Origin of the sequence: Ectothiorhodospira shaposhnikovii (assembly GCF_047222355.1) — a bacterium.
Lineage (GTDB): Bacteria > Pseudomonadota > Gammaproteobacteria > Ectothiorhodospirales > Ectothiorhodospiraceae > Ectothiorhodospira.
Map to the genome: position 1 here is coordinate 1383724 of NZ_CP178333.1, position 57671 is coordinate 1441394.

Sequence of the window (57671 nt, forward strand, 5' to 3'; positions counted from 1 at the left end):
AACCGTTCCCGATGAGTTGCGGGAGCGTCTGGAACTGGCCGACGGGGGTGTACTGGTCACCGAGGTGGAGTCGGGGCCGGCCCAGCGTGCCGGCATTCGTCGGGGTGACGTGATCCTGATGATCAACAGCCATGACATCCGCAGCCTGGAACAGATGCAAGAGGTGGTGGAAGCATTGCCGCCGGGACGATCCGCCCGGGTGCTGGTACAGCGGGGGCAGGGGCCCATCTGGATGCCGCTGGATGTGCCGGAATGAAGCTGGAGGTCACCCTCTATCATCGAGATGGCTGCCACCTGTGCGAGCGCATGCTCCATGAGCTGCGCTCGCTGCAGGATGAGTTGGGTTTCGAGATCCGGGAAGTGGATATCGACGAAGACCCCGCCCTAAGGCAACGTTTCCATGCCAAGATCCCGGTTCTCGCCGTCGGCGAGGAGATCCTGTGCTGCCATTTTCTGGATGAGCGGGGTCTGCGGCTGGAACTGGCCGGAGACTGATGGCTCAGTAAGGCCAGTAAACCAGCTTGTAGGTGCCGATGGCGCCCACCAGGGCCAGGGCGATGAACCCCATCACCGCAATGCGCTCGGTCCGTTCCCGGTTCACGATGCGAAAGCCCGGCTCCAACCGATAGCGCAGGGCAAAGACGCCCACGTAGCCCAGGATGCCCGCCGAGGGCACGAAGAAGATCCCCATCAGGACCGACCAGGCCACGAACGGGAAGGGATACTGGGCCAGGGTGAACAGAACACTGATCACCAGGGCGATCAGGGCCGGGAGGATGGCGCCGAGCATCGGGTTTTTCCAGGCCGGATCCGGACGCAGTGCCTGTGCTTCCGCCTCCAGTCGGGTCGCGAACATGGCGGCGGCCTCGTCCAGATAGGCCGCCCGGGCCGCGTCCGCGTCCTGATCCGCCATCAACAGGCAGCGTTGCCAGAGGATGTCGTCCCGGTCCTGTGCAAACGCCTGTTCCGCCAGTTCCCGGGCCCGGGGGGGATGCTGTGCTGTCATCGAGTTCTCCAGTGATTCCGTGAGTGCCGGGTTTACCGCATGTGGCGCCACAAGGCAATGGCTGCCGCGCCGGGATACGGCCGTTGCTGTTACTGCCTCGGTTGAGTCTGTACAATGCGCAGTCCAATCTTGATCAACCCGGTGGGTACATGGCCGGACCATGTGCGTCAGGGTCCCCCTATCCCGAGCAGGCCCCATGAGCAGTCAATCCAGCGATTCCAAGATCAGCAGAATCAGAAACTTCTCCATCATCGCCCACATCGACCACGGCAAGTCCACCCTGGCCGACCGTTTCATCCAGGTCTGCGGTGGACTGGAGGACCGGGAGATGTCCGAGCAGGTGCTGGACTCCATGGATCTGGAAAAGGAGCGGGGCATCACCATCAAGGCCCATAGCGTGTCGCTGATGTATACCGCTCGGGATGGTCAGGAGTACCAGCTCAATTTCATCGATACCCCCGGACACGTGGACTTTTCCTATGAAGTCTCCCGGTCCCTCTCTGCCTGCGAGGGTGCCCTGCTGGTGGTGGACGCCTCCCAGGGCGTGGAGGCCCAGAGCGTGGCCAACTGCTACACGGCCATCGACCAGGGTCTGGAAGTGGTGCCGGTGCTCAACAAGATCGACCTGCCGGCGGCGGAGCCGGAGCGGGTGGCCCACGAAATCGAGGAGATCATCGGCATCGAGGCCCGGGATGCCGTCCATGTCAGCGCCAAGACCGGTGTCGGCGTGCCCGACCTGCTGGAGGCGCTGGTGGCCCGTATCCCGCCACCCCAGGGGGACCCGGATGCCCCCCTGCAGGCCCTGATCATCGACTCCTGGTTCGACAACTACCTGGGCGTGGTGGCCTTGGTGCGGGTGATGCAGGGGACCCTGCGGCCCAAGCAGAAGATCATTGCCATGTCCACCGGGCGCGCCCATCTGGTGGACCAGGTGGGGGTGTTCACTCCCAAGCCCACCCCTCGGGAGGAATTGGGGGTGGGTCAGGTGGGCTTCGTTATCGCCACCATCAAGGACATCACCGGCGCCAAGGTGGGCGATACCCTCACCGGTGCCGACCGTCCCGCCGCTCAGCCCCTGCCGGGCTTCAAGGAAGTCCAGCCGCGGGTGTTCGCCGGCATCTTCCCGGTCAGCGCCGATGACTACAACAGCCTGCGGGAGGCCCTGGACAAGCTCAAGCTCAACGACGCCTCCCTGCAGTACGAACCGGAAACCTCCCAGGCCCTGGGGTTCGGATTCCGTTGCGGGTTCCTGGGCATGCTGCACATGGAGATCATCCAGGAGCGTTTGGAGCGGGAATACGACCTGGACCTGATCACCACCGCGCCCACCGTGATCTATCAGGTGGAAACCACCGCCGGCGAGGTGCTGTCCATCCACAATCCGGCGGAGCTGCCGCCGGTGAACACCGTTGCCGAGATTCGCGAGCCCATCATCAACGCCAGCATCCTGGTGCCCCAGGACTACGTGGGTGCGGTGATCACCCTGTGCATCGAGAAGCGCGGGGTGCAGACCCGCATGCAGTACGTGGGCAACCAGATCTCCCTGGGTTACGACATGCCCATGTCCGAGGTGGTACTGGACTTCTTCGACCGCCTGAAGTCGGTGAGCCGTGGCTACGCCTCCTTCGACTACGTACTGACCCGTTTCCAGGCGGCCCCGCTGGTGAAGGTGGACGTGCTCATCAACGGCGACCGCGTGGATGCCCTGTCGGTGATCACCCACCGGGATCAGGCCCAGTACCGGGGGCGCGACCTCACCGAGCGCATGGCGCAGCTGATTCCTCGGCAGATGTTCGAAGTGGCCATCCAGGCCGCCATCGGTTCCAAGGTCATTGCCCGTTCCACGGTCAAGGCACTGCGCAAGAACGTGACCGCCAAGTGCTACGGCGGGGATGCCAGCCGCAAGCGCAAGCTGTTGGAAAAGCAGAAGGCGGGCAAGAAGCGGATGAAGCAGATCGGGCGGGTGGAAGTGCCTCAGGAGGCCTTCCTGGCGGTGCTTCAGGTGGATCAGAAGAACTGATCGGTGGGATTTGGCTTGAGCAAGGGATTCGGGTGCCGACAGGGGAGGACCCATGACGTTTGATCTGGAATTGATTCTGGTGCTGGGGACACTGGTGACCGGCCTGATCTGGCTGGCGGACGTGGTGTGGTGGCGCGGGCGCCGCAGGGCGCGGGCCGACGCGGTGGGCGAGGCCATGCGCCCGGCCGAGCCCTGGTATGTGGACTATGCGCGTTCCTTCTTCCCCGTGCTGCTGATCGTGCTGGTCCTGCGCGCCTTCGTGGCCGAACCTTTTCGCATTCCGTCCGGCTCCATGATGCCCACCCTGCTGGTGGGGGACTTCATCCTGGTGAGCAAGTACAGCTACGGCATCCGGCTGCCGGTGGTGCGGACCCGCGTCATCGATCTGGGCCAGCCGGAACGGGGGGATGTGGCGGTGTTCCGCTATCCCGAGAATCCGCGGGAGGACTACATCAAGCGCATCGTGGGTCTGCCCGGTGACAGGGTGGCATTTTACGGCAAGCAGCTCTATATCAATGATGTGCCGGTGGAGCAGGTCTTCGTCGGCCGTTATGAGGGCAGTGGTTCCGGTGCGGTAATGACTGGAGCCCATTTGATGGAAGAGCGGATCAACGGCATTTCCCATCAGGTACTGCTGTGGCCGGACCGGCCCTCGGTGGAGGGTGAGATCGTCGTCCCGGCCGGACATTATTTCACCCTGGGCGATAACCGGGACAACAGCAACGACAGCCGGTTCTGGGGCTTCGTGCCCGAGGCAAACCTGGTGGGCAAGGCGCTGTTCATCTGGATGCACTGGGATCATGGCGCCAGGGAAATGGATTTCAGTCGTCTGGGTACCCGCATCCGCTAGGGATGCTCCGAGTCATTCCCGCGCAAGCGGGAATCCAGTCGTGGACTGGGGGTTCTGGACTCCCGCTTTCGCGGGAGTGACGGAATAGAGACGGGAGTGACGGAGTAGAGACGGAAGTGACGGAACAATGGGTATTTTCAGGTAGCTTCAAGGGGGATCTACGCATGAATCGCATCAACAGGCAATCGGGGATCGGCCTGATCGGATTTCTGATCATCGTCGGTCTGCTGGTGGTGATCGGTACCGTGGGCCTGAGGCTCTTTCCGGTCTATACCCAGTACATGACGGTGATTTCGGTGATGAAGGATGTCTCCGCGGAGTCCGGTGCCGCCGGCAAGAACGTCCGCCAGCTCTGGGGAGAAGTGGATCGGCGCTTCCAAATCAACGGCGTGACCCATGTCACCCGCGATGATGTGACCATCGTCGAGCAGGGCGGAGCGCGCAGCCTGCGGGTCAGCTATGAGGTGCGCACCCCCATGATTGCCAACGTGGATGCCGTGGTCAGTTTTGATCGCAGCTTCACCCTGTCGGAGTAAGGCATGGCGGTAAAGGGGCTGGAGGCATTGCTGCCGGCATCACTGCAGGGATCGGATCTGCTCCGGCAGGCCCTGACCCACCGCAGCGCCGGCCAGTGTCACAACGAACGACTGGAGTATCTGGGGGATAGCGCCCTGAACTTCATCGTGGCGGCGCATCTGTTTGCATTGCGTCCTCAGGCCCCGGAAGGGGAACTGAGCCGTTTGCGTGCCTCGCTGGTCAACCAGGACAGTCTGGCCCAGATCGCCCGCGACCAGGGCATGGGCACTCTGCTCAGCCTGGGCGACGGGGAGCGAAAGAGTGGGGGGCACCGACGGGATTCCATCCTGGCGGATGCCCTGGAGGCGGTCATCGGCGCGGTCTACCTGGCCACGGACTTTGACACCACCCGCGACTTCGTGCTGCGTCTGTACGGGCGGCGGTTTGCCGCCCTGCCCAGCGCGGAAGACCTCAAGGACCCCAAGACCCGGCTGCAGGAGTGGTTGCAGCGCAAGAACCTGGATATTCCCAGCTATCAGGTGCTGGAAGTGACCGGCAAGCCCCATGACCAGCATTTCAAGGCGGCCTGTCACATCAAGTCCCGCAACATCTCGGTGATCGGGGAGGGCAGCAGCCGTCGCCGGGCCGAGCAGGCCGCCGCGGTCAAGGCCTTTGCGGCCCTGACCAATACCGAGGAACAGCAGTTTGGTTGAAGAATCCGAATCCATGGCAGCGGAAGAGATGCCCTCCCGCTGTGGTTATGTGGCCATCGTCGGTCGTCCCAATGTGGGCAAGTCCACCCTGCTCAACCATCTGGTGGGGGAGAAGATCGCGGCCGCCAGCCGCAAGCCCCAGACTACCCGGCATCGCATTCGCGGCGTGGTCACGCGCGGCGCGGATCAGCTGGTGCTGGTGGATACCCCCGGGGTGGACCCGTCCACGCCCAAGCTGTTGGGCAAGGTCCTCAACCGTACCGCCCGCGCCACCCTGGATGATGTGGACGGGGTGGTGTTCGTGGTCGAGGCCGGTCGCTGGGAGGCGGGAGACGAGCAGCTGGCCGGCTGGCTGGCCGCCGGCCGCCGCCCGGTGGTGCTGGTGATTAACAAGGTGGACAAGCTCAAGGACAAGGACGTCCTGTTGCCGTTCATCGATCAGGTGCGCGGCAAGCTGGATTTCCATGACGTGGTGCCCCTGTCCGCCCTGCGCGGGGTGAACGTGGACCCCCTGGTGACCACCCTCATCGACCTGTTGCCGGCAGGACCGCACCTGTTCCCCGATGACGAGATCACGGATCGCAGCCAGCGGTTCCGGGTCTCGGAAGTGATTCGGGAACAGTTGCTGGAGCGCCTGGGACAGGAAGTCCCCTATGCCACCTCGGTGGACGTGGAAACCTGGGAGGATACCGGTACCGCGATCCATATCGGGGCGGTGATCTGGGTGGAGCGGGACAGCCAGAAATCCATCGTCGTCGGCAAGGGCGGTCGCATGATCAAGGCGGTGGGCACCGGTGCCCGGCATGAACTGGAGGACCTGCTCCAGCGCAAGGTGATGCTCAAGCTCTGGGTGAAGCTGCGGGAAGGCTGGCAGGGCGATATCGACGGCATCCGCCGCATGGGGATCGACGTGGAACCGTGACGACGGTCTCCGGCACTATCGCCTTCGTGCTGCATGCCCGCCCGTACCGGGAGTCCAGTCTGTTGCTGGAACTGCTGACGGCCGCGGAGGGGCGCATGGGGGCCGTCCTGCGCGGCGTGCGGGACCGGGGCCGTCGGCCGCCGCTGTTCGCGTCGCTGGAAGTGACCTGGCGCGGCCGCGGCGAGCTGCGCACCCTGACGGGCTGGGAAGAGCTGGGCGGTGTGTCCCTGAGCGGCAATCGGGCCGTCTGCGGTCTGTATATCAATGAACTGGCGGTGAGGTTGCTGCCCCGGCAAATTCCGCAACCGGAGTTCCTTGCCGTCTATGCCGGGACCCTGTCCGCGCTGGGCGATCCCGGCCTGGCCCTGGAGCCGGCGCTGCGGCGCTATGAACTGGCCCTGCTCAACCTGCTGGGAGAGGGTCTGGAGTTCGTGGTGGTCAAGGATCTGGAACCACGGCGACTCTACCGGGTCGACCCCCTGTCGGGGGTTCGTGAGGCCGATCCCCACGACACGCCTTCATCTCCCCGGACCATCCAGGGGGAGGCCCTGGCGGCCCTGCTCACCGACCGTCTGGATACGCCCGCCCACCGGATCCAGGCCAAGCGGCTGCTGCGCGGGTTGCTGGATCATCATCTGGATGGCAAACCCATTCTGTCACGTCAACTCTTCGCCCGCGGGCGACCGGATGTTTCATCATGAATTCAGTTCCCTCACCCCTGCGCCTGGGTGTCAACATCGATCACATCGCCACCATCCGCCAGCAGCGCCACACCGTCTATCCGGATCTGGCCCAGGCGGTGGGCCTGATCGAGGATGCCGGCGCCGATATCATCACCCTGCACCTGCGCGAGGACCGGCGCCATATCCAGGACGCGGATGTGCGCGGTCTGCGCGGCGTGATCAGGACCGCCATGAATCTGGAGATGGCCGCCACCGAGGAGATGCATGCCATCGCCCTGGAGGTACGTCCCCGGGCCTGTTGCCTGGTGCCCGAGCGCCGGCAGGAGCTGACCACGGAAGGCGGACTGGACGTGCTGACCCACGAGGCGCGTCTGCGGGATTACTGCGCGGGTCTGGTCGAGGCGGGCATCGAGGTGTCGCTGTTCGTGGAGCCGGAGCCGGCCCATCTGGATGCGGCCGCGCGCATCGGCGCCCCGGTGGTGGAGCTGCATACCGGGGCCTATGCGTCGGCGACGGATCCGGTCGGCCGGGAAGCACTGCTTGCGCGGATCCGCCGGGCGGCCGCCCATGGGCAGTCGATCGGTCTGACGGTCAATGCCGGTCACGGTCTTGACTACGACAATGTGGGCGCCATTGCCGCCATCCCCCAGCTGCATGAACTCAATATCGGCCATGCCATCATCGCCCGGGCCCTGTTCTGCGGCATCCGCGAGGCGGTGGTGCAGATGCGGACGGCCATGGACGCGGGGCGTGCATGCGCCTGATCGGCATCGGCACCGACATCACCAGCATCGTGCGCATGACGGCGATGCTGGAGCGCCATGGTGATCGCCTGGCCCGGCGCATCCTGCACCCCGCTGAATATGCCGGTTTCCAGGCCGCCGCCCAGCCGGCCGCCTTCCTGGCGCGGCGTTTTGCCGCCAAGGAAGCCGCCTCGAAGGCCCTGGGGGTCGGGATCGGTGCCCACATGCGCTTCGAGGACGCCCGCGTGGATCATGATGAGCGCGGGCGTCCCTTGCTGGTGCTGTCCGGCCCCGCCGCGCTCACCGCGGCACGGTTGGGGGTGCGGGATATGCAGATCAGCCTGTCCGACGAGCGGGAGTACGCCCTGGCCTTCGTGGTCATGGCGGGTTGAGGATCTCCGCTTCCATTGCGAGCAGGTCCTCCACCTCCTTGAGCAGCGCCAGTCGCAGCCTGGGGATGGCGGTTTCCTGTCCATCGCGCAGGGCGCTTTCCAGGGCGCTGGCCGCGGTTTCCAATCTGGGGGTGGCGCAGTAGCGGGAAGCGCCCTTGAGTTGATGAGCCAGCTTGAGCAGTACCTGGCGTTTCAGGCTGCTGTCGCTGAGTTGTCCTCGTGCCCGTTTCAGGTCCCTGAACAGCAGGGTGGCCAGTTCATTGGCCAGATCAGCGGAACCACCGGCCATGCGCAAGGCGCGTTCCGGCTCATGGAGCCTCTCTTCGCTGTCGGGAGAGGCCGGCGTCCGGCGTTCCTGCAGGTCGCGGGGGAATCGGGTCAGGCACTTGATCACGTCGTCCTGGGTCGCCGGTTTGGTCAGGATGTGGTCAAAGCCATCGGCCATAAGGCTTTTGTGCACTGATGGTCTGGCATCGGCGGTGACGGCGATGATTCTGGCGCCGGGATCTTCCCGGCGAATCTCCTTGAGGGCCGTGACACCATCCATGACCGGCATGTGCATGTCCATCAGGATCAGGTCATGGTGGTCCTCCCGGTAACGGTACAGGGCGTGCTCACCGTTTTCGGCCTCATCCACCCGGGCGCCGCAATTGATCACGAACTCGCACAGTAGTCGCCGGTTGGTGGCGTTGTCATCGGCCACCAGGACGCGCAGCCCGGAGAGCTGCCGCTGGTGCTGACCCATGGGCGTGGTTTCCGCCGATTCCGGCTCGGGAGCGGCTCGCAGACGCCGCTTCAGATGGCCGTGAAGCATGTCCAGGCTGAGGTAGGGGGGAATCAGCAGGACCCCCTGGCGTCTGAGTTGCTGGAGCTGGGGTTCGGCAATGGTGCCGAAAGCCGTCATGATCACCCGTCGCGCCAGATGCTGATGGCGCAGCAGGGTGTCGATCAGTTCCGGATAGGGCTGGCGCAGCCAGATCAGGCCGACAGTGCCCCGCGTCCCTTCCAGCCCCTTGAGAAAGGCCGCGCCACGCAGCACGTTCTCGCAAGTCAGTCCCAGTCGGCCCAGACAGCTCTGGGCAATGAAGCGCACTTCGGCGTCATCGGTGAGCAGCACGATCCGTTCCGGTGCCTCGCCGTCCATGCCTTCGATCGCCTGGGCCGTCCCGGAGAGGATCGGGAGGTGCAGATGGAAGATGCAGCCTTCACCCGGTTCGCTTTCCACCACCAGTTCCCCCTTGAGCAGGCTCACCAGGCCGCGGGCAATGCTCAGCCCCAGGCCGGAGCCGACCTGAAGGGCATTCTCTTCCCGCCGGATCTGATAGAACGGCTCGAAGATCTGGTCCAGATATTCCTTTTCGATGCCCGGTCCGAAATCCTCCACCGACAGGGATAGGATGCCCGCTTCATCCGGATGGGGGCCGACTCGCAGGATGACGTGGCTGTTGCTGGTGAACTTGACGGCATTGGTCAGGACATTGGTCAGCAGTTGCTTGATGCGCAGCGGGTCGCTGTTGATCCAGCCGGGGGTGGCCGGGTGCATCAGGAGCGTGATGTCCACATTCTGTCGGCCCGAACCCTTGCGACAGAGGCTGATGACTTCCTGCACCGTTTGCCTGAGGTCGAAACGGGTATGGTGGATGGCCACGGTACCCGCCTCGATGCGGGAGATGTCCAGCAGGTCATTGACCAGTTTCAGGCTGTCCCGGCTGGCGTCTTCGATGATGCCGACCCAGTGGCGCTCCTGTTCGTCCAGGTTGCCGTGCTGGCACAGCAGTTCGGAATAGCCCTTGATGGCGCTCAGGGGGGTGCGCAGTTCATGGCTGATGCTGGCCAGGAATCGGGTTTTGCGCTGGTTGATGAGTTCGGCATGTTCCTGGGCCTGCATGAGCGCCTGGTTCTGCGTGTCAATGAGTGCCAGCTTGTCCTGAAGGCTGATGGTGGCGGTATTGATGCGCTCGCTCATCAGCTGGTGGGAGCGCTCGATACTTTCCGCCATGCTGTTGATGCCTCGCTGCAGCACGCCGATCTCGCCGCCCGCCCGGGCGCGACTACGGGCCGCCAGGTCCCCCTGCTGAATCCGGGCCACGGTGGCGGCCACCTTTTCCAGCGGGCGGGACAGGGACAGGCTCCAGCGGGGGATGACGATCAATATGCCGATCACCACCAGCAGGATCAGGAAGATGCTCTGCAGCATCCACTGGAACTGCTGCAGACTGGTGGGCAGGTTGCTCAGGTGGATCTCCACGCTGCCGATCAGGCGAGGATCCTGAAGCTGCGGGGAGGTATCCTCCGGCAACGGCAGATCCTGTAGTTCCAGCGCGCTCAGCAGGATATTTTGCTGGAAATACTGAATGTTTTCCGGAAACAGCCATGTCGCCATGCGATATCTCCAGGGCGAGATGTCGGCGGATCCGTTCGGAGCCCGGTATTCGTAGATCCGGTTGCCCTGATGGTCCTGGATGAAGATGCCCGTCACATCGGGCTGGATCCGGGCCTTGGCGGTGATGGCATCCAGGTAGGCGTGATTGCCCGAGATGACCCCGTATTCAGCGGCCGGTCCGAGGAAGGCCACCAGGGTTTCGCCGCGTTCCTGAATCTGCCCTTCCAGTTCCAGCACCTTGATACTGCCCCAGTAGGTGGTCAGTACCACGGCCACCAACAGGGTGGGCAACAATGACAGGGCCAGCACGCGGTGGCGGAGGCGCCATTGCATCATGGCGTCTCCACCGTGATGCGCAGGGAGCGGGCCACCTGATGATTGATGGAGACCTGATACCGTTCGGTGGGGCGCCGCAGTGTCTGCCAGTCTTCACCGTTCCAGGTCCGCAGCAGCGTCAGCGCCTCCTCGCCGAGCATTTCAGGATCGGCATAGATGGAGATCAGGGCGCCGGCGCGATGCAGGGCTTCGGAATGGCCGATCAGGGGGGTCCCCAGTCGGTAGGTCGTCATCATGATGCTGACGATGGTTCTGGAATTGTAGATCTCACGATCCGGCAGCGTGAGTATTGCATCGGATTGCCGGGCGGCCTGAACGAAAACTTCCAAAAGATCCTGATGGGGCGCCTTGGGGAACAGGCGCAGGTTCGGCGGCTGTCCTTCGCTCGGCGAGCCGGGGCGGGTTTGGCTTGTCACCATGCCGAACCGTCGGAATGCCGGGACGTGCCGGCTGGCGATGCGCATTCGGTGTTCCAGGGGAATGTCCATGAACAGGGCCGCGAATCGCGTCGGATCACTGGCGGTACGGATCAGGCGTTCATGATTTTCCATCGGAATCACGATGCTCAGGACCCGCGCCTGCCGGGTGATGTCGATCACCGTCTGCAGGGCGGAGGTGCCCGAGGTGATGATCAGGCACTGTGCACAGTCAAAATGACGCATCCATTGCGCGGCGTCCGGTGCGGAGATCGCTATGAACAGGGGGGAGGGATGGGCCAGGCCGCGCCGCAGGGGTTCGTAGGCGCGCTGGTGGATGTCGCTTTCCTGGCTGGCCACGAACAGAATGCGCGGGGGGGCTGCCTGGAAGATTTCCGTGGCCTGGGTGCGAGGTGCCCACGTCAGCGACCCGATCAGCAGGGCCATCGTCAGCAATGCATGGAATGGTACGGTCCTTGTCATGGGTGCGGCGGAATCAAGGCGGGTGTGGTCGCCATCAGGGCCTGAGAATCACGTTGTCGTGTTTCTAACTGCGGGGACAGCGTGTTTATAATGGGGTCCGTCTCTTGAGGTTGTGTCTGCATGAATCATCCAACCCTGGAATCTTTTGTGGGCAATACGCCCCTGATCCGTCTGCAACGTCTGCCAGGGCAGACCTCCAATACCATTCTGGCCAAGCTGGAGGGGAATAACCCCGCCGGCTCCGTCAAGGATCGCCCGGCCCTGCACATGATACAACGTGCCGAGGCCCGAGGTGACATTCGTCCCGGCGATACCCTGATCGAGGCCACCAGTGGCAATACGGGCATTGCCCTGGCCATGGCGGCCGCCATCAAGGGTTATCCCATGATCCTCATTATGCCGGCCAACATGAGTGCGGAACGGCGGGCCGCCATGAAGGCCTTCGGCGCCCGGATCGTCCTGGTCAGCAAGGAGGAGGGCATGGAAGGCGCCCGCGACCTCGCTCAGCAGATGCAGGCCGAGGGCAAGGGGCGGGTGCTGGATCAGTTTGCCAATCCGGACAATCCCCTGGCCCACTATGAAACCACCGGACCGGAGATCTGGCGCGATACCGAGGGCGGCGTCACCCACTTCGTCAGCGCCATGGGTACCACCGGCACCATCATGGGGGTTTCCCGTTATCTCAAGGAACAGAATCCCGGGGTGAGGATCATCGGTGTGCAGCCGGCGGAAGGGGCCGCCATCCCCGGTATCCGGCGCTGGCCTGAGGCCTATCTGCCCAGGATCTATGAGCCCGAGCGGGTGGATACGGTCATGGACGTGAGTCAGGGCGAGGCGGAAGATACCATGCGTCGCCTGGCCGCGGAGGAGGGCATCTTCGCCGGCGTCTCCTCCGGGGGGGCCGTGGCCGCTGCCCTGCGCCTGTCGGCCGATCTCGAGAACGCGGTGATCGTGGCCATCATCTGCGACCGGGGGGATCGCTACATCTCCACCGGAGTCTATCCCGCATGAGCGTGGCATTGTCAGAACCGGTGATGGTCTTCGATATCGAGACCATTCCCGATGTGGCGGGTGGTCGCCGGCTCCTGGGCCTGGATGGTCTGGGAGACGCGGAGGCCGCCAAGGCCATGTTCCAGCTCCGGCTCCAGAAGACCGGCAGTGAGTTCCTCGCGCATCACCTGCATCGGGTGGTGGCCATTTCGGTGGTGCTCGCCACCCGGGATCAGCTCCGGGTCTGGTCCCTGGGCGGACCGGAGTCCGACGAGGCCGAGCTGGTCCGGCGCTTTTTCGAGGGTATCGAGCGCTATGCGCCCACCCTGGTGACCTGGAACGGCGGCGGCTTCGATCTGCCGGTGCTCCACTACCGCAGCCTGCTGCATGGGGTGTCGGCCCCGCGCTACTGGGATACCGGCGATGACGACCGCAATTTTCGCTACAACAACTATCTCTCCCGCTACCACTGGCGTCACCTGGACCTGATGGACGTGCTGGCGGGTTTCCAGATGCGCGCCAATGCCCCTCTGGACGAGGTGGCCACCCTGCTGGGTTTTCCCGGCAAGATGGGCATGAGCGGCGCCGGTGTCTGGGATGCCTGGCTGGCCGGTGACATCCAGGGCATCCGCCATTACTGCGAAACCGACGTCCTCAATACCTATCTGGTCTATCTGCGCTTCGAGCATCTGCGCGGTCGTCTGAGTCCTGAAGGACTGGCCCGCGAACAGACCCGCCTGGCCGAGATGCTGGCCGCCGCGTCCCAGCCCCACCTGCATGAATTTCTGGCAGCCTGGCAGGGTGCCTCCGCTTCCTCCACCTGAATCGATCGATCACATCCATGAGTTCCCGACGCCGATCCCGGCTGCCCCAGGAGGCAGTCCAGACCCGTATTGACGCCATCACCCACGAAGGACGGGGCGTTGCCCGCATCGAGGGCAAGACCGTCTTCATCGATGGCGCCCTGCCCGGGGAAACCGTCACCTTCCGCTATCACAAGCAGCATCGGCGCTATGACGAGGGTCGGGTGGAGACGGTGCTGGAGGCCTCGCCGGACCGGGTCGAGCCCCGTTGCCCCCATTTCGGCCTGTGCGGCGGCTGTGCCCTGCAGCACATGGACCCGGCGGCCCAGGTGCGGGCCAAGCAGCAGGTCCTGCTGGATGATCTGCGGCACATCGGTGACGTGGCCCCGGATGAGATCCTGGCACCCATCACCGGCCCGGTCTGGGGCTATCGCCGCAAGGCCCGGCTGGGGGTGAAGCATGTGCCCAAAAAGGGGGGCGTGTTGGTGGGATTCCGGGAAAAGGGCAGCCCCTACCTGGCGGCCCTGACCACCTGCGAGGTGCTGCATCCGGCGGTGGGGCAGCGGATCATGGTGCTGCGGGAGCTGATGGGCCAGCTACGGGCCCGGGACCGCATTCCCCAGATCGAGGTGGCGGTGGATGACGCCGACCAGGTGGCCCTGGTGTTTCGCAATCTGGACCCGCTCGATGCCGCGGATCAGGCAATCCTGACGGGTTTTGGTCAGGAAACCGGATTGCAGGTCTGGCTGCAGCCCGGTGGTCCAGAGACCATCATCCCCCTGTGGCCGACCTCCCCTCCGGTGCTGACCTATGGCCATCCTGGGTACGGCACCCGGGTACCGTTCGCCCCGGTGGATTTTTTCCAGGTGAACACCCCCATCAACCGGGTCATGGTGCCGCGGGCCTTGTCCCTGCTGGAGGTGGCGCCGGAACACCGGGTACTGGATCTGTTCTGCGGTCTGGGCAATTTCACCCTGCCCCTGGCGGGGATGGCGCGGGAAGTCATCGGCGTGGAAGGGGATGCGGCCATGGTGGAACGGGCGCGCCGCAATGCGGTCGAAAACAGCATCGACAATACCCGTTACCATGCCGCCGATCTGGCCGCCGATCCGGGCAACGCCCCCTGGCTGTCGGGTCCGGTGGACCGGGTGCTGCTGGATCCACCCCGTTCCGGGGCCCGGGAGGTGCTGGCGCCGCTGGCCCGTCTGGGGGCCGAGCGCATGGTCTATGTGTCCTGCAATCCGGCCACTCTGGCGCGGGATGCGGGGGAACTGGTCCACCGGCACGGGTATCGTCTGGTCGCCGCCGGTGTCATGGACATGTTTCCCCATACGGCCCACGTGGAGTCCATGGCACTGTTCGTCCGGGCCTGAACCTGCGAGGCAGTGCCGTCATGATCGACACCACCACCCTGGTCCTGGGCAAGGGACTGCTGACCGCCGCCGTGTTGCTGGGCCTGTGCGGATGGCAGATCCTGTCGGTGCGCCGCGCCCTGGCGGCGCGGCGGCGGGCGCGGGAATCCCCGCCCCCGGACCGCACCTGAAGCGGGGTCAGAGATCCCGCAACAGTTCGTTGATGCCCACCTTGGAACGGGTTTTTTCATCCACCCGCTTCACGATCACGGCGCAGTAGAGGCTGTACTTGCCGTCCTTGGACGGCAGGTTGCCGGATACCACCACCGAGCCGGCGGGGATGCGGCCGTAGGTCACTTCGTCCTTCTCCCGGTCATAGATGCGGGTGCTCTGACCGATGTAGACCCCCATGGAGATCACCGAGCCTTCCTCCACGATCACCCCTTCCACCACTTCGGAGCGGGCGCCGATGAAGCAGTTGTCCTCGATGATGGTGGGAGAGGCCTGCAGGGGTTCGAGCACGCCGCCGATGCCCACGCCCCCGGAGAGGTGCACGTTCTTGCCGATCTGGGCACAGGAACCCACGGTGGCCCAGGTGTCCACCATGGTGCCGGCATCCACATAGGCGCCGATGTTCACGTAGGAGGGCATCAGCACCACGCCGGGGGCGATGTAGGCGCCGCGCCGGGCGGTGGCGGGCGGCACGATGCGCACGCCGCTCTCGCGCAGTTCCCGGGAATTGCTGTCGGCCCACTTGGCGTCCACCTTGTCGTAATAGTGGGTGAAGCCGCCCTTCATGAGCTGGTTGTCGTTGATGCGGAACGACAGCAGCACGGCCTTCTTGAGCCACTCGTTCACCACCCACTGGCCATCACGCTTTTCAGCCACCCGGGCGGTGCCCCGGTCCAGCATGTCGATGGCTTCCATCACCGCATCCTTGAGGCGGGTGTCGGCATTGCGCGGGTTGATCTCGACGCGTCTTTCAAAGGCGTCTTCGATGAGGGTCTGGATGTCGGTCATGGAAACACTCCACTGATTAGGAACGTGATAAGGGTGATGATAGCCGGGGATCGGCGGGTTCAGTGATCCGTCAGGAACGCCCGGACGCGCTTGGCGGCTTCCACGCATTCCGCCAGGGGGGCCACCAGGGCCATGCGCACCCGGTTGCGGCCGGGGTTGCCGGTGGCGGTGTCCCGGGACAGGTAGCTGCCGGGCAGGACGGTGATGTTCCAGCGGGCAAAGAGTTCGCGGGCGAAGCGCTCGTCATCCATGGGGACTTCCGGCCACAGATAGAACCCCGCATCAGGGCGGCTTACGGGCAGGACATCCCCCAGGATCTCCAGGACGGCGTCGAACTTGCGGCCGTAGAGATCCCGGTTTTCCGCCACATGGGTCTCGTCATTCCAGGCCGCGATGCTGGCCGCCTGTACCGGGGGTGCCATGCTGCAGCCGTGATAGGTCCGGTATTGATGAAAGGCCGTCATGACCCGGGCGTCACCCGCCACGAAGCCGGACCGCAGTCCCGGCAGGTTGGAGCGCTTGGACAGGCTGTGGAAGACCACCACCCGGCTGAAGTCGCCCTGGTGTCGGGCCGCGACTCCGAGCAGGCCCGGCGGTGGTGGCTGGTCGTTGAAGTAGATCTCGGAATAACACTCGTCCGCGGCGATGATGAAGTCATGGCGATGGGCCAGTTCCAGCACCCGCACCAGGTAATCTTCCGGCATCACGCTGCCGCTGGGATTGCCCGGGCTGCACAGATACAGGAGCTGGCAGCGGTCCCACTGGGCCGGCGTGACGGCATCCAGGTCCGGCAGGAAGCCGTGCTCCGGCAGCAGGTCCATGAACCGGGGCCTGGCGCCGGCCAGCAGGGCGGCCCCTTCGTAGATCTGATAGAACGGGTTGGGCATGAAGACTTCCGCCGGTTGCCGGCCGCGGTCCACCACGCACTGGGCCAGGGCGAACAGGGCTTCCCGGGTACCGCTCACGGGCAGGATATGATGCTGGGGGTCCAGCAGGCCCGCGGGCAGGCCGAAACGTCGGCCGGCCCATCCGGCGATGGCCTCGCGCAGGGCGTCCGAACCCCGGGTAAGGGGGTAGCCCGACAGGCCGTCCAGATGGGTGATGAGGGCCTCCCGGGCCACGGCGGGCGCGGCGTGTCGGGGTTCGCCGATGGACAGGGCGATGTGTCCGAGTGCGGCCGGGGGCGTCGCCCCCTGCTTGAGGGCGGCCAGCTTCTGGAAAGGGTAGGGTTGCAGTCGATCCAGATCGGGATTCATCGTGCCGTGTCGTCGGTGGTCGGTTGAACGGCGCGACAGTATACGCCATAACGGCGTGTCCCGGCCGATCCGCCGGTCCTCATGGGGTCTGCGGGCGGGTGGCGGGGTCCTGCAGCGCCTCCCGCAGGCGATCCGTGATCAGCTGCCGTCGTTCCGGGTCCTGGATGGGCTGGTCATTCAGTTCGGTGACGTAGAATACGTCATCGGCCTGCTCGCCGGCGGTGGCGATCTTGGCATTGTAGACCTTGACCCCGCAGTCCATCAGCACGATGCCGATCCGTGACAGCAGTCCCGGCCGGTCAGCCGTGGAAATGGACAGTACCGTGCGGTTGTGGTGGGGCAGGGGATCGAAGCTCACCTGGGTGGCCACGTCGAAATGCTTGAGCCGGCGCGGGGTGGTGCGCCGGATGACCCCGGGGCGCTTGTCCGGATCGTTGAGTCTTTCCCGGAGCAGTCGGCCGATTTCCTGGACTCGCTCGGCACTGGCGATGGGCTGACCGGTGTCTTCCAGTACCAGGAAGGTATCCAGGGTGCGATCGGTGCGCGTGGTGATGATTCTGGCATCCACGATGTCCAGTCCCAGCTGGGTCAAGGCGGTGGCGGCCAGGGCAAAGAGATGGGGGTGATCCCGGGTATAGAGGAAGATCTCGGTGCTGCCGCGGGCGGTTTCCTGGCGCACCAGGACCAGCGGCAGGTCCGCTTCATCCACCTCATGGATGGCGCGGGTGTGCCAGGCGATCTCGTCGGCGGAATGGCGCAGGAAGTATTCCGCGTCGAAATGGCTCCAGATCCGCAGGCAGTCGGAGGCCGTCATGCCCTGTGCCTGGAGCAGTTCCAGGGCATGGGTCTGTACCTCGCCCACCAGTTCGTCCTGGTCCGGCGGATTGTCCAGGCCGCGGCGCAGCATGCGCTGGGTGGAAGCGTATAGGCTGGAGATCAGCGAGCTTTTCCAGGAATTCCAGAGCTGTGGATTGGTGCCCTGGATGTCCGCCACGGTCAGCAGATAGAGATGGTTCAGGCGCATGCTGTTACCCACCTGGGCGGCAAACTCCATGACCACTCCCGGATCGGAGATGTCGCGCCGCTGTGCGGTCAGGGACATGAGCAGGTGGGCCTTCACCAGCCAGGCCACCAGATTGGCGTCATGGACCGCCAAGCCATGATGCAGGCAGAAGTTTCGCGCCTCGTCGGCGCCCAGCTCGGAATGATCGCCACCGCGCCCCTTGGCGATGTCATGAAACAGCCCCGCCAGATAGAGCAGCTCCGGCTTGGGGATCTGGCGGAACAGCCGCGCACATTCGGGCAGGTCACTCTCGTGCTCGGGCGCGGCGAAGCGCCTGAGATTGCGAATCACACCCAGGATGTGTTCATCCACGGTATAGATGTGGAACAGATCGTACTGCATCCGGCCCACGATCATGCCGAAGGCCGGCAGATAGGCGGCCAGTACCCCGTAACGGTTCATGCGCCGTAGCTGCCGGGTGACCCCGTGGGGTTGGCGCAGGATCTCCATGAACAGGGTGCGGCAGGCGAGATTCCGGCGGAATTCATCATCGATCAGGTGCCGCTGGGCGCGGATCTCGCGGATGGTGGAAGCCCGGATGCCCTTGAGTTCCGGGTGTTGCTGCAGCAGCAGGAAGGTCTCCAGCAGGGCCGGGGGGTACTGGCGGAAGACCTGGGGATGGGTGATCTCCAAAAAACCCCGCCGGGCCTGGAAGCGGCGATTGATGGGCACCACCTCGTCACTGTGGTCCTCCAGCAGGATGGCTTCGCTGAAGTGCTGCAGCAGCATTTCATTGAGCCGCTCAAGCCCCATCACCGTGCGGAAATACTGCTGCATGAACTGTTCCACGGCCAGATTATGGTCCTGGTCGGTGAAGCCCAGCAGGTTGGCAAGGCGGCGCTGAAAATCGAACAGCAGCCGGTCTTCCTTGCGACCGCTGAGCATGTGCAGGGCAAAGCGTACCCGCCACAGATAGCTCTGTCCGGCCACCAGGTCGTGGCACTCCGCTTCGGTGAGAAACCCGTGGGATACCAGTTCTTCCAGGGCGCTGGCGCCGAAATGGCGTTGGGTCACCCAGCCGATCATCTGGATGTCCCGCAGGCCGCCGGGACCTTCCTTGAGATTGGGTTCCAGGCGGTAGGCGGTTTCGCCGAAACGCTGGTGCCGGGCCTCCTGTTCCGCCAGTTTGGCGGCGAAGAACTCGCGGCTGTTCCACATGCGCTCCGGGGCGATTCGCGCCCTCAGGGCCTCGAACTGGCCGGTCGGCGTCAGCAAAGGACGGGATTCCAGCAGGTTGGTGGCGACGGTGATGTCCCGCGCGGCCTCCCGGGTGCAGTCATCCAGGGTGCGCACGCTGTGCCCGACCTCAAGGCCGATGTCCCAGAGAAAGGTGAGGAACTGCCCGATTCGTTCCTCCTGCTCCCGGTTCAGGGGGGTATCGAAGAGCACCAGGATGTCGATGTCCGAGCCGGGGTGCAGTTCCCCCCGGCCGTAGCCACCCACGGCCACCAGGCCCAGTCCGGCCTGGTGGTGGAGCGACAGGGCCTCCCAGGCCGCCACCAACAGGCGATCCATGGCGGCAGCCCGGGCCTGGACCAGGTCGGTGACGTCCACGCCGTCGGTGAAGGCCGTTTCCAGGTCCTTGCGTACCCGGGTGACGAGGGCCGCATATTGCTGCCGGTCCGGCGGTTGCCCGTGGCGAAGGGCCTGGTATGCCGCCTCCCAGCTCAGGCGATGGGCGATATGGGGCGGCAGAGGGGTCAGGGGGCTCATGGGGGCAGGCTCAACAAGGCGGGGTCTCGTCCTTGCGCAGGGTGAGAATTTCATGACCGTCCTCGGTCACGAGGAGGGTATGCTCCCACTGGGCGGACAGGCTGTGGTCCTTGGTGACCACGGTCCAGCCGTCGGCCAGCAGGCGGGTATGACGCTTGCCCACGTTGACCATGGGCTCGATGGTGAAGGTCATGCCGGGTCTGAGTTCCACCCCTTCCCCCGGGCGTCCGAAGTGCAGGACCTGAGGGTCCTCATGAAACTCCCGGCCGATGCCGTGGCCGCAATATTCACGTACCACACTGAAGCGTTCTCCTTCCACATAGGTCTGGATGGCATGGCCGATATCGCCCAGGCGGACGCCGGGGGCCACCATGCCGATGCCGCGCCACAGGGCTTCATGGGCCACATCCACCACACGCTGGGCCTGCACGGAGGGCTTGCCGATGATGAACATGCGACTGGTGTCCCCATGATAGCCGTCCCGGATCACGGTGACGTCGATGTTGACGATGTCGCCGTCCTTGAGGCGACGGTCGCCGGGGATGCCGTGGCAAACCTGGTGGTTGATGGATGTACAGATGGACCGGGGGAAGCCGCGGTAGTTCAGCGGGGCCGGGATGGCACCCTGTACCCGGGTGATGTGGTCGTGGCAGAGCCGGTCCAGTTCGCCGGTCGTGATGCCCGCCTGCACGTGGGGGGCGATCATGTCCAGGACCTCGGCGGCACAGCGGCCGGCCAGGCGCATTTTTTCGATTTCTTCCGGGGTCTTGATATTGACGGGCATGCTGGGGAGGGTCCGGGGTAGGGCGCTTTGGCCGGCGCCGATCGGGTCCGGCGGGCCGCGCTATGCGTTTGTTGTGAAAGACCGTTTATGGTATAAAGCGCCCGCGCTCCATGCAAACCAAACTGCGGGTGCGTACTTCATCCATTTCATTGTTCTGAATCCACACATGCGCCGGCACGTTCAGCGGGGTGCCCCGAAAAGGGGTTGCTGTTCGGGGCGCATGGAGGCCCAACCCGAGGAGATCCTCTCGTCATGCCTAACGTGACCATGCGTCAAATGCTCGAAGCCGGTGTCCATTTCGGTCACCAGACCCGTTACTGGAATCCCAAGATGGACCAGTACATCTTCGGGCATCGCAACAAGATTCACATCATCAATCTTGAAAAGACTGTTCCCCTTTTCAATGATGCCATGAACTACCTGGGCAAGATGGCCGCCAACGGCGGCAAGATCATGTTCGTGGGCACCAAGCGCTCCGCCCGTGACCTGGTGGCCGAGCATGCCCAGCGTTGCAAGATGCCCTACGTCAATCACCGCTGGCTCGGCGGTATGCTGACCAACTTCAAGACCGTGCGCGAATCCATCCGTCGTCTCAAGGAACTGGAGACCATGAAGGAAGACGGTACCCTGAACCGCCTGAGCAAGAAGGAAGCCCTGATGCGCACCCGCGAGATGGAAAAGCTCGAGCGCAGTCTGGGCGGCATCAAGGACATGCCCGGTCTGCCGGACGCCATGTTCGTGATCGACGTGGGCTATGAGCGCATCGCCATCAGCGAAGCCCGCAAGCTGGGCATCCCCGTGGTCGCCGTGGTGGACAGCAACAACTCCCCCGAAGGCGTCGACTACGTCATTCCCGGCAACGATGACGCCATGCGTGCCATTCAGCTTTATCTCGCCGCCGCGGCCGACGCCGTGTGCGACGGCCTCAACGTGGCCCGCACCACCGCCTCCAGCGAGTTCGTCGAGGTGGAAGAGGCCGCTGCCCAGCCCGCCGCCGAAGCCGGCGACAAGTAACGCGCTGCCGGGGCCGCGCCCGCTTGCGGGGGCGGCCCCGGCGACACAGATTGAATTCAGGAGTTACCCCATGCAGATTACCGCATCCATGGTTAAGGAACTGCGCGAGCGTACCGGCGCAGGCATGATGGAATGCAAGAAGGCGCTGGCCGAGGCCGGCGGCGACATGGAAGCCGCCATCGAGCAGATGCGCAAGTCCGGCGCCGCCAAGGCCGTGAAGAAAGCCGGTCGCGTGGCCGCCGAAGGTCAGGTGATGGTTGCCGCCAGCGAAGACGGCCGCCGTGCCGCCATCGTGGAAGTCAACTGCGAAACCGACTTCGTGGCCAAGGATGACAACTTCCAGGGCTTCGTCCGCCTGGTGGCCGACACCCTGGTGGCCCAGGCCCCCGTCGACGTGGAGGCTCTGATGGCCCTGTCCACCCCGGAAGGGACCCTGGAAGAAGTCCGTGCCGGTCTGGTGGCCAAGATCGGCGAGAACATCCAGGTACGTCGCTTTGAAGTGATCAACAGTGACGGCCGTCTGGGTCATTACCTGCACGGCACCCGCATCGGCGTGCTGGTCGAAATGAACGGTGGGAATGATGACCTGGTCCGTGATGTGGCCATGCACATCGCCGCCAGCCGTCCGGTCTGCGTCGATGAGTCCCAGGTGCCTCAGGAATTGCTGGAGCAGGAAAAGAACATCTTCCGCGCCCAGGCCGAGGAAAGCGGCAAGCCGGCCGAAATCATCGAGAAGATGATCGGCGGTCGCATCAAGAAATACCTGGCGGAAATCACCCTGGTGGGTCAGCCCTTCGTCAAGGACCCCGACAATACCGTGGGCAAGCTGCTGCAGGACGCCGGCGCCCAGGTGAACCGCTTCGTGCGTTACGAGGTGGGTGAAGGGATCGAGAAGAAGGTGGAGAATTTCGCCGAAGAAGTGATGGCCCAGGCCAAGGGCGCTTGATATCTTCTGTATCCTGATGATGGTGGCTCCACATGGGGCCGCCGTCGTCCGCATGAGTGTCCCGGTTCACCGGGGGCACCCGGTTTCAGGCTCGACACAATACAAACAAGGTTTCCCATGAGTGACGACAAGCGTCCCGCCTATAAGCGTATCCTTCTGAAGCTGAGTGGCGAGGCCCTGATGGGTGACCTGGATTTCGGCATCTGTCCGGACATCCTGGCCCGGGTTGCCCGCGAGGTGTCCGAACTCAGTCGCCTTGGCGTGGAGGTGGCCATCGTCATCGGCGGCGGTAACATCTTCCGTGGTGCCGGCATGGCCCAGGGCGGCATGGACCGGGTCACGGCCGACCACATGGGCATGCTGGCCACGGTGATGAATGCCCTGGCCATGCAGGATGCCCTGGAGCGGGAAGGCAAGTTCTGTCGCGTCATGTCCGCCCTCAAGATCAATCAGGTCTGCGAGGACTACATCCGTCGTCGCGCCGTGCGTCATCTGGAAAAGGGGCGCATCGTCGTCTTTGCCGCCGGCACCGGCAATCCCTTCTTCACCACCGACACCGCGGCCAGCCTGCGGGCCATCGAGATGAACACCGATGTCATGATCAAGGCCACCAAGGTGGACGGTGTCTATGACTCGGACCCCATGACCAATCCCGATGCCCGCCGTTACGAGCGCCTCACCTACGAGGAGGTGCTCACCCGCCGTCTGGGCGTCATGGATGCCACGGCCATCGTGATGTGCCGGGACAATGACATGCCGATGCGGGTCATCAACATATTCAAGGAAGGGGATCTGCTGCGCCTGATCATGGGCGAGAATGTGGGTACCCTGGTCGAGAGAGGTTGAACAGCATGATTGAAGCTATCAAGAAGGATGCCGCGACCCGCATGGGCAAGAGCATCGATTCCCTGCGCCAGGAAATGGCCAAGATCCGCACGGGGCGTGCCCACACCAGCCTGCTGGACCACGTGATGGTGGAGTATTACGGCAGCGAGGTACCCATCAATCAGGTGGCCAACGTGGGCGTGGAGGATTCCCGCACCCTGACCGTGACCCCCTGGGAACGGCCCATGGTGGCCAAGGTGGAGAAGGCCATCATGAACTCGGACCTGGGTCTGAACCCCTCCACGGTGGGTGCCGTGATCCGTGTTCCCATGCCGGCCCTTACCGAGGAGCGTCGCAAGGACCTGGTGAAGGTGGTGCGTCACGAGGCGGAGAATGCCCGTGTCGCCATCCGCAACATCCGTCGTGATGCCAACAACGAACTCAAGAACCTGGTCAAGGACAAGTCCATTTCCGAGGATGAGGATCGCAAGGGCCAGGAAGAAGTGCAGAAGCTGACCGACCATTACATCGCCGAAGTCGATCGTGTGCTGGCGGAAAAGGAAAAGGAACTGATGGCCGTCTGAGCCGCGGGATGAACCACCGATAGTGACTCAATCGCCCGCCAGTAAACCGGGTATTCCGTGTCATGTGGCCGTCATCATGGATGGTAACGGTCGCTGGGCCCGTGCCCGTCATCTTCCCCGCACCGAAGGTCATCGCCAGGGCGTCAATGCCGTCCGGATGGTGGTGCGTACCTGTGCTTCCCGCGGGGTCAAGGTGCTCACCCTGTTCGCCTTCAGCAGCGAGAACTGGCGCCGGCCCCGGCAGGAAGTCGGGACCCTGATGGAACTGTTCGTGGGCTCGATCCGCCGTGAACTGCCGGAACTGGAGGAAAAGGGCATCCGGCTGCGTTTCATCGGTGATCGCAGCGCCTTTTCCTCGCGGCTTCAGGACCGCATGGCGGAGGCGGAGCAGCGCACCCGTGACAATACCCTGATGGAGCTGGTGGTGGCGGTGAGCTACGGCGGGCGTTGGGACATCACCCATGCCGCCGCCGCGTTGGCCGAAAAGGTCCGCGCCGGTGTGCTGACACCCGAGCAGATCACGCCGGAGATCCTGGATGCCCATCTCTCGACCGCCGGTCTGCCCGACCCGGATCTGTTCATTCGCACCGGCGGGGAAAAGCGGGTGAGCAATTTCCTGCTCTGGCAGTTGGCCTATACGGAGCTGTTCTTTACCGACGTGCTCTGGCCGGATTTCAGCGAGGACGACCTGAACCAGGCCTTTGCCTGTTTTGCCGGCCGTCAGCGCCGTTTCGGATATATCGAAGAGCAACTGGCCGGAGGCAGTGGTGCTTAAACAGCGAGTCATAACCGGCCTTCTGTTGGCCGTGGTGGTGTTTTCGGCGGTCCTGTTGCTACCGTCTTTCTGGTTCGGCCTTGCGGTACTGGCCGTGTGCCTGGGGGGGGCCTGGGAATGGGCCCGACTCTGTGGCCTGGAATCCGGTGGGCAGCGAGGTCTGTATGTGACCGGGGTCGCCGCCCTGGCCGGACTGGGTGCCTTCACGGCCTTCGCCCTGGACCAGATCTGGCCGGTGGTGCTGGGCGTCCTGTGGTGGGGTGGGGTTCTCGTGGTGCTGGCCTTCTACCGGCCGGCCGGCCGGGAGGGCCGGATCCTTTGGCGTCGCTATGGGCTGGGCAGTGCCGGTGTACTGACCCTGGTACCCGCCTTCATCGCCCTGGTCTGGCTGCATCAGGTACAGCCCGCCCTGGTGCTCTACCTCATCCTGCTGACGGCGACGGCGGACAGCGCCGCCTATTTCGCCGGGCGCCGTTTCGGTCGTCACAAGCTGGCACCACGCATCAGCCCGGGCAAGACCCGTGAAGGTCTGCTGGGCGCCCTGATTGCCATCGTTCCCTTCGGTCTGCTGGGCGCCTGGTATTTCGGCGTGATTCCCGCCCTGTGGTTCTTCTTTGTCTGTCTGTGTCTGGTCACGGCCCTGGTGTCCGTGGCCGGAGACCTGTTTGAAAGCGTGCTCAAGCGGGAAGCCGGTGCCAAGGACAGCGGTGCCCTGCTGCCCGGACACGGCGGCATTCTGGATCGCATCGACAGCCTCACCGCGGCAGCCCCCGTCTTCCTGATGGGCCTCCTGTGGGGCGTAATTATGGCAAGATAGTCCTTTGACGGCGCAAGCGGTCTTTGCCGGGGCCCGGCTTGCCGTTTCACCCCAAGGTCAGTTTACCGGGAGACTTCCAATGAGTGCTTCACCAAAGGGCGTCACCGTCCTTGGCGCCACCGGAACCATCGGCGTCAACACCCTGGACGTCATCGCTCGCCATCCGGACCGCTATCGCGCCGTGGCCCTCACCGCCAATGGCAATGTGGAGCGTCTGCTGGAGCAGTGCAGGACCCATCGACCCGACTATGCGGTGGTGGCCGATCCGGCCCATGCGGGAGCACTGGAAGCCGGTATCCGTGCCGCCGGCCTGTCCACCCGGGTCATGGCCGGTCCCGAAGCCCTGGCCGAAGTGGCTGCCCTGCCGGAAACCGATTACGTCATGGCCGCGATCGTCGGCGGGGCGGGGCTGCTGCCCTCCCTGGCCGCCGCCCGGGCGGGCAAGCGGGTACTGCTGGCCAACAAGGAAGCCCTGGTGATGTCCGGACGCCTGTTCATGGATCAGGTCCGGGCCTCGGGCGCGGAACTGCTGCCCATCGACAGCGAGCACAACGCCATCTTCCAGTGCATGCCGTCTGACTTTTCCCGCGGTCTGCCCGAAGTGGGGGTGGAAAGGATCCTTCTGACCGCATCCGGCGGACCCTTCCGGCGCCTGCCTGTCCAGGATCTGGAGGCGGTCACGCCGGATCAGGCCTGTGCCCACCCCAACTGGGTCATGGGCCGCAAGATCTCGGTGGATTCCGCCTCCATGATGAACAAGGGCCTGGAACTGATCGAGGCCTGCTGGCTGTTCGATACCACGCCGGAGCGTGTCGAGGTGGTACTGCATCCCCAGAGCGTGATTCATTCCATGGTGGCCTATACCGATGGCTCGGTGCTGGCCCAGCTGGGCAACCCGGACATGCGAACCCCCATCGCCCACGCCTTGGCCTGGCCGGAGCGCATCACCTCGGGCGTAGCGCCGCTGGACATCATGGAGATTGCCCGCCTGGATTTCGAGCGTCCCGACATGGAACGTTTCCCCTGCCTGCGCCTGGCCTACGAGGCCTTCAGTGCCGGCGGTACCGCCACCGCCATCCTCAACGCGGCCAACGAAGTGGCCGTGGATGCCTTCCTGTCGGCGCGCATCCGTTTCACCGACATCCCCCGGCTGATCTCCCATGCCCTGGAAACCCTGCCCCATCAGGAAGCTGATTCCCTGGAACGGATCCTGGCGGCGGATCGGGAAGCCCGGGAAGTGGCGGCCGCGGCGGTGCGCGAAGGCCGGCTGCTTGAGCGTTCCCTGCATTCATGAGCATCCTGATCAGCATCCTCGCCTTCATCGTTGCCATCGGGCTGCTGGTGACGGTGCACGAGTTCGGCCACTATTGGGTGGCCCGGCGCTGCGGCGTGAAGGTCCAGCGCTTCTCCATCGGCTTCGGTCGTCCCCTGTGGACACGGGTGGCAGGCCGGGATCGCACCGAATATGTTATCGCCGCCATCCCCCTGGGCGGCTATGTGAAGATGCTCGATGAGCGCGAGGAGCCGGTGCCGGAGGCGGAGCGTCATCGCGCCTTCAACCGCCAGACCGTGGGCCGGCGCATGGCCATCGTCGCCGCCGGTCCGGCGGCGAATTTCCTCTTTGCTATCCTCGCCTACACCCTGATGTTCATGGTCGGGGTCGGCGGCATCAAGCCCGTGGTGGGGCATGTGGAGCCCGGTTCCCTGGCCGCCGAGGGCGGTTTCGAGGCCCGGGACCTGATCCTGCGGGTGAACGATACCGAAACGGCCACCTGGGAACTTGCCGCCCTCAATCTGCTCGAACAGGGTCTGGATGGCCGCCGGGTGGAGGTGCTGGTGCGCGATGCCCAAGGCAGGGAAGTGGTCCGCTCACTGGACCTGAGCGACCGGCGCCGACTGCTGGACGAAGGCCCCCTGCTGGACAAGCTGGGTATCGTTGCCTGGCATGCCTGGTCGGAGCCGGTACTGGGGGAACTGATCCCGGAGGGTGCCGCGGCCCGTGCCGGGCTACGCTCGGGAGACCGGATCCTGCAGGCGGACGGCATCCGCATCGACAGCTGGCAGTCCTGGGTGGCCCATGTTCAGGCCCGCCCCGAACAGTCCATCGAGCTGTGGATCGAGCGGGACGGTCGCCGTGAATTCATGGTGATCCGGACCGACAGCCGGGAGGTCAACGGCGAGCGGGTGGGGCTGATCGGCGCCTATCCCTATGTGGACGAGGCCACCGCCGAGGCCATGCGGGCCCAGGTCCGTCACGGCCCCTGGATCTCGTTCGTCCATGGCGTGGAACGAACCTGGGACATGAGCGTCATGACCCTGCGGGTGATGTGGCGCCTGCTCACCGGCGAGGCGGCGGTGAGCAATATCGCCGGCCCCATCAGCATTGCCGAGTATGCGGGCGTCACCGCCGTGATCGGGCTCTCGGCATTTCTGGGTTTTCTCGCCATCGTCAGTATCAGTCTCGGGATCATCAATCTGCTGCCGATTCCCATACTCGACGGTGGTCATCTGCTGTATTACTGCGTGGAGCTCATCAAGGGCAGTCCCGTGTCGCCGACGGTGGAAGCCATCGGCCAGCGGGTCGGGATCGTGATGATCGGACTTTTGATGACGCTCGCGTTCTATAACGATTTCATGCGAATCCTGGGTTGATACCGAATGTCTCGTGAGTCACGACGTCTGCTTGCCGGTCTGGGCCTTGCCGCCATGCTGGGCTGGTCAACATCGGCACTGGCCGGCAACGGTTTTGTGATCCGGGACATCGAGGTCGAGGGTCTGCAGCGCATTGCCGCCGGCACGGTGTTCACCTACCTGCCCGTGGCGGTGGGAGACGCCTTCGATGACGGCCAGGCACCGGAGGTGATCCGGGCCCTGTTCCGTACCGGCTTCTTCTCCGACATTTCCCTGAGCCGGCGTGGCGACGTGCTGGTGGTGGTGGTGGAAGAGCGGCCCGCCATCAACGAGATCCGCATCAGCGGCAACCGGGACATCAAGACCGATCAGCTCATGGAGGCCCTGCGTCAGGTGGGCATGGCCCGTGGCCGGGTCTTCAACCGCACCGTGCTCGAGCGCATGGAGAATGAACTGCTGCAGCAATATTTCGCCCGCGGCAAGTACAACGTGCAGGTGGATGTGGAGGTGGAGTCGCTGCCCCGCAACCGGGTGGACGTGGTCATCGAGATCGCCGAGGGTCGGGTGGCCCGGATCCAGCAGGTGAGGGTGGTGGGTAACGAAGCCTATTCCGAGCGGGAGCTGATTCGTCGTTTCGATTCCGGCGTGCCCCGCTGGTATGCCCTGTTCAGCCGCCGTGATCATTATTCCAAGCAGCGCCTGGCGGGGGATCTGGAAAAACTGCGTACCCGCTACCTGGATTCCGGCTTCATCAACTTCAACGTGGATTCCACCCAGGTCACTCTGACCCCGGATCGTCGGGACATCTATGTCACCATCAATATCGATGAAGGCGAGCAGTATCGGGTGAGCGAGGTCAGTCTGGCGGGCAATCTCATCGTGGACGAGCAGGAACTGCGGGATCTGCTGGCCATTGCCCCGGGGGATACCTTCTCCCGCAGCCTGATCACCGAGACCTCCAATCGCATCTCCCGCCGTCTGGGGGATGAGGGTTACGCCTTTGCCAACGTCAATCCGATCCCCCAGCTTGACGAGGAGAATCAGGAGGTTGCCCTGACCTTCTTTGTCGATCCCGGTCAGCGGGTCTATGTGCGCCGGATCAACTTCACCGGTAATTCCCGCACCCAGGACGAGGTCTTTCGCCGTGAAATGCGGCAGATGGAAGGCGGTTGGTATTCCACCTCGAACGTGGATCGCTCCCGGGTCCGCCTGCAGCGTCTCTCCTATGTGGAGGATGTGAACATCGAGACCCGCCGGGTGGCCGGGACCGAGGATCAGGTGGACCTGGACATCACGGTGTCCGAGCGCCTGTCCGGCAGTTTCATGATCGGTGCCGGGTATTCCCAGAGCCAGGGCGTGCTGTTCAATACCAGCCTGTCCCAGGACAATTTCTTTGGTACCGGCAACCGGGTCTCCCTGGCCCTGAACAACAGCCGGGTGAGCACTCTCTACAGCCTGTCCTTTACCAACCCTTATTACACCCTGGACGGGGTCAGTCGGGGCTTCAATATCTTCTATCGGGAGACGGATGCCTTCCGGGCGGATATTTCCCGCTATTCCTCCAACCGGCTGGGGGCCAATGTCACCTACGGCATTCCCCTCACCGAGTACAACACCTTCCGCATTACCCCCGGCTATGAGCGGGTGGAGATCCTCACTTCCGACAATACTCCGGATAAGATCTTCGACTACCTGGATGAAAATGGTGACCGGTATGATCTCTATACCCTGACCACCAGCTTCATCCACGATACCCGCAACCGGACCGTGTTCGCGGATCGCGGCAACCTGCAGCGGATCAGTCTGGAGGCCTCCCTGCCGGGCAGCGACCTGGAATACTATAAGGTGGATTATCGCAACCAGCTCTTCATCCCCCTGCGGCCGGGGCTGACCTTCGCCCTGTCCGGGGAAGTGGCTTACGGGGATGCCTACGGGGATACCTCCGATCTGCCGTTCTTCGAGAAGTTCTTCGCCGGCGGCACCCGCTCGGTACGGGGTTACCGGGATCTGAGCCTGGGGCCATTGGATGATCGTGGAGATCCATTTGGCGGGAACTTCCGGGTGCTGGGCAGTGCCGAACTCATCTTCCCGCCGCCGTTCATGGATCAGGCCCCCAATGTGCGCATGAGCCTGTTCCTGGATGCCGGCCAGGTATTCGAGACCTATGATGATTTCGAGACCGGCGAGATCCGCGCCTCGATCGGTGCCGGCATGACTTGGCTGTCCCCGGTGGGCGCGTTGACATTCAGTCTGGCGCAGGCGTTAAATGACAAGCCCGAAGATCGCCTGCAGTCGTTCCAGTTCAGTATCGGCGCCTCCTTCTGACGGCGTCTTGTCGAGTATGAAAAAGGGTTGTTGAACGGGCTGAGTCAGCCTTTTGTCTGCCCAAGTTTTGGAGAAACGGTTTGAAGCGCAATGTTCTGAGAATCACCACCGGCCTGTTGCTGGTGTGTCTGCTTGCGATCTCCGGTGCCGCCGCGGCCAACGCCAAGGTGGCCTTCGTCAACATCAATCGTGTCATGGAACAGTCTCCCCAGGCGGAAGCCTCCCTGCGGGCGCTGGAAGAAGAGTTCTCCCCCCGGGACTCGGAGCTGGTGGCGGAACGGGACGCCCTGCGCCGCATGCAGGAGCGTCTGCAGCGGGATGCCGAGGTGATGGGTGCGGATCGCCGCGCCGAACTTGAGCGTGAATTCCGTACCCGTTCCCGGGAGTTCACCCGCGCCCAGGACATGTTCCAGGAAGATCTGAATGTGCGGCGCAACGATGAACTGGCCCGGCTCCAGCGCCTGGTGCACAACGTGATCATGGAGATTGCCCGTGCCGAAAACGTGGACCTGGTGGTCACCGAGCGCACGGTCCTGTACGCCAGCGACCGTATCGATATCACCGGCAAGGTTCTGGAAGAGCTCCGCCGCCAGCATCAAAGAGCCCGCCGCTGATCCGGGGCGGAAGTGATGTCGGTTTCACTGAAAACACTGGCGCGGGCCATCGGCGCCGATCTGCACGGAGCCGGCATTGATGCCGGTGAACGTGTCCTGGACAGCGTGGCCCCGCTGGGCGATGCCGGTCCCGGTCAGCTGTGCTTCATGACCCATGATCGCTACCTGCCCGAGCTCCGTCGGACCCGGGCGGGAGCGGTCATCCTCAAGCCCGCGCATCTGCCCGAGTGCCCGGTGCCGGCCCTGGTCTGCGCCAATCCGCACCTGGGATTCGCCCGGGCGGCGGCCCTGTTGCATCCCGAGCCCGTACCCGAACCCGGCATTCATGCCAGTGCCGTGGTCAGTCCTCGGGCCAGGATTCATCCCTCGGTCAGTGTGGGGCCGCAGTGTGTCGTGGCGGCGGGCGTGCAGCTGGATGCCGACGTGGTGCTGGGTCCCGGCTGTATCATCGGCGAGAATGCCCATGTGGGCGAAGGGACCCGGATGCTGGCCCGGGTGACGGTGGGTGCCCGTGTCAGGATCGGTCGGCGAGGATTGCTGCACCCCGGGGCAGTGGTGGGTTCGGAGGGGTTCGGCTTTGCGAAGGACGGCGAGGCGTGGATCCGGGTGCCGCAGGTGGGTACGGTGATCATCGGTGACGACGTGGAGGTGGGGGCCAACACGACCATCGATCGCGGTGCGCTGGAAGATACCGTGATCGAGGACGGGGTGAAACTGGACAACCTGATCCAGGTGGCCCACAACGTGCATATCGGTGCCCACACGGCCATGGCCGGGTGTGTGGGGATCGCCGGTAGTGCCCGCATCGGCAGGCGTTGCTCCATTGGCGGGGGGGTCGGCATTGCGGGCCACCTGGAAATCGCCGATGGGGTGACGGTGACGGGCATGACCCTGGTGAGCCGTTCCATCTCAGAGCCCGGTGTCTATTCCTCGGGTGTGCCGTTCTCACCGGCACGGGAATGGAATCGCAGCCTGGCGCATTTGCGGCGACTCGATACCCTGTCACGGCGCGTCAAAGTCCTGGAAGAGCGGGCATCACGCCAGGGCGCCGGGGCTGACTCTGATAACGAATAATCGGTGGTTCGCAGGCAACGCGCAGGGTGGATCTGCAGGGGGCCTGCGAACGAATGACCCTATAAAGTACAAATAAGGAATGACAACTTGGATTCCATGAGCATACACGAGGTGCTGCGCTACCTCCCCCATCGTTTCCCGTTTCTGATGGTGGACCGGGTGACCGATCTCAAACCCGGTGAATATCTGGAGGGCATCAAGAATGTCTCCATCAATGAACCCTATTTCCCGGGTCATTTCCCCATCCGCCCGGTCATGCCGGGTGTCCTGATCCTGGAAGCCCTGGCTCAGGCCACGGGTCTGCTGGCCTTCAAGACCCAGGAACACCGGGGCGAGACCGACAAGCAGCAGCTGTATCTTTTCGTGGGCATCGACGAGGCCCGTTTCCGTCGCCAGGTGGAACCGGGTGATCAGCTCCATCTGCGGGTGGAACTGCTGCGCGTGGTGAGGGGTATCTGGCGCTTCAATGCCGAGGCCAGGGTGGACGGTGAAGTGGTGGCCACCGCGACGCTCATGTGCGCCGGGAAGGATCTGGAGTCATGATCGATGCCCGTGCCGTTGTAGACCCGGGGGCACGCATCGAGGAAGGAGTGCAGATCGGGGCCTTTTCGATCATTGGCCCCGAGGTGAGTATCGGCAAGGGAACCTGGATCGGACCCCATGTGGTGATCACCGGCAAGACCCGTATCGGCGAGGACTGCAAGATTTATCAGTTCGCGTCCCTGGGGGAGGCGCCTCAGGATCTGGGCTACCGGGATGAGGCCACCGCCCTGGAAATCGGTGATCGCACCGTGATCAGGGAGTACGTCACCATCAGTCGCGGTACCCCCAAGGGCGGTGGCGTGACCCGGGTGGGTTCCGACAATCTGATCATGGCCTATGTCCATATCGCCCATGACTGCCACGTGGGCGATCATGTCGTCTTTTCCAACGCGGCCTCCCTGGCCGGGCATTGTCAGGTGGGGGACCGGGCCGTGCTGGGGGGGTTCACTCTGGTTCACCAGTTCTGTCGGGTGGGGCCCCATGCTTTTACCAGCATGGGTGCGGCCCTGAACCGGGATCTGCCGCCCTATTGCATGGCTTCCGGCAATTACGCCCGTGCCGTCGGCATCAACAAGATCGGGCTCCGGCGTCGCGGTTTTTCCGGGGAGACCATCCGTGCGCTGCAACGGGCATTTCGGCATCTGGTGGACGGTCGGGACCGGCAGCAGGGCCTCGAGGCCGTGGCGCCACTGGCGGAGGTGCACCCGGAAGTGGCGGATTTCGTGGCATTTGTGCGGGAAAGTCCCCGCGGCATTCTGCGCACCGATCGGCGCCGTTCCACGGACTGACCGGCACCGCCTTCGCGGGCAAGGCCCGCTCCCAGGGTCACCCGTGTGAGTGTGACCCCGTGGGAGCGGCCCTGGCCGCGAATCAGCGCAGGCGCCGAGCAAACTTCAGGGCTCCCCGGACTCCCGTTTCAACGTCACATCCACGATTCTCACCTGCCTGATCGCCTCGATCTCATGGTCGGCGAACCACTGCTCCGCCAGCTTGCGAATGTCACCCAGACCGACCTTGGACAGGTCGATGTCCAGTTCCACGGTCACTTCCACTTTCACGGCGCACCCCTCAGAATGAACTGGTGACCACCCGACCGGACGGGTCCAGCATGTCACGCAAGGTTTCCGGATCTGCAATGCCGGGCAGCTTCAGACTCTGGCCACCATGGCAGATGATGCCCACCTTGCCGTAGCCGAGCAGACGACCCAGCCAGCTTCGGTAAATCCCCGCCGCCTTGATCTCGCCCAGTTCCATGACCCGGGTGCGGCGCAGCAGCGTGCCGGTCACGGTGATCATGCGCCGATCGGTGATGGAGACCTCCGTGTTGAGAAAAATGGCCAGTGCCCGGGCCATCATGCCCGGCAACACCGCCAGGTAGATGATGGCGGCGATGACCTCGCCCCCCAGGCCGAAGGGACCCAACACCAGCAGCAGGCACAGGGTCACGAGCTGGATCGGGGGCAGGAAGATGGCCCAGTGGGTGTCGGCCTGGAATACCAGGTGTTCTTCTTCGTCCAGCACGGTTTGGGTCACGTCCGCGCGCCCCAGGGAAAAGGACAGGATGGCCATGATGATGGCCGGCGGCAGCAGCAGGGTGCCGGCCACCAGCAGGGTGGTCCCGAGCGGGGTGCCGAAGAAATTCACCCCGGCAAAGAGGTTGATTCCCGCCGCCACGAGCACCCCCGCCGCGGTGAAATTGAGGCGGCGTTTCCAGCGTCTTTCGTTGCGCATGCGTTCGCAGCGATGTCGGGGCCACCAGCGCACCAGCAGGTTGATGAGGGTGACGGGAAACAGAATGATGAACAGGGTCAGGGAGATCAGCGCCCCTTGTCCCAGCAGGACCATGGATCCCATGAGGCTGGCCAGGGAACTCAGGGCCAGGGTGATGGGAATCCAGCGGGGAGATCGGGTGGTGTCCTTCGTTGTCGTACTCAAGTTGAGGCTCCAGTTAGGCACGATGGGACCCCGGACCGGGTCGAGCCTTCATTTTGCCTGATATCCGGCCCCGATGCCCATGCCCGGGATCAGGAGGGAGATGGATTCTGCGTGCGCCCCTTGAGTTCCCGCACCCGCTCCACGCCCTTGCGGCGCTGGGCGTAGATCACCTGCAGTTTCTGCGCAATCTCCTCATGTTCATCGCCCGGCGGTGTCTGTTCCAGCCTGGCGGTGAGATCCCGTTCCTTGGCCTTGAGTTTCTTCAACACCTTGCGGATGGATTTGAGTTCCTCACGCTGGGCGGTCTGATCCGCGCTGAGAAAACCGGCCAGCCTAGCCAGCAGTTTTTTCGTTTTCATCAGTGTGCGTCCGAGTCCTGGGATTGGAATTGCCCCCGGCCATCCGCGCAATATCCTGTTCATTCAGTGCCAGCTGACCTTCGGCGGACTGTTCCGCCCGCGTGGGAGGAAGCAGCAGTGCATGGCTGGCCTCGATCAGGTTCGAGCAGATCTCGAAGGCGTAGTTCTCGTCGTTCATCATCGACGTGGCGATGGAGGAGGACAGGCGTCTGCCACGGATCAGCTCATTGAGGTCCGCCGTGAAGCTGCGGCCGGATTTCTGCACCGACAGCTTAATGGCATCCAGTGACAGTCTGGTGACAGTCTCCGGGTCCTGGGTCCGGAGCTGGCGGATTTCCCGCAGTACCCTGGCAATCTGCAGTCGGATCACGTCATAGCGCTCCCGGATCAGCGGATTGGCGGAGAGACCGTGGCGGGAGAGGTTCTTTTGCAGGTGCTTGGTGGCCTTCACCGCCTCGACGATGTCACGACTGGCCTGTTGCAGGTCGTAGAGCTGTTCCACCGACTGTTGGGACAGCTCCCGGCCCTGGATTTCGCTGATGAAGGCGATGATGTCGCTGTGCAGGCTCTTGATCTTTGCCTCATAGACGTCGTCCACGTCCAGCGGGATGATGCGACGGGTATTTTTCACCGCGTCAGCCAGGGATTGCTCCGAGTCGATCACGGAACGGCGCAGGCTGACCCCGTGGGCGATGAGGTCATGGGCGTTGTCATAGAGATGGCCCACCTCCTTGCGCAGGGCGCTGATGGCCGTGGCCGGTGTTTCCAGGGCACCGGGATAGAGATACAGGGGTTTTTCCCTGGATTTCGGGGCCGGATTCACATACTTGATCAATGCCCGCTCCAGTACGCCGGTGAAGGGGGCCAGCAGGATGACGCCCAGCAGGTTGAACAGGGTATGGAACAGGGCCAGCTTGAGCAGGTATTCGTCGTCGGCCAGCCCGATCAGGGCGCCCAGGTGGTCCACTGCCCAGGCCATCTGTCCGATGAAGACGATGGCCACGGTCGCCGTCATGACGTTGAACAGGACATGGGCAATGGCCAGGCGCTTGCCGCCCAGGTTGGCGGTCATGCCGCCGATGGCGGTGGTGATGGCACTGCCCAGATTGGCGCCGATGGCCAGGGCCAGGGCGCTGTCATAGCTGATCTGACCGGTGGCCAGGGCGGTGATGATCACCAGCAGGGTGGCGTGGCTGGACTGCATGATCACCGTGATGAGCATGCCGATGCCGGTATAGAGCAGCACCCCCAGGATGCCGGGAATCACGTAGCCGGAGAGATCGAAGGCCCCCTGGAAGGCTTCGAAGCCTTCCTTCATGTAATGGATGCCCAGGAACAGAAAGCCTACTCCCAGGGCCAGGTAGCCGATACCCTGCAAGACCTTGGAGCGCTGCAGCAGGAGGATGACACCGACAACCAGGGCGGGCATGGCATAGCCGGCGATGTCCACTCGCAGGCCCAGGCCGGCAATCAGCCAGGCCCCGGTGGTGGTGCCCAGGTTGGCCCCCATGATGACACCGATGCCGGCCGCCAGGGTGATCATCTCGGCACTGACGAAGGAAATGGTGACCAGCGACACCAGGGTACTGGACTGCATCAGGGTGGTGCTGGTGATGCCGAAGGCGATGCTTTTCCAGAGCCGGTTGGTGGACGCCCGCAGCACCTGTTCCAGGGTGCCGCCGGTAAAGGCCTTGAAGCCCTTTTCCAGCGACAGCATGCCGAACAGGAACAGCGCCACCCCGGCGGCGATTTCCTTGAAGTCCGGACTGACCCAGAAGCCGTAACCCAGGATCAGCAGGAGCAGGGGCAGCGGGGCCTGGCGCCAGAACCGGATCAAGGGTGTCGCACCTCCCCGTCAACGGTGTCGAGCAGACGACCATGGTCGATCAGTTCCAGGGCCATCCTCGCCACCTTCCCGGAGCCGCCGCCTTCTCCCAGGCGTTCCCGTACCTCGCCCAGGGCATTTACCACCGAGCGGTGATAATCCTCGTCCATCAGCAGTCGCTCCACTTCCGCGCCGATGTTCTCCGCCGTGGCGGCATCCTGCACGAACTCCCGCACCACCGCGCGACCGGCGACGATATTGGCCAGGCCGATATGGGGAATCAGGATCAGGCGGCTCAGAATGGCGTGGGTGATGGGAGAGACCCGGTAGATGATGGCCATGGGCGTCCTGAGCAGGGCCGCTTCCAGGGTGGCCGTGCCGGAGGCGATGATGAGGGCGCGACTGACCGCCATGACATCATAGGTTTGCCCGCTCACCAGCCGGATGTCCAGGGACGGGTCCAGATGGGGTGCCACATCGCCGGCCACGTCCACGCCGGGGGCGAGGGGCATCACGAAACGGATATCGGGATGCCGTCGGCGCAGCCACCGGCAGGTTTCCATCATGATGGGCAGGTGGCGTCGCAGCTCCCCGCCACGGCTGCCGGGCAGCAACGCCAAGGGGGGATGGTCCGGGTCCAGACCCAGGTCCGCCAGGATCTTGTCCGGGGCGGCGGAGGGGTGGACCACGTCCACCAGGGGATTGCCCACATAGCGGACCGGGATGCCGTAACGCCGATAGACGTCCACCTCGAAGGGAAACAGCACGGCCATGGCATCGATCACCCGGCCGATGCGTTTCACCCGATGGGGGCGCCAGGCCCAGATCTGGGGGCTGACGTAAAACAGCACCCGGATGCCCAGGGCCTTGGCGGCCCTGGCCAGACGCAGGTTGAATTCCACGTAGTCCACCAGCACCAGCAGGTCCGGCGGGTCCGACCGCAGATGTTGCTTGAGGGTTTCCAGGGCCCGGCGGATATCCCGGTACTGGGCGATCACCTCCCACAGGCCCACCACCGCCAGACGTCCGGCATCCACGATCAGTTCCACCCCGGCCTCGCGCATGGCGCCGCAGCCCATGCCGGTATAGCGATTGCCGGGACGCAGGCCTTCCATGGCCCGGACCATGTTGGCGGCATGCAGGTCGCCGGAGACTTCGCCGGCGACAACCATCACATGCAGCGGTGTGTTCGAATCAGTCAAGGGCCCCCCGGATGATATCGGTGATCCGCACCAGATCCTCGTCACGGATCTCGGGATAGATGGGCAGGGACAGGCAGCGCTCGGTGACGGATTCGGTCACCGGCAGGTGGATCTGGGCGCAGCTATCGCCGAAGGCCTTCTGGCGATGCAGGGGGATGGGGTAGTACACGGCGCAGGCGATCCCGGCCTGCCGCAGGGCCTGCATGACGGCGTCCCGGCGGTCCGTTAGCAGGGTGTATTGATGAAACACGTGCACACCCAGGCCGTCCTCGAAGGGCGTGGTCACCGGTGTATCGGCCAGCAGTGCGTTGTAGCGGTGGGCGGCCCGGCGCCGTTCCTGGTTGAAGCGGTCGATGTGCTTGAGCTTGACCCGCAGGATGGCGGCCTGGATCTCGTCCAGGCGACTGTTGTAGCCGATGATGTCATGGTGATAGCGCACCCGGCTGCCGTGGTTTCTCAGGGTCCGTAACTGGTCGGCGTGCGCATCGGAACCGGTGGTGATCAGGCCGCCGTCACCGTAGCAACCCAGGTTCTTGCTGGGGAAGAAGCTGAAACAGCCGAAGGCGCCGGTGGTGCCGGTCTGGGCGCTGTTCACGGTGGCGCCGAAGGACTGGGCGCAGTCCTCCACCAGGATCAGGTCATGGGCCTTGCACAGGGCCTGGAGCCGGGGCAGGTCCGCCGGCTGTCCGAACAGGTGAACCGGCATGATGGCCCGGGTGCGTTCGTTGATGGCCGCCTCCACCTGGGCCACGTCGATATTGAAGGTGCGCGGATCGATGTCCACGAACACCGGCACGGCCCCCACATAGCGGATGGCCTCGGCGGTGGCGATGAAGGTGAAGGCGGTGGTGATGACCTCATCCCCCTCGCCGATACCGGCGGCGGCCAGGGCCAGATGCAGGGCATCGGTGCCGGAGGCGCAGGTGATGGCATGGGGCGTGCCCAGGTAGTCGGCCAGTTCCTGCTCCAGGCTCTGCACGTTGGGGCCCAGGATGAACTGGGTGTTTTCCAGGACCTGGGCGATTCCCGCGTCGATCTCGTCCTTCAACTGGTGGTACTGGGTCTTCAGGTCGACCATTGGAATCATGGTGTGATTTTTCCTTGCTTGAATGAATACGGTCTGTGCGGGAAGGGGGAGGGCGTCAATCGCGCCGGTCGCGCATGGGTGACCCCTGTCGGACCAGTTCGCTGATGCGGATGGCCGTTTCCAGGGCGCGCTGGCCGTCCTCGCCGGAGACCACCACCGGGGTGCCCTGCTGGATCGAGTCCAGGAAGGCGATGATCTCCGCCTTGAGGGCATCGCCCTCCTCGAAGAAGCTTTCCTCGCTGATGACCTCGGGGATGCCCGGGAACATCTCCTTGTCGCCCAGTCGATGCACCGACAACCCCCGGTTCTGGAAATCCACCGAGACATAGGCATTTTTCTGGAAGATGCGCATCTTGCGCTCGGTCTTGAGGCTGACCCGGCTGGAGGTGACATTGGCCACGCAGCCGCTTTCGAACTCGATGCGGGCGTTGGCGATGTCGATGGCGTCGGACAGGACCCGGGCGCCGCTGGCGGCGAGGGATTTCACCGGCGAGCGTACCATGTCCAGGATGATGTCGATGTCATGGATCATCAGGTCCAGCACCACGTTCACATCCGTGGCCCGGGGCTTGAAGGGGGCCAGGCGGTGGGATTCGATGAACAGGGGTTCGCCGCGTCGATCCGCCAGATCCATCAGGGCGGCGTTGAAGCGCTCCAGGTGTCCCACCTGCAGGATCACGCCCCGTTCCCGGGCCAGTCGATTGAGGGCGGCGGCTTCCTCCACGGTGGAGGTGATGGGCTTTTCCACCAGCACGTGGGTGCCGTGTTCCAGGAAATCCCGGGCCACGGGAAAGTGCAGGGTGGTGGGCACGGCAATGCTGACGGCATCCACCTGGCCAAGCAGTTCGCGGTAGTCGGTGACGGCGCGACATCCGCATTGTTCGGCCACGGCGGCGGCGGTCTCGGCACTGGCGTCGGCCACCGCCACCAGCTCTGCATTGGGAAGGGCGGCGTATTTCTGGGCGTGGAACTTGCCAAGATAGCCGACGCCGATCACGGCGCATCGTGTGGAGGTCATGGGCGGTCCCGGTGGCTTGGTGAGCGGCGCGGCACGGGCCGGTGGCCCTGATGAGGTGCGCCTTGATAGCATGTCGTGCCTTCATTTTACTCCATGCATGGTGGGAACGACATCAATGACGCTTGATCCGGTGAACCTGGCCCAGGGGCCTGACGTGGCGGGTGTGGACGAAGTGGGCCGTGGTCCGCTGGCCGGCCCGGTGGTGGCGGCGGCGGTGATCCTGGATCCCGCCCGTCCCATCGAAGGATTGAAGGATTCCAAGGCCCTGAGTCCGGCCCGGCGCGAGGCCCTGGATGCACTGATCCGGGAACGGGCCCTGGCCTGGTCCATTGCGGTCTGCGGCCCGGCGGAGATTGATGCGCTGAACATCCTCCAGGCCAGCCTGCTGGCCATGCGTCGGGCGGTGGAGACCCTTTCCGTCGCGCCGGCCCTGGCTTTGGTGGACGGCAATCGCTGTCCGGAAGCGATGCCCTGTCCGGCCCGGGCGGTGGTGGGGGGGGACAGGACCGTGGCGGCCATCAGCGCGGCGTCCATCATCGCCAAGGTCCATCGGGATGCCCTGATGGTGGCCCTGGATGCCGAGCATCCCGGCTACGGGCTGGCGGGTCACAAGGGTTATCCCACTCCCGTGCATCTGGAAGCCCTGACCCGCCTGGGGCCGAGCCCCTGTCACCGGATGAGCTTTGCTCCGGTACGGCGGGCGGCCTGCCAGGCGTCCTGAATCCGTTATTCCCGCGCAAGCGGGAATCCATCGGCCGGTCACGGAGTGAAGCATCCTGGTCGGAAATACCTTTAACGCCCTTCCCCTGCTATCTTGTCCCCCCATGCCTGCTTCATGCCTCCAGATATCACAGCGATGACCCAGCCTTTCGTTCACCTCCACCTGCATTCCGAGTTTTCCCTCGTGGACGGCCTGGTCCGGGTGGGTCCGCTGGTCGCCGCCGCCAGGGGCGCGGGGATGCCCGCCTGCGCGGTGACCGACCAGAACAACCTGTTCGCCATGGTCAAGTTCTACAAGGCGGCCCTCAAGTCCGGTGTCAAGCCGATCATCGGCGCTGACCTGTGGGTGACCGCCGGCGAACCCGGTGAACCGCCCACCCGGCTGGTGCTGCTGTGCCAGAACGATCCGGGTTACAAGCGCCTCACCCGCCTCATCAGCCGGGGTTACCAGGAGGGCCAGCAGAGCGGCACGCCGATCCTGGAACGCGAGTGGTTCACCCGCGAGGCCTGCGAGGGTCTGATCGCCCTGTCCGGCGGCCGGGAAGGGGAGGTGGGCAGGGCCCTGCTGTCCAGAGACCCCGATACGGCCGGGCCGGCCTGCGATTTCTGGTGTGATGTCTTCCCCGGTCGCTTCTACCTGGAACTGATCCGCACCGGCCGGGAGGGGGAGGAGGATTACCTGCACGCCGCCGTGGCCCTGGCGGCCGAACGGAACCTGCCGGTGGTGGCCACCAACGATGTGCGTTTCATCAGCCCCGACGATTACGATGCCCATGAGGCCCGGGTCTGCATCCACGAGGGCCGGGTTCTGGACGACCCCCGACGGCCCAGGCTCTACAGCCCCCAGCAATACCTCAAGACCCCGGAGGAAATGGCGGAACTCTTCGCCGACATCCCCGAGGCCCTGGCCAACACGGTGGAAATCGCCCGTCGCTGCAATCTCGTCCTGACCCTGGGGGAGAACTATCTGCCGGAATACCCCATCCCCGCGGGCATGACCACGGACGAGTATTTCCGCCAGCTCTCCCATCGCGGACTGGACGAGCGCCTGGTGCGCCTGTTCCCGCCGGACACCCCGGACCGGGAGGAAAAGGAGAAGACCTACCGGGCCCGTCTGGACGTGGAACTGGACGTGATCTGCCAGATGGGATTCCCCGGCTACTTCCTCATCGTGGCGGACTTCATCCAGTGGGCCAAGGACAACGCCGTGCCGGTGGGACCGGGGCGAGGCTCAGGGGCCGGGTCTTTGGTGGCTTATGCGTTGAAGATCACCGATCTGGACCCGATCCGCTACGAACTGCTGTTCGAGCGATTCCTCAATCCGGAGCGTGTGTCCATGCCCGACTTCGATATCGACTTCTGCATGGAGAAGCGGGACAGCGTGATCGAATACGTGGCCCGGCGCTATGGCCGCGACAAGGTTTCCCAGATCATCACTTACGGTACCATGGCCGCCAAGGCCGTGGTGCGTGACGCCGGTCGCGTGTTGGGCCATGCCTATGGCTTCGTCGATCGCATCGCCAAGCAGATCCCGTTCGAGATCGGCATGACCCTGGACAAGGCCCTGGAGCAGGAGGAGGACCTGCGCCGCAGTTACGAGGAGGACGAAGAAGTCCGCGGCCTCATCGACCTGGCCCGCAAGCTGGAGGGGGTGGCCAGAAACGCCGGCAAGCATGCCGGGGGCGTGGTCATCGCCCCCACCACCCTGACGGATTTTTCCCCCTTGTTCTGCGAACCGGGCGGGCAGGGGGTGGTGACCCACTTCGACAAGGACGACGTGGAGGCCATCGGCCTGGTGAAGTTCGACTTCCTGGGCCTGCGCACCCTCACCATCATCGACTGGGCAGTGCAGACCATCAATGCCCGCCGGGCAAAGGCCGGCGAACCGCCCCTGGACGTCAACGACGTGCCCCTGGACGAGGACGGCACCTTCGGTCTGCTCAAGCGTCAGGAAACCACGGCGGTGTTCCAGCTGGAATCCCGCGGCATGAAGGACCTGATCAAGCGCCTGCAGCCGGACAACTTTGAGGACATCGTCGCCCTCGTGGCCCTCTACCGGCCCGGCCCCCTGCAGTCGGGGATGGTGGACGACTTCATCAACCGCAAGCACGGCCGCGCCAGGGTGGAATACCCCCACCCGGCCCTGGAGCCCATCCTGCGCCCCACCTACGGGGTCATCCTCTATCAGGAACAGGTGATGCAGATCGCCCAGGTGCTGGCCGGCTACAGCCTGGGCGGCGCCGACCTGCTGCGCCGCGCCATGGGCAAGAAGAAGCCCGAGGAGATGGCCAAGCAGCGGGAGATCTTCCTGACCGGTGCCGTGGCGCAGGGGGTGGAGGAGGCCACCGCCAGTTACATCTTCGACCTGATGGAAAAATTCGCGGGTTACGGCTTCAACAAGTCCCACTCCGCCGCCTACGCCCTGCTGTCCTACCAGACCGCCTGGCTTAAATGCCATTACCCGGCCGCCTTCATGGCGGCGGTGCTCTCCGCCGACATGGATCACACCGACAAGGTGGTGAACCTGATCGAGGAATGCCGCTGCATGGACCTGGCGGTGATCCCGCCGGACGTGAACACGTCAAGCCATGAGTTCACGGTGCGGGATGACCGGACCATCGTCTATGGCCTGGGGGCCATCAAGGGGGTGGGGGAGTCGGCCATCCAGGTGCTCATCGACAGCCGTCGGACCGATGGCCCCTTCGCCTCGCTGGACGATCTGTGCGTGCGGGCGGATTCCCAGAAGATCAACCGTCGCACCCTGGAGGCCCTGATCCGGGCCGGTGCCCTGGATTCCATCGGCCCCAATCGGGCGACCCTGATGCACAACCTGCCCCTGGCCATGTCCCGGGCCGAGCAGCACCGCCGGGACCAGAGCATGGGGCAGGGGGATCTGTTCGGCATGGCGCCGCCGCCGGAAGTGGAGGCGGTGGCTGCCCCCGTGCTGCCGGAGTGGGAGGAAGACATCCGGCTGCTGGCGGAGAAGGAAACCCTGGGGCTCTATCTCACCGGTCATCCCATCACCCGCTACGAGGCGGAGCTGCGCCGCATCACCGGCAAGCGCATCGCCGATCTGCTCTCGGACCTGGCGGACAGCGCCCCCGGGCAGGGGACCGGAGAGACCCAGGGTCGGGGTCGGCAGCGGGAGCAGAATGCCCTGATCGCCGGTCTGGTGGTGGGCATCCGCCTGCGCAACGCTCCGTCCGGCCGCATGGCCTTCCTGACCCTGGATGACCGCAGTGGTCGTATCGAAGTGGGACTGTTCGGTGAGGATTACCGCCGTTTCCAGAGTCTGCTGGTGAAGGATCGCCTGCTGGTGGTGGAAGGCGGCGTGGGCATCGACGAATTCAGCGGCGGCGTGCGCATGCGCGGTCGGCAGGTGATGGACCTGGACCAGGCCCGGGAGCAGTTTGCCAAGCGGGTGGATCTGACCCTCAACGGCGGCACCGACCCGGCGCTGGTGGAGGCTCTGCAGGAAAGCCTGACGCCGTTCCGGGACGGTCCCTGTCCGGTCTTCGTCAACTACAGCAACGGCCGTGCCCGCGCCCGTTTCCGGCTGGGTGATGCCTGGCAACTGCGCCCCACCGAGGAACTGGTACAGCGACTCCGGGGCCTGCTGGGGGAGGAGGCCGTGCAGATTCACTATCGTTAGCCTCGCGGGGCTGCCTGCACAGGGCTGTCCCCAAACCGCCGGCCGTGTAGAATGGCCCCTTTCCCAAAACCGACCCAGACCAGCGCCGATGAATCCGGATTTCCTTGAATTTGAGCAACCGATCGCCGAACTGGAAGCCAAGATCGAAGAGCTTCGTTATGTCAGTGATGATGCCGAGGTCAACATCCAGGACGAGATCACCCGTCTCGAATCCAAGTGCAAGAGTCTGACCGAGTCCATCTTCGCCAAGCTCAACCCCTGGCAGATTTCCCAGCTGGCCCGGCATCCCCGGCGCCCCTATACCCTGGACTATGTTGCCCACCTGTTCACGGACTTCGAGGAACTGCACGGGGATCGGGCGTTCGCGGATGATCCGGCCATCGTCGGCGGCGTGGCCCGGTTCGAGGGGCGGCCGGTGATGGTCATCGGCCATCAGAAGGGTCGCGACACCAAGGAAAAGATCCATCGCAACTTCGGCATGCCCCGGCCGGAAGGCTATCGCAAGGCCCTGCGACTGATGCAGATGGCGGAACGCTTCTCCCTGCCCATCTTCACCTTCATCGACACCCCCGGCGCCTATCCCGGCGTGGGCGCGGAAGAGCGTGGCCAGAGCGAGGCCATCGCCCGCAACCTGCTGGAGATGTCCAGATTGCGTACCCCCATCATCTGCACCGTGATCGGTGAGGGGGGGTCCGGCGGCGCCCTGGCCATCGGCGTGGGTGACAAGGTGCAGATGCTCCAGTACAGCACCTATTCGGTCATCTCTCCGGAGGGGTGTGCCTCCATTCTCTGGAAGAGCGCGGAGAAGGCCGCCGATGCCGCCGAGGCCATGGGCATCACCTCTGCCCGTCTCAAGGAACTGGGCCTGATCGACGCCATCCTGCCCGAGCCCCTGGGCGGCGCCCACCGCGATACCGCGGCCATGGCCGACACCTTCCGCGCCGGCCTGCTGGAAGGCCTGGATGAGCTGCAGTGCATGGACATCGATGCCCTGGTGGCCCGTCGCCACGGGCGGATCATGCAATACGGCCAGGTGAAGGAATAATCCCTGCCCGACCCCTCATCCCGCCGTGCTGGACTCCCTTGCCGCCGCTCTCGAACGCCTGCCGCCGGCCCCCCGCTGGTTGATCGGCCTGAGCGGCGGCCTGGATTCCCATGTCCTGCTTCACGGCCTTCATGTCCTTTCCGGGGGGCGTACCTTGCCTCCTCTGGCCGCCGTGCATGTCCACCACGGCCTGAGTCCCCACGCCGACCGTTGGCAGACCCACTGCGAATCCCTCTGCCGTGACCTGAGCATCCCCCTGCGGGTCCTGGTGGTGGATGCCCGGCCCGCCACCGGCGAGAGTCCCGAGGCCGTGGCCCGCGCCGCTCGCTACCGGGCCATCGCCGACGCCATGGAACCCGGTGCGATCCTGCTCACCGCCCATCATCGCCGTGATCAGGCCGAGACCCTGCTCCTGCAGCTTCTGCGCGGCGCCGGTCCCGCCGGGCTGGCCGCCATGCCCCGGCTCAAGCCCTTTGGCCCCGGCTGGCAGGCCCGGCCGCTGTTGGATCTGGACCGGGACACCCTCGCCGATCATGCCCGCAAGGCCGCCCTGACCTGGGTGGAAGACGACAGCAACGCGGACCCGCGCTTTGACCGCAACCTGCTTCGGCAATCGGTCATGCCCCGGCTGCGGGCACGTTGGCCGTCCTTGGATGCCACCTTGTCCCGGGCCGCCCTGTTGCAGGCGGAGGCACAGGATTTGCTGGCCGAGCGGGCCAGGGAAGACCTGGAGCAGGTGCGGGGGCGTGTGCCGGGCACACTCTCGGTGGCCGGTCTGGCCGGGCTGCGTCGTCCCCGGCTGCGCAACGCCCTGCGGGGGTGGTTGCAGGACAAGGGTCTGCCCATGCCGGGGCGTGCCCGACTGGAGAGCCTGATTGAACAGATGCTCAAGGCCGGTTCCGACGCCGGTCCCCGGGTGGCCTGGGAGGGAGCCGAGGTCCGCCGCTACCGGGATGATCTGTATGCCATGCGGCCGCTGGTGCCGGTGGATGCGGGGCGGGTGTGGCAGTGGACGCCCACCGCGCCCCTGCGGTTGCCCGAGTTGGGCATCACCCTGGATCCCGCCATTCTGCGGTCGCACTGGGCACTGGATCCGTCCACCCTGACGGCGCCGTTGACGGTACGTCTCCGGCGGGGCGGGGAGGTGATTCGCTGGCGCGGTCAGACCCGTTCATTGAAAAAACTGCTCCAGGAAGCGGGGATTCCGCCCTGGGAGCGTGATCGGTTGCCGCTGATTCATGTCGATGAGCAACTGGTGGCGGTCTGGGGTATGCTGCCGGGATCCCAGGACTGAACCACGGCAACGGAGTCTCGCCTTGACCGCAGCCCCCATCAACCCCGGTTTCATGGTGGTCCACGGCAACCGCCTGGAAGACCTGCGCGCCCTGGCCGTGGAATGGATGCGTCGCCACCCCCTGGCGCCGCTGGAAAACGAGACCATCCTGGTCCAGAGTAACGGCATCGCCCAGTGGCTCAAGCTGGCCCTGGCGATGGACCCGGACGGCCCGGAAGCCGGCATGGGCATCGCCGCCGCCCTGGATGTCCAGCTGCCCGCCCGCTTCCTCTGGAACGCCTATCGGGCCGTCCTCGGCGCCGAGGCCGTGCCCACCGAATCCCCCTTCGCCAAGGACCCGCTCACCTGGCGCCTCATGCGCCTGTTGCCCGAATGCCTGGAACAGCCGGCCTTCGCCCCCCTGCGCCGATTCCTGACCGATGATGCGGACCTGCGCAAGCGCCACCAGCTGGCCCTGCGCCTGGCGGACCTGCTGGACCAGTATCAGGTCTATCGGGCCGACTGGCTGGACGACTGGGCCGCGGGCAGGGACCAGACGCGGGATCCTCGGGGCGTGCTGCGTCCCCTGGACGGGGAGGACAGCCGCTGGCAGCCGGCCCTGTGGCGCGCCCTGATCGAGGACATGCCCCCCGATGCCCGCAGCCTGAGCCGTGCCGGGGTGCATGTCCGGTTCATGGACCGGGTCCGTGCCCTGGAGGCCCGTCCCCCCGGTTTGCCGCGGCGGGTGATCGTGTTCGGCATCTCCTCGTTGCCGGCCCAGACCCTGGAGGCCCTGGAGGGATTGGCCCGCTTCAGCCAGGTGCTGCTGTGCGTGCACAATCCCTGTCGCCATTACTGGGCCGACATCATCAGTGACAAGGACCTGCTGCGTGCCCGGCGTCGCCGTCAGTCCCCCAAGGCCGGCATGCCCGATGTCATCGCCGAGGAGGACCTGCACAACCACGCCCATCCCCTGCTGGCGGCCTGGGGCAAGCAGGGGCGTGACTACATCCGTCTGCTGGATGAGCACGATGATCCCGGTCACTACCGCAGTCTGCTGGAGTCGCTGCCCTGGCAGCGCATCGACCTGTTCGAACCCCGGGGAGGCGAAACCCTGCTGCAGCAACTGCAGGATGACATCCTCGATCTGTGCCCTCTGGCGGAGACTCGCGACCATTGGCCCCCGGTGGATCCGACGGAAGATGATTCCATCCGCTTCCATGTGGCCCACAGTCCCCAGCGGGAAGTGGAGATCCTCCATGACCAGCTGCTGGCGCGGTTTTCCCGGGACCCGAGCCTGCGGCCCCGGGACATCATCGTCATGGTCCCCGACGTGGACCGCTATGCGCCCCACGTCCAGGCGGTGTTCGGCCAGACCCGCCCGGATGATCCCCGTCACATCCCGTTCTGTTTCTCCGACCAGGCCCGGCGGGGGCGGGACCCCTTCCTGATGGTGCTGGAACAGCTCCTGCGCCTGCCCGAGTCCCGACTGTCGGTGAGCGAACTGCTGGACCTGCTGGATCTGCCGGCCCTGCGCGACCGCTTCGGCATCGGGCAGGGGGATCTGCCGCGCCTGCGGGCCTGGATCGAAGGGGCGGGCATCCGCTGGGGCTTGGACGCCCGGCAGCGCTCCGCCCTGTCCCTGCCGGAAGGGCTGGAGCAGAACACCTGGCGCTTCGGCCTGCGGCGCATGCTGCTGGGCTATGCCGCGGGCAGTCCAGGCCCCTGGCGGGAGATTGAGCCCTACGACGAGATCAGCGGCCTGGATGCCGCCCTCATCGGTCCTCTCCATGCCTTGCTGGAGGCCCTGGACCAGGCCTGGCGGAGTCTTGCCGAACCGGCCACGCCGTCGGTCTGGGGGACACGCCTGCGCACCCTGATGCAGAATTTCTTCGCCCCCGCGCAGGAGCGTGAGCAGCTCATGCTGCGGCGCATGGACGAGGCCCTGGAGCATTGGGAAACCCTGTGCGAAACGGCGGGCATGGTGGAGGCCCTGCCGCTCACCGTGGTGCGGGAGCACTGGCTCGGTACCCTGGACGAGTCCCACCTGTCCCAGCGATTCCTGTCCGGGGCGGTGACCCTGTGTACCCTCATGCCCATGCGCGCCATCCCGTACCGGGTGGTCTGTCTGCTGGGCATGAACGACGGCGACTATCCCCGTGCCCATGTTCCCATGGATTTCGATCTCATGGCCGGAGAGCACCGCCCCGGCGACCGCTCGCGCCGGGAGGATGACCGCTACCTGTTCCTGGAGGCCCTGCTGTCGGCCCGGGATCACCTTTATATCAGTTGGGTGGGACGGGGTATCCGCGACAATGCCTTGCAGCCACCGTCGGTATTGGTGAGCCAGTTGCGGGATCACCTGGCCGCCGGCTGGTGCCTGCGGGACGAGGGCAATAGTAACGGGGAAGCCCTGCTCAAGGCCCTGACCACCGACTACCCGTTGCAGCCCTTTGGCCGGGCCTATTTCCAGGGCGATGACGACGGACGCTTCACCTATGCCCGGGAGTGGGAAGCCCTGCATGTCGGCGTGGGGGCGGGCCTTGCCCGCGAACGGCAATTTCCCCGCCAAGGGGAAGCACTGCCCCCACCGATACTGGAAGAGGCACTGCCCGCCGAAGACCTCGCAGCCTTTCTCAAGGACCCGGTGCGCAGCTTTTTCCGCCACCGCCTCAAGGTCCACTTCGACGAGGCACCGAGTGCCGGCGAAGACCAGGAGCCTTTCGTTCTGGATGGCCTGGACCATTGGCAGGCCTTGGATCATCTGCTGGGGGCAGCCCTGGCGGACGATGCCGATCCGGAGCAGGCCGCCGAGCGCCTGGAGACGGCCTTGATCGGCTGGCAGCGCAGCGGCCGGCTGGCCCTGGGAGAGATCGGGCGCCAGCAGGCTGACCATCTGCGGGCCGAGGCGATGAACCTGGTCGTCACCTGGCAGGCAGCGGTCCGGGCCTGCCCCCGGCGGTTGCCGCGCCCGGAACTGCTGCGTTTCGAGCACGAGGGCCGGGTGGTGGAAGGCTGGCTGCCCCGATTGCGTCTGGACGCGGCCGGGGAGCGGGTGCATCTGTTGTACCGGGCCGGTACCTTGAGGGCAAATGTCAATCCCTTCAAGCGTCTGGACCAGACCTGCCTGGCCTGGGTGCAGCACCTGATGGCCCATGCCCGGGGACTCACCCTGCGCACGATGATGATGGGGCTGGACGACACCCTGTGCCTGGACCCGCTGCCGGCACAGGAGGCCCGGGACCATCTGCACACCCTGCTGCGGGCCTGGGAAACGGGAATGACCCGCCCCCTCCCGGCCTACTGCCGGGGCAGCAGTGCCTGGCTGGATGCACTGGAGCGGGACGGCAAGGACCCGGAAGAGATCCTGACCCGGGTCCATGAAGGGGACGGGTTCAGGGGGGGCGCGGTGGACCAGGACCCCTGGCTGGCCCGGGCCTGGCCGGATACCCGATCCCTGCTGGCCCAGCCGGATTTCCCGGCCTGGGCCAGCGACCTCTACGGCCCCCTGAGCCGGGCCGCCTATCTGCTGGGCAAGGATTGAGGCCTATCCCATGTCCCATGTCCAGGTTCTGGATCCCCTGCATTTTCCCCTTCACGGCAGCCGCCTGATCGAGGCCAGCGCCGGCACCGGCAAGACCTTCACCATTGCCGCCCTCTATGTGCGGCTGGTGCTGGGCCATGGTGGGGCGAACGCCTTTCCCGAGCCTTTGCTGCCGCCCCGGATCCTGGTGGTCACTTTCACCGATGCGGCCACCCGGGAGCTGAGGGAACGGATCCATGCCCGGCTGATGGAAGCGGCCCGGGTGTTTCGTGACCCTCTCGGACGGTCGCCGGATGCGTTCCTGTCGGCCCTGCTGGCGGATCATCCCGACGCGGCTGAACGCGCCCAGGCGGCCCGCCGTCTGGAGCAGGCGGCCCAGTGGATGGACGAGGCGGCGGTGTCCACCATCCATGGCTGGTGTTACCGGGCCCTGCGGGAACACGCCTTCGACAGCGGCAGTCTGTTTACCCAGAACCTGGCGACGGATCAGTCCGAACTGCTGGCCGAGGTGGTGCGGGATTACTGGCGCACCGTGGTCTATCCCCGCGGCGCGGCCGATTTCGGCCTGCTTCGGCAGGTGCTGGGTGACGGGCCGGAGGCCCTGCTGCCCATCCTCTCACGGTTGCTGGGGGGAGATCCGCCCCAGGATGAACCGGGTTGCCTGGACGGGATCCTGGCGACGCGGGTGTCCCTGCTGGAACGCCTCAAGGCCCCCTGGCGGGATGAGTTCGACACCCTGGCGGATCAGTTCCGCCATGGCCTGTTGCCCGTGCTCAACGGCAACAAGTATCGCAATTCCGATCGTCTGCTGGCGTGCATGCGCCAATGGGCCCAGGAACCCTCCCGGTTGCGCCCCGAGCCCCCGGGCAGTCAGGACCCGCTGGAACAGCTCAGCCGGTCCGGCATGAATGCCCGGCTCAAGAAGGGGGGCAGCCTGCCTGCTAATCTCCACCCGGCCTTTGAGTTGCTGGAGCAGGCGGATGAACTGGACCGGGATCTGGCCGCCGAGGTGCTGGGTCACGCGGCGGCCTGGGTGCAGCGGCGTTTTCGCCAGGCCCAGCGCCGTCGGGCCCAGCTGGGCTTTGATGATCTGCTGACCTGTCTGCGGGACGCTCTGGACGGACCCAACGGCTACCGTCTGGCCGTCACCCTGCGCCGTCAGTTTCCGGTGGCCCTGATCGACGAGTTTCAGGATACGGACCCGGTGCAGTACCGCATCTTCGAGCGGGTCTACGACCTGGCGGCGGGCACGCCGGATGCCGGGCTGTTCCTGATCGGTGATCCCAAGCAGTCCATCTATGCCTTTCGCGGCGCCGACATCCATACCTACCTCAAGGCTCGCCTGGCCACCCGGGGGCGTCATTACACCCTGGGTGTCAATTATCGTTCCACCGAGGCGGCGGTGGCCGGTTTCAACCGGCTGTTTGCCCTGGGAGAACGGGAGCATCCCCGGGGGGCGTTCCTGTTCCGGCCCGACCGGACCGCGGACAATCCAGTGCCCTTCCTGCCGGTCCGGTCCCGTGGTCGCGACACGCGCCTGCAGGTGCAGGGCCAACTCCAGCCGGCCCTGACCCTGTGGCATCTGGAGGGCGATGACACCCTGGGCAGGCAGGCCTACATGGATACCATGGCGGTGCGCTGTGCCGGGGCAATGGCGGACCTGCTGGCGGCCGGCCGCACCGGCCGGGCGGGTTTCTCCCGCCCCGACGACCCGGACAATCCCGGTTTCACCCCCCTCAAACCCCGAGACATGGCGGTGCTGGTTCGGGACCGGGGCGAGGCCAACCTGATCCAGGCGGCCCTGCGTGCCCATCAGATCCGCAGTGTCTATCTCTCCGACCGGGAGTCGGTCTATCTCAGCCCGGAGGCGGGCGACCTGCTGCGCTGGCTGCGGGCCTGCGCGGAGCCGGAATCCGACCGTCTGCTGCGGGCGGCCCTGGCCACCCCGCTGCTGGACCTGTCCCTGACGGAACTGGACGCCCTCAACCAGGATGAACTGTATTGGGAACGCCGGGTGGAACAGTTCCGCGGCTACCGCCGGTACTGGCGCAGCCAGGGCGTGCTGCCCATGCTGCGGCACCTGATGCATGACTTCGAGCTGCCCCGGCGCCTGTTCAGTCAGCCCTTCGGCGAACGCCGGCTCACCAACCTGCTGCACCTGAGCGAGCTGCTGCAAGCGGCCGCCACGGAGCTGGAGGGAGAGCATGCCCTGATCCGCCATCTGGTGGAGCACCGGCAGGCGGACCGGCAGGCCGCTGAAGAGCAGATCCTGCGCCTGGAAAGTGACGAGGATCTGGTGAAGGTGGTCACCATCCACAAGTCCAAGGGGTTGCAGTATCCCCTGGTGTTCCTGCCCTTCATTGCCGGTTACCGGCCCGGCAACGGCGGCAAGCCGCCCCTGATCTACCGGGACGGTTCGGGGCGACGGGTGGTCAGTTTCACGCCCTCCCCGGAGGACCTTGAGCGGGCCGACGAGGCCCGTCTGGCGGAGGATGTGCGTCTGCTCTATGTGGCGGTGACCCGGGCCTGTCATGCTTGTTGGCTGGGGGTGGCGCCGGTCAAGGATCGCAGCCGGGACGGTGGTTTTCATCGCAGCGCCCTGGGCAGCCTGCTCGGGGGCGGCAAGCCCGTCGCGCCGGCCGAACTGCGTGCCCGGCTGGAAGCCCTGCGGGCCGATGATCTGCTGCCCACGGATATGTCATCGGTGCAGGCGCCGCCCATTGATGAGGTGATCCGGATCATGCCCGCCCCACCGGTGCCGGTGATTGCACCGGGCCTTCCGGAGCGGGCGCCGGTCACGGCGGGCATTCGCCCGGCCCGGCGGCCCCTGCGCCCGGCCCGGGAACATTGGTGGATCGCCAGTTACAGTGCATTAAGGCTCGTCGGCCAGGACCATCCGGTGCCGCGCCCCGATCCGGAGTCGGCCCAGGAGGAGCGTCTGCGGGAGGCCGTCGACGAGGCCGGATCCCCCCCTGCCGCGCCACCGGCCCGGAATGGCGCGGATACCCCGACGCAATCCCCATCCCCGGTGGTCGCGCCACCGGCGGATTTCCCCCGGGGTCCCGAGCCCGGCACCTTCCTCCACGGCCTCCTGGAGTGGATGGCCCGCACCGGCTTCGAGACCCTGGCCCGGGACCCGGCACCGCTGAGGGAACTGGTGGCCCGGCGCTGTCATCACCGGGGCTGGGAGCGCTGGATCGATCCGATTGACCAGTGGTTGCGGGATCTGCTGCGGCTCCCCCTGCAATGGGAGCCGGGCGGTGCGCCCCTGGTCCTGGGGCAACTGGCCCACTGTCAGGCGGAAATGGATTTCTGGTTCCAGGCCGGGCAGGTGGACACCCGGAGCCTGGACCGGCTGGTGACCCGTCATACCCTGGACGGCCGCCCTCGGCCGGCCCTGCTGCCGGATACCCTCAACGGCATGATGAAGGGTTTCATCGACCTGGTGTTCGAACACCAGGGGCGCTATTACGTGGCGGACTACAAGTCCAATTGGCTGGGGGATACGGCCGGCGCCTATGGCCCCGAAGCCCTGGCCGGCGCGGTAGCCGCCCGACGTTACGATCTCCAGTACAGCCTTTATTGTCTGGCGCTGCACCGGCTGCTGCGGGCGCGGTTACCGGACTATGCGTACGCGCGGCACATGGGGGGCGCCCTGATCTTCTTCCTGCGCGGCCTGGACGCCGACGGCGGCGGGATTCACTTCGAGCGTCCGGACGCCGACTTCATGGACGCCCTGGACGGACTCTTTGCCCGGCGGGAGCAGCCCTGATGTCCATGACACCGCAGACATTGCTGACTCACTGGCCATCGTTGCGAACCCTGCTCGATCAGTGGACCGAACGGGGTTGGCTGCGTCCCCTGGACCGGGCCCTGGCGGTCTTTCTGCACGAACAGGCGCCGGACACTCCGCCGCTGGTGCTGCTGCTGGCGGCCCTGGCCAGCCACCAGCTGGGGCGAGGGCATGTCTGTCTGGACCTGGCGGCCCTGCTGGCGGACCCGGACCTGAGTCTGTCCCTGCCGCCGGAATCGGACGACGGGGTGTTGCCGCCCCCCCGTCCTTCCTGGTGTCTGGCGGGCCTGGTGTTGCCGACCCTGTATCAGGCCCTGGCGCAGGCCCCGTCACTGGTGGCGGCGGGCGTGGGCACCACGCCCCTGGTGCTGGACGGGCAGCGTCTTTATCTGCGGCGCTACTGGCAGTACGAGCAGGGCATCGGGCAAGCCATCGGTGAACGGCTGGCAATGGGGGAAGGGCTGCGCCAGGCCCTGTCCGGCGAGCGCATGCGTCACTGGCTGGATCGGCTGTTCGGCCCGGTGGGGCCCGATGCCCCCGACTGGCAGCGTATCGCCTGCGCCCTGGCCGCCGGTGGTGCCTTTGCGGTCATCACCGGCGGGCCGGGCACGGGCAAGACCACCACGGTGGTGCGTCTGCTGGCCCTGCTGCAGGCCCTGCATCTGTCGGGGCAGACGGAGGGCCAGCCCCTGCGCATCCGCATGGCCGCCCCCACGGGCAAGGCGGCGGCCCGGCTCAACAGTTCCGTGGCCGGCCGGGTGGGGGCGCTGCCCTTGCCGGATGATGACCTGGGTCGGCGTATCCGCGCCGCCATTCCCACCCAGGTCACCACGGTGCACCGGTTGCTGGGTAGCCGGCCCAACAGTCGCCATTTCCGCCATCATGCCCGCAACCCCCTGCCGGTGGATCTGGTGGTGGTGGACGAGGCCTCCATGATCGATCTGGAACTGATGAGCCAGCTGGTACAGGCGCTGCCGCCGGAGGCCCGCCTGATCCTGCTGGGGGACAAGGACCAGCTGGCCTCGGTGGAGGCGGGCGCGGTGCTGGGTGAACTCTGCGACCGGGCCGACGGCGGTCACTACTCATCCAGGATCCGGAACTGGTTGCACGGGGTCAGCGGTGAAGCATTGCCCCCCGCCATGGTGGATAGCACGGGCCGGCCCCTGGATCAGCACATCATCATGCTCAGACAAAGCCACCGCTTCGGCGCCGACAGTGGCATCGGGCGTCTGGCCAGGGCGGTCAACGGGGGGGATCCGGCCCAGGTGGCGGCGGTGTGGGACGGTGGGGACCGGCTGCCGGACCTGGCCCGGGTACCGTTGCGCGGTGACGGTGACAAGGCCCTGGAGCAGGTGTTGATCCAGGGAGGCGGGGATCTGTTCCAGGATGATGGGGCAGGGCAGGGGGAGCGGCCCCGAGGCCATGCCCACTATCTGACCGTGATGCGCGACACCGATCCCGGTGACGGTGCCTGTCGCGAAGCGGTGGATGACTGGGCCGGACGCATCCTGGGCGCTCAGGCCGAATTTCAGTGCCTGTGCGTAATCCGTGGCGGACCCTGGGGCGTGGAACAGATGAATCATCGCATTGCCCAGGCCCTGGGCAGGGTGGGTCTGCTGGCGCCGGAAGGGGTCTGGTATCCCGGGCGGCCGGTGATGGTCACCGGCAATGACTACGGCCTGGGGCTGATGAACGGGGACATGGGCGTTGCCCTGTCCATGCCGGATCCGGAAGCCCCGGACGGCCGGGTATTGCGGGTCGCCTTCCCGGCGGCGGACGGCAGCCCACGGGTGCGCTGGATTCTGCCCAGTCGCCTGGGGCAGGTGGAAACCGTGTTCGCCATGACGGTGCACAAATCCCAGGGGTCCGAATTCCGCCACACCGCCCTGGTCCTGCCGGACGCCCCCAGCCCCATCCTGACCCGGGAACTGATCTACACCGCCATCACCCGCGCCAGTCGGTGGTTCAGCCTGTTGATGCCCAGGGCGGGCATTCTGGAAGCGGGGGTGAAACGGCGGGTGCTTCGAAGCAGCGGACTCAAGGGGGCGCTGCTATCCACAAAACCTGTGGAAAACTCTGTGGAAACCATGTCATGAACCCGTCAAAACCCCCGTCCGGGCATGGGTTCAAAACAGATTGGCCAGAAAATGACCAGTGGGAAATTCAAACGACTCAACGGATTAGCATTTCCTCCGCTGTCGGAAATGTCAAGTCTTGACAATGGGTTGGCCCCGGTAAAAGCGCCGGGGCCTGTGCACAATCTCCCTAGCTGACGCCGTATTCCACCAGCAGGTCCTCGTCCCTGACGATCATCTGGCAGGCCAGACGCCATTGGGAGGGGATGTCGTCCACGGACATCTGCTCGATGTCATCGCTGCTGAGCTTGCCGAGTTGTTGCAGCACCGTCTGTTCCTTGGCGGTCAGCGGGCCACCCTTGGGGGTCTTCTTGTCCAGGTGGGTGACCTTGATCAGGCAGGTTCCGCATTCGCCATCCTGGCAGTCGAAGTTGATGGGCAGCTTGTTTTCCCGGGCGATCTTCAGGATGGTTTCGGTATGGCTACCGGCGACCGCGTACACGGTCTTGTCCTTGTAGTCCGGATGGGTGAAGGTGATGTTGGGCATGGGTGTGATCTCCTCAAGGTGATGAAACTGGATGCCGGATCAGACCGGGCGCACGGTGGCGTCACCGAGCACCTGGGCCTGGCAGGCCAGTCGCTGGTGCCGACCGGCGTTGTTTTCCCGCAGTACCTTGTGTTCCACCACGGAGGGTTCGGTGAGATTGTTCCAGCCTTCCTCCACTTCCATCAGGCAGGTGCCGCAATCACCTTCGCGGCAGCCATAGATGATCCCCGAGCCCACCTTTTCCGAGATTTCGATCACCCGCACCCCGACCGGGGCACTCACGGTGAGATTGATATCCTTGAACGTCAGTTTGGCCTTGGCCACGGTGCATTCTCCTCATTGTCGTCATGTCATAGCGAATCACTCGCAGCCGGGTTGAAGCAATATTTGTACCGTGGTCTTTTTGTTGTGTCTTTTTTATTATTTTTATTGATTTTCAATAATTTGTGTTTTTTTTAGTGAGCTTGGGCAAGACCCGGCGTATGTGAGCTTCAAGACAACCCGGATATTTGTCAGTGTTCTGACCCCGTCATTCCCGCGCAGGCGGGAATCCAGTGCCTGTCCAGGACTACGAATTCTGGGCTCCCGCTTTCGCGGGAGTGGCGAGGGGGGGAGCGACAATGGGAAGATGTCGATAGAGTTGCACTGCACAAGACTGTCCATATACGCTCCGGCCCATGTTCCCTCCCCTGTACCGAAGATCCTCCGCCATGTCGCTTGCCCGTGTCCTGGTATCCCTGTGTCTGTGTGTGTTCATGATGGCGGAGGCGGCGGCCCAGCCGCTGCCTCCCCAGGTGCAGCGACTGCTGGAGCAGTACCGGGTTCCCGCCGAGGGCATCAGCGTCCTGGTGCAGCCGGTGACGGGGGGCGCCCCGTTGCTGGAACACCGGGTGGATGTGCCGCGCAATCCCGCCTCGGCCATCAAGCTGGTGACCACCTATGCAGCCCTGGAAGTGCTGGGTCCGGCCCATACCTGGCAGACGGAAATCCATACCTTTGCCCCG

51 protein-coding genes (2 of these 51 only partly in view) are annotated in these 57671 nt (G+C 65.0%); 35 read left to right on the plus strand and 16 right to left on the minus strand.

Features of this window, described 5'->3' with window-relative positions; all coding sequences use genetic code 11:
- Together ACLF6L_RS06285 and ACLF6L_RS06290 are read left to right on the plus strand one after the other, a co-directional pair.
- Window positions 1-256 carry the final stretch of a DegQ family serine endoprotease gene (locus ACLF6L_RS06285; RefSeq protein ID WP_238616684.1) on the plus strand. The gene continues 1193 nt to the left of window position 1, outside the view, so only the last 256 of its 1449 coding nucleotides appear in the window; its start codon lies off the left edge, out of view; the stop codon is at window positions 254-256.
- Window positions 253-495, plus strand: coding sequence for a glutaredoxin family protein (locus ACLF6L_RS06290; RefSeq protein WP_238616685.1), 243 nt, complete (start codon window positions 253-255; stop codon window positions 493-495). Before ACLF6L_RS06285 ends, ACLF6L_RS06290 begins: the two co-directional genes overlap by 4 nt.
- Before the next feature lie 4 nt (window positions 496-499).
- On the opposite strand, the gene ACLF6L_RS06295 is transcribed toward ACLF6L_RS06290, so the two are convergent.
- A complete protein-coding gene (locus ACLF6L_RS06295; RefSeq protein WP_238616686.1) occupies window positions 500-1006 on the minus strand; it encodes a hypothetical protein in 507 nt (168 codons plus the stop codon).
- 196 nt (window positions 1007-1202) lie between these two features.
- Between ACLF6L_RS06295 and lepA the strand changes: the two genes are divergently transcribed.
- The 8 genes from lepA (at window position 1203) to acpS (ending at window position 7845) form a co-directional block, all read left to right on the plus strand.
- The gene (gene lepA / locus ACLF6L_RS06300; protein ID WP_238616687.1) at window positions 1203-3026 is read left to right on the plus strand and encodes a translation elongation factor 4; all 1824 of its coding nucleotides are present in this window, start codon (window positions 1203-1205) and stop codon (window positions 3024-3026) included.
- Between the two features lie 52 nt (window positions 3027-3078).
- A complete protein-coding gene (gene lepB / locus ACLF6L_RS06305) occupies window positions 3079-3876 on the plus strand; it encodes a signal peptidase I (protein ID WP_238616688.1) in 798 nt (265 codons plus the stop codon).
- Between the two features lie 164 nt (window positions 3877-4040).
- Window positions 4041-4412, plus strand: coding sequence for a DUF4845 domain-containing protein (locus tag ACLF6L_RS06310; RefSeq protein WP_238616689.1), 372 nt, complete (start codon window positions 4041-4043; stop codon window positions 4410-4412).
- 3 nt (window positions 4413-4415) lie between these two features.
- Complete coding sequence (gene rnc, locus ACLF6L_RS06315; RefSeq protein ID WP_238616690.1) at window positions 4416-5105, plus strand: ribonuclease III; 690 nt, start codon at window positions 4416-4418, stop codon at window positions 5103-5105.
- 13 nt (window positions 5106-5118) lie between these two features.
- Complete coding sequence (gene era / locus ACLF6L_RS06320) at window positions 5119-6027, plus strand: GTPase Era (protein ID WP_412852754.1); 909 nt, start codon at window positions 5119-5121, stop codon at window positions 6025-6027.
- Window positions 6024-6728, plus strand: coding sequence for a DNA repair protein RecO (gene recO, locus ACLF6L_RS06325; RefSeq protein ID WP_238616692.1), 705 nt, complete (start codon window positions 6024-6026; stop codon window positions 6726-6728). The genes era and recO overlap by 4 nt, the downstream gene beginning before the upstream one ends.
- A complete protein-coding gene (gene pdxJ, locus ACLF6L_RS06330) occupies window positions 6725-7474 on the plus strand; it encodes a pyridoxine 5'-phosphate synthase (protein WP_238616693.1) in 750 nt (249 codons plus the stop codon). The genes recO and pdxJ overlap by 4 nt, the downstream gene beginning before the upstream one ends.
- Window positions 7465-7845 carry a holo-ACP synthase gene (gene acpS, locus ACLF6L_RS06335; protein ID WP_238616694.1) on the plus strand — a complete coding sequence of 127 codons (381 nt, stop codon included), beginning with the start codon at window positions 7465-7467 and terminating at the stop codon, window positions 7843-7845. The genes pdxJ and acpS overlap by 10 nt, the downstream gene beginning before the upstream one ends.
- Here the strand turns inward: acpS and ACLF6L_RS06340 are convergent.
- The gene (locus tag ACLF6L_RS06340) at window positions 7832-10564 is read right to left on the minus strand and encodes an ATP-binding protein (RefSeq protein ID WP_412852593.1); all 2733 of its coding nucleotides are present in this window, start codon (window positions 10562-10564) and stop codon (window positions 7832-7834) included. The two genes, acpS and ACLF6L_RS06340, sit on opposite strands and share 14 nt — an antisense overlap.
- Window positions 10561-11463 (minus strand): ABC transporter substrate-binding protein, encoded by a 903-nt coding sequence (locus tag ACLF6L_RS06345; RefSeq protein ID WP_238616696.1) that lies wholly within the window; start codon window positions 11461-11463, stop codon window positions 10561-10563. Before ACLF6L_RS06345 ends, ACLF6L_RS06340 begins: the two co-directional genes overlap by 4 nt.
- Before the next feature lie 120 nt (window positions 11464-11583).
- Here ACLF6L_RS06345 and cysM point away from each other — a divergent pair, with 120 nt between their 5' ends.
- The 4 genes from cysM to ACLF6L_RS06365 are packed head-to-tail and all read left to right on the plus strand — an operon-like array spanning window position 11584 to window position 14799.
- Window positions 11584-12474: a cysteine synthase CysM gene (cysM, locus tag ACLF6L_RS06350; protein WP_412852594.1), complete on the plus strand. Its 891-nt coding sequence runs from the start codon at window positions 11584-11586 to the stop codon at window positions 12472-12474.
- Window positions 12471-13277 (plus strand): 3'-5' exonuclease, encoded by an 807-nt coding sequence (locus ACLF6L_RS06355; RefSeq protein ID WP_412852595.1) that lies wholly within the window; start codon window positions 12471-12473, stop codon window positions 13275-13277. The genes cysM and ACLF6L_RS06355 overlap by 4 nt, the downstream gene beginning before the upstream one ends.
- A 17-nt stretch (window positions 13278-13294) precedes the next feature.
- Window positions 13295-14629 (plus strand): 23S rRNA (uracil(1939)-C(5))-methyltransferase RlmD, encoded by a 1335-nt coding sequence (rlmD, locus tag ACLF6L_RS06360; protein WP_412852596.1) that lies wholly within the window; start codon window positions 13295-13297, stop codon window positions 14627-14629.
- Window positions 14630-14649: 20 nt separating this feature from the next.
- Window positions 14650-14799 carry a hypothetical protein gene (locus ACLF6L_RS06365; protein WP_008932269.1) on the plus strand — a complete coding sequence of 50 codons (150 nt, stop codon included), beginning with the start codon at window positions 14650-14652 and terminating at the stop codon, window positions 14797-14799.
- Window positions 14800-14806: 7 nt separating this feature from the next.
- Here the strand turns inward: ACLF6L_RS06365 and dapD are convergent, their stop codons facing one another.
- From dapD to map, 4 genes are all read right to left on the minus strand, one after another.
- The gene (gene dapD / locus ACLF6L_RS06370) at window positions 14807-15628 is read right to left on the minus strand and encodes a 2,3,4,5-tetrahydropyridine-2,6-dicarboxylate N-succinyltransferase (RefSeq protein WP_008932270.1); all 822 of its coding nucleotides are present in this window, start codon (window positions 15626-15628) and stop codon (window positions 14807-14809) included.
- Window positions 15629-15687: 59 nt separating this feature from the next.
- Window positions 15688-16884 carry a succinyldiaminopimelate transaminase gene (gene dapC, locus ACLF6L_RS06375; RefSeq protein WP_412852597.1) on the minus strand — a complete coding sequence of 399 codons (1197 nt, stop codon included), beginning with the start codon at window positions 16882-16884 and terminating at the stop codon, window positions 15688-15690.
- A 79-nt stretch (window positions 16885-16963) separates the two neighbouring features.
- Complete coding sequence (gene glnD / locus ACLF6L_RS06380) at window positions 16964-19660, minus strand: [protein-PII] uridylyltransferase (protein ID WP_412852598.1); 2697 nt, start codon at window positions 19658-19660, stop codon at window positions 16964-16966.
- Window positions 19661-19670: 10 nt separating this feature from the next.
- The gene (gene map, locus ACLF6L_RS06385) at window positions 19671-20444 is read right to left on the minus strand and encodes a type I methionyl aminopeptidase (protein WP_412852599.1); all 774 of its coding nucleotides are present in this window, start codon (window positions 20442-20444) and stop codon (window positions 19671-19673) included.
- A gap of 252 nt (window positions 20445-20696) precedes the next feature.
- Between map and rpsB the strand changes: the two genes are divergently transcribed.
- From rpsB to lpxA, 13 genes are all read left to right on the plus strand, one after another.
- Window positions 20697-21458, plus strand: a complete 762-nt coding sequence (gene rpsB / locus ACLF6L_RS06390) for a 30S ribosomal protein S2 (protein ID WP_238616703.1) — start codon at window positions 20697-20699, stop codon at window positions 21456-21458.
- A gap of 70 nt (window positions 21459-21528) precedes the next feature.
- Window positions 21529-22404, plus strand: a complete 876-nt coding sequence (gene tsf, locus ACLF6L_RS06395; RefSeq protein ID WP_238616704.1) for a translation elongation factor Ts — start codon at window positions 21529-21531, stop codon at window positions 22402-22404.
- Between the two features lie 117 nt (window positions 22405-22521).
- Window positions 22522-23250, plus strand: coding sequence for a UMP kinase (pyrH, locus tag ACLF6L_RS06400; protein ID WP_238616705.1), 729 nt, complete (start codon window positions 22522-22524; stop codon window positions 23248-23250).
- Window positions 23251-23255: 5 nt separating this feature from the next.
- A complete protein-coding gene (frr, locus tag ACLF6L_RS06405) occupies window positions 23256-23813 on the plus strand; it encodes a ribosome recycling factor (RefSeq protein WP_238616706.1) in 558 nt (185 codons plus the stop codon).
- Window positions 23814-23889: 76 nt separating this feature from the next.
- A complete protein-coding gene (gene uppS / locus ACLF6L_RS06410) occupies window positions 23890-24588 on the plus strand; it encodes a polyprenyl diphosphate synthase (protein ID WP_238616777.1) in 699 nt (232 codons plus the stop codon).
- The gene (locus ACLF6L_RS06415) at window positions 24581-25405 is read left to right on the plus strand and encodes a phosphatidate cytidylyltransferase (protein WP_238616707.1); all 825 of its coding nucleotides are present in this window, start codon (window positions 24581-24583) and stop codon (window positions 25403-25405) included. Before uppS ends, ACLF6L_RS06415 begins: the two co-directional genes overlap by 8 nt.
- Window positions 25406-25484: 79 nt before the next feature.
- On the plus strand, window positions 25485-26699 hold the full coding sequence (ispC, locus tag ACLF6L_RS06420) for a 1-deoxy-D-xylulose-5-phosphate reductoisomerase (protein WP_412852600.1): 1215 nt from the start codon (window positions 25485-25487) through the stop codon (window positions 26697-26699).
- Window positions 26696-28057 carry an RIP metalloprotease RseP gene (gene rseP / locus ACLF6L_RS06425; protein ID WP_412852601.1) on the plus strand — a complete coding sequence of 454 codons (1362 nt, stop codon included), beginning with the start codon at window positions 26696-26698 and terminating at the stop codon, window positions 28055-28057. The genes ispC and rseP overlap by 4 nt, the downstream gene beginning before the upstream one ends.
- A 6-nt stretch (window positions 28058-28063) precedes the next feature.
- On the plus strand, window positions 28064-30361 hold the full coding sequence (bamA, locus tag ACLF6L_RS06430; protein ID WP_412852602.1) for an outer membrane protein assembly factor BamA: 2298 nt from the start codon (window positions 28064-28066) through the stop codon (window positions 30359-30361).
- 80 nt (window positions 30362-30441) lie between these two features.
- Window positions 30442-30975 (plus strand): OmpH family outer membrane protein, encoded by a 534-nt coding sequence (locus ACLF6L_RS06435; protein ID WP_008932283.1) that lies wholly within the window; start codon window positions 30442-30444, stop codon window positions 30973-30975.
- A 15-nt stretch (window positions 30976-30990) separates the two neighbouring features.
- Complete coding sequence (gene lpxD, locus ACLF6L_RS06440) at window positions 30991-32049, plus strand: UDP-3-O-(3-hydroxymyristoyl)glucosamine N-acyltransferase (RefSeq protein ID WP_238616711.1); 1059 nt, start codon at window positions 30991-30993, stop codon at window positions 32047-32049.
- Between the two features lie 96 nt (window positions 32050-32145).
- Entirely contained in the window at window positions 32146-32592 is a 447-nt protein-coding gene (fabZ, locus tag ACLF6L_RS06445) for a 3-hydroxyacyl-ACP dehydratase FabZ (RefSeq protein ID WP_371200091.1), read from the plus strand.
- On the plus strand, window positions 32589-33380 hold the full coding sequence (gene lpxA, locus ACLF6L_RS06450; protein ID WP_412852603.1) for an acyl-ACP--UDP-N-acetylglucosamine O-acyltransferase: 792 nt from the start codon (window positions 32589-32591) through the stop codon (window positions 33378-33380). The genes fabZ and lpxA overlap by 4 nt, the downstream gene beginning before the upstream one ends.
- A gap of 105 nt (window positions 33381-33485) precedes the next feature.
- Here the strand turns inward: lpxA and ACLF6L_RS06455 are convergent, their stop codons facing one another.
- The 7 genes from ACLF6L_RS06455 to ACLF6L_RS06485 form a co-directional block, all read right to left on the minus strand.
- Complete coding sequence (locus tag ACLF6L_RS06455; RefSeq protein WP_238616713.1) at window positions 33486-33650, minus strand: hypothetical protein; 165 nt, start codon at window positions 33648-33650, stop codon at window positions 33486-33488.
- A gap of 10 nt (window positions 33651-33660) precedes the next feature.
- Window positions 33661-34527, minus strand: a complete 867-nt coding sequence (locus tag ACLF6L_RS06460; RefSeq protein WP_238616714.1) for a PH domain-containing protein — start codon at window positions 34525-34527, stop codon at window positions 33661-33663.
- An 89-nt stretch (window positions 34528-34616) separates the two neighbouring features.
- Entirely contained in the window at window positions 34617-34886 is a 270-nt protein-coding gene (locus tag ACLF6L_RS06465) for a hypothetical protein (protein WP_238616715.1), read from the minus strand.
- Window positions 34861-36723, minus strand: a complete 1863-nt coding sequence (locus ACLF6L_RS06470; protein WP_412852604.1) for a Na/Pi cotransporter family protein — start codon at window positions 36721-36723, stop codon at window positions 34861-34863. The genes ACLF6L_RS06465 and ACLF6L_RS06470 overlap by 26 nt, the downstream gene beginning before the upstream one ends.
- Entirely contained in the window at window positions 36720-37883 is a 1164-nt protein-coding gene (lpxB, locus tag ACLF6L_RS06475) for a lipid-A-disaccharide synthase (protein ID WP_238616778.1), read from the minus strand. The genes ACLF6L_RS06470 and lpxB overlap by 4 nt, the downstream gene beginning before the upstream one ends.
- 22 nt (window positions 37884-37905) lie before the next feature.
- Window positions 37906-39000: a DegT/DnrJ/EryC1/StrS family aminotransferase gene (locus ACLF6L_RS06480; RefSeq protein ID WP_412852605.1), complete on the minus strand. Its 1095-nt coding sequence runs from the start codon at window positions 38998-39000 to the stop codon at window positions 37906-37908.
- A gap of 55 nt (window positions 39001-39055) precedes the next feature.
- The gene (locus ACLF6L_RS06485; protein WP_412852606.1) at window positions 39056-40018 is read right to left on the minus strand and encodes a Gfo/Idh/MocA family oxidoreductase; all 963 of its coding nucleotides are present in this window, start codon (window positions 40016-40018) and stop codon (window positions 39056-39058) included.
- Window positions 40019-40133: 115 nt separating this feature from the next.
- Between ACLF6L_RS06485 and rnhB the strand changes: the two genes are divergently transcribed.
- The 7 genes from rnhB (at window position 40134) to recD (ending at window position 56141) form a co-directional block, all read left to right on the plus strand.
- Complete coding sequence (gene rnhB, locus ACLF6L_RS06490) at window positions 40134-40739, plus strand: ribonuclease HII (protein ID WP_412852607.1); 606 nt, start codon at window positions 40134-40136, stop codon at window positions 40737-40739.
- Window positions 40740-40874: 135 nt separating this feature from the next.
- Window positions 40875-44390, plus strand: a complete 3516-nt coding sequence (gene dnaE / locus ACLF6L_RS06495) for a DNA polymerase III subunit alpha (RefSeq protein WP_412852608.1) — start codon at window positions 40875-40877, stop codon at window positions 44388-44390.
- An 88-nt stretch (window positions 44391-44478) separates the two neighbouring features.
- Window positions 44479-45435, plus strand: a complete 957-nt coding sequence (accA, locus tag ACLF6L_RS06500) for an acetyl-CoA carboxylase carboxyl transferase subunit alpha (protein WP_412852609.1) — start codon at window positions 44479-44481, stop codon at window positions 45433-45435.
- Window positions 45436-45460: 25 nt separating this feature from the next.
- A complete protein-coding gene (gene tilS / locus ACLF6L_RS06505; RefSeq protein ID WP_412852610.1) occupies window positions 45461-46729 on the plus strand; it encodes a tRNA lysidine(34) synthetase TilS in 1269 nt (422 codons plus the stop codon).
- A gap of 52 nt (window positions 46730-46781) precedes the next feature.
- Entirely contained in the window at window positions 46782-50252 is a 3471-nt protein-coding gene (recC, locus tag ACLF6L_RS06510; RefSeq protein WP_412852755.1) for an exodeoxyribonuclease V subunit gamma, read from the plus strand.
- 10 nt (window positions 50253-50262) lie between these two features.
- A complete protein-coding gene (gene recB / locus ACLF6L_RS06515) occupies window positions 50263-54024 on the plus strand; it encodes an exodeoxyribonuclease V subunit beta (RefSeq protein ID WP_412852611.1) in 3762 nt (1253 codons plus the stop codon).
- Window positions 54024-56141, plus strand: a complete 2118-nt coding sequence (gene recD / locus ACLF6L_RS06520; protein ID WP_412852612.1) for an exodeoxyribonuclease V subunit alpha — start codon at window positions 54024-54026, stop codon at window positions 56139-56141. Before recB ends, recD begins: the two co-directional genes overlap by 1 nt.
- 169 nt (window positions 56142-56310) lie before the next feature.
- On the opposite strand, the gene ACLF6L_RS06525 is transcribed toward recD, so the two are convergent.
- A complete protein-coding gene (locus ACLF6L_RS06525; RefSeq protein WP_200176023.1) occupies window positions 56311-56667 on the minus strand; it encodes a 2Fe-2S iron-sulfur cluster-binding protein in 357 nt (118 codons plus the stop codon).
- Between the two features lie 39 nt (window positions 56668-56706).
- Window positions 56707-56991, minus strand: a complete 285-nt coding sequence (locus ACLF6L_RS06530; protein WP_090209413.1) for a 2Fe-2S iron-sulfur cluster-binding protein — start codon at window positions 56989-56991, stop codon at window positions 56707-56709.
- A 386-nt stretch (window positions 56992-57377) separates the two neighbouring features.
- On the opposite strand from ACLF6L_RS06530, the gene dacB reads away from it, so the two are divergent.
- A protein-coding gene (gene dacB, locus ACLF6L_RS06535; RefSeq protein WP_238616725.1) for a D-alanyl-D-alanine carboxypeptidase/D-alanyl-D-alanine-endopeptidase crosses the window boundary here: on the plus strand, window positions 57378-57671 show its beginning. It continues 1137 nt past the right edge of the window; the window shows 294 of its 1431 coding nt (coding positions 1-294); the start codon lies at window positions 57378-57380; its stop codon lies off the right edge, out of view.

What these genes read in the sequence shown, in the direction of transcription:
- ACLF6L_RS06290 (WP_238616685.1), top strand. Translation starts at nt 253, where the DNA reads ATGAAGCTGGAGGTCACCCTCTATCATCGAGATGGCTGCCACCTGTGC.
- ACLF6L_RS06295 (WP_238616686.1), bottom strand. Translation starts at nt 1,006, where the DNA reads ATGACAGCACAGCATCCCCCCCGGGCCCGGGAACTGGCGGAACAGGCG.
- lepA (WP_238616687.1), top strand. Translation starts at nt 1,203, where the DNA reads ATGAGCAGTCAATCCAGCGATTCCAAGATCAGCAGAATCAGAAACTTC.
- lepB (WP_238616688.1), top strand. Translation starts at nt 3,079, where the DNA reads ATGACGTTTGATCTGGAATTGATTCTGGTGCTGGGGACACTGGTGACC.
- ACLF6L_RS06310 (WP_238616689.1), top strand. Translation starts at nt 4,041, where the DNA reads ATGAATCGCATCAACAGGCAATCGGGGATCGGCCTGATCGGATTTCTG.
- rnc (WP_238616690.1), top strand. Translation starts at nt 4,416, where the DNA reads ATGGCGGTAAAGGGGCTGGAGGCATTGCTGCCGGCATCACTGCAGGGA.
- era (WP_412852754.1), top strand. Translation starts at nt 5,119, where the DNA reads ATGGCAGCGGAAGAGATGCCCTCCCGCTGTGGTTATGTGGCCATCGTC.
- pdxJ (WP_238616693.1), top strand. Translation starts at nt 6,725, where the DNA reads ATGAATTCAGTTCCCTCACCCCTGCGCCTGGGTGTCAACATCGATCAC.
- acpS (WP_238616694.1), top strand. Translation starts at nt 7,465, where the DNA reads ATGCGCCTGATCGGCATCGGCACCGACATCACCAGCATCGTGCGCATG.
- ACLF6L_RS06340 (WP_412852593.1), bottom strand. Translation starts at nt 10,564, where the DNA reads ATGATGCAATGGCGCCTCCGCCACCGCGTGCTGGCCCTGTCATTGTTG.
- ACLF6L_RS06345 (WP_238616696.1), bottom strand. Translation starts at nt 11,463, where the DNA reads ATGACAAGGACCGTACCATTCCATGCATTGCTGACGATGGCCCTGCTG.
- cysM (WP_412852594.1), top strand. Translation starts at nt 11,584, where the DNA reads ATGAATCATCCAACCCTGGAATCTTTTGTGGGCAATACGCCCCTGATC.
- ACLF6L_RS06355 (WP_412852595.1), top strand. Translation starts at nt 12,471, where the DNA reads ATGAGCGTGGCATTGTCAGAACCGGTGATGGTCTTCGATATCGAGACC.
- rlmD (WP_412852596.1), top strand. Translation starts at nt 13,295, where the DNA reads ATGAGTTCCCGACGCCGATCCCGGCTGCCCCAGGAGGCAGTCCAGACC.
- ACLF6L_RS06365 (WP_008932269.1), top strand. Translation starts at nt 14,650, where the DNA reads ATGATCGACACCACCACCCTGGTCCTGGGCAAGGGACTGCTGACCGCC.
- dapD (WP_008932270.1), bottom strand. Translation starts at nt 15,628, where the DNA reads ATGACCGACATCCAGACCCTCATCGAAGACGCCTTTGAAAGACGCGTC.
- dapC (WP_412852597.1), bottom strand. Translation starts at nt 16,884, where the DNA reads ATGAATCCCGATCTGGATCGACTGCAACCCTACCCTTTCCAGAAGCTG.
- glnD (WP_412852598.1), bottom strand. Translation starts at nt 19,660, where the DNA reads ATGAGCCCCCTGACCCCTCTGCCGCCCCATATCGCCCATCGCCTGAGC.
- map (WP_412852599.1), bottom strand. Translation starts at nt 20,444, where the DNA reads ATGCCCGTCAATATCAAGACCCCGGAAGAAATCGAAAAAATGCGCCTG.
- rpsB (WP_238616703.1), top strand. Translation starts at nt 20,697, where the DNA reads ATGCCTAACGTGACCATGCGTCAAATGCTCGAAGCCGGTGTCCATTTC.
- tsf (WP_238616704.1), top strand. Translation starts at nt 21,529, where the DNA reads ATGCAGATTACCGCATCCATGGTTAAGGAACTGCGCGAGCGTACCGGC.
- pyrH (WP_238616705.1), top strand. Translation starts at nt 22,522, where the DNA reads ATGAGTGACGACAAGCGTCCCGCCTATAAGCGTATCCTTCTGAAGCTG.
- frr (WP_238616706.1), top strand. Translation starts at nt 23,256, where the DNA reads ATGATTGAAGCTATCAAGAAGGATGCCGCGACCCGCATGGGCAAGAGC.
- uppS (WP_238616777.1), top strand. Translation starts at nt 23,890, where the DNA reads ATGGATGGTAACGGTCGCTGGGCCCGTGCCCGTCATCTTCCCCGCACC.
- ispC (WP_412852600.1), top strand. Translation starts at nt 25,485, where the DNA reads ATGAGTGCTTCACCAAAGGGCGTCACCGTCCTTGGCGCCACCGGAACC.
- rseP (WP_412852601.1), top strand. Translation starts at nt 26,696, where the DNA reads ATGAGCATCCTGATCAGCATCCTCGCCTTCATCGTTGCCATCGGGCTG.
- bamA (WP_412852602.1), top strand. Translation starts at nt 28,064, where the DNA reads ATGTCTCGTGAGTCACGACGTCTGCTTGCCGGTCTGGGCCTTGCCGCC.
- lpxD (WP_238616711.1), top strand. Translation starts at nt 30,991, where the DNA reads ATGTCGGTTTCACTGAAAACACTGGCGCGGGCCATCGGCGCCGATCTG.
- fabZ (WP_371200091.1), top strand. Translation starts at nt 32,146, where the DNA reads ATGAGCATACACGAGGTGCTGCGCTACCTCCCCCATCGTTTCCCGTTT.
- lpxA (WP_412852603.1), top strand. Translation starts at nt 32,589, where the DNA reads ATGATCGATGCCCGTGCCGTTGTAGACCCGGGGGCACGCATCGAGGAA.
- ACLF6L_RS06465 (WP_238616715.1), bottom strand. Translation starts at nt 34,886, where the DNA reads ATGAAAACGAAAAAACTGCTGGCTAGGCTGGCCGGTTTTCTCAGCGCG.
- lpxB (WP_238616778.1), bottom strand. Translation starts at nt 37,883, where the DNA reads ATGGTTGTCGCCGGCGAAGTCTCCGGCGACCTGCATGCCGCCAACATG.
- ACLF6L_RS06480 (WP_412852605.1), bottom strand. Translation starts at nt 39,000, where the DNA reads ATGATTCCAATGGTCGACCTGAAGACCCAGTACCACCAGTTGAAGGAC.
- ACLF6L_RS06485 (WP_412852606.1), bottom strand. Translation starts at nt 40,018, where the DNA reads ATGACCTCCACACGATGCGCCGTGATCGGCGTCGGCTATCTTGGCAAG.
- rnhB (WP_412852607.1), top strand. Translation starts at nt 40,134, where the DNA reads ATGACGCTTGATCCGGTGAACCTGGCCCAGGGGCCTGACGTGGCGGGT.
- dnaE (WP_412852608.1), top strand. Translation starts at nt 40,875, where the DNA reads ATGACCCAGCCTTTCGTTCACCTCCACCTGCATTCCGAGTTTTCCCTC.
- accA (WP_412852609.1), top strand. Translation starts at nt 44,479, where the DNA reads ATGAATCCGGATTTCCTTGAATTTGAGCAACCGATCGCCGAACTGGAA.
- recC (WP_412852755.1), top strand. Translation starts at nt 46,782, where the DNA reads ATGGTGGTCCACGGCAACCGCCTGGAAGACCTGCGCGCCCTGGCCGTG.
- recB (WP_412852611.1), top strand. Translation starts at nt 50,263, where the DNA reads ATGTCCCATGTCCAGGTTCTGGATCCCCTGCATTTTCCCCTTCACGGC.
- recD (WP_412852612.1), top strand. Translation starts at nt 54,024, where the DNA reads ATGTCCATGACACCGCAGACATTGCTGACTCACTGGCCATCGTTGCGA.
- ACLF6L_RS06525 (WP_200176023.1), bottom strand. Translation starts at nt 56,667, where the DNA reads ATGCCCAACATCACCTTCACCCATCCGGACTACAAGGACAAGACCGTG.